This is a genomic window from Mesorhizobium sp. M0028, from assembly GCF_040323855.1.
Classification (GTDB): domain Bacteria; phylum Pseudomonadota; class Alphaproteobacteria; order Rhizobiales; family Rhizobiaceae; genus Mesorhizobium.
In genome coordinates this window covers 885,095-940,438 of the sequence record NZ_JAMYVG010000001.1, presented here as the reverse complement: position 1 = coordinate 940,438, position 55,344 = coordinate 885,095, and the positions used below count along the sequence as shown (strand labels likewise).

General features: G+C 61.1%; 56 protein-coding genes and 1 tRNA gene (1 of these 57 running past the window's edge). 37 read left to right on the top strand and 20 right to left on the bottom strand.

Annotated features, from left to right (window positions below):
- Positions 1-5: 5 nt before the first annotated feature.
- From NKJ93_RS04875 to NKJ93_RS04850, 6 genes are all read left to right on the top strand, one after another.
- Complete coding sequence (locus tag NKJ93_RS04875; RefSeq protein ID WP_352587860.1) at positions 6-662, top strand: acyl-homoserine-lactone synthase; 657 nt, start codon at positions 6-8, stop codon at positions 660-662.
- 998 nt (positions 663-1,660) lie between these two features.
- Positions 1,661-1,978 (top strand): hypothetical protein, encoded by a 318-nt coding sequence (locus tag NKJ93_RS04870; protein ID WP_352587858.1) that lies wholly within the window; start codon positions 1,661-1,663, stop codon positions 1,976-1,978.
- Between the two features lie 41 nt (positions 1,979-2,019).
- Positions 2,020-2,172, top strand: coding sequence for a hypothetical protein (locus tag NKJ93_RS04865; RefSeq protein ID WP_352587855.1), 153 nt, complete (start codon positions 2,020-2,022; stop codon positions 2,170-2,172).
- A 218-nt stretch (positions 2,173-2,390) separates the two neighbouring features.
- Positions 2,391-2,693: a hypothetical protein gene (locus tag NKJ93_RS04860; protein WP_352587852.1), complete on the top strand. Its 303-nt coding sequence runs from the start codon at positions 2,391-2,393 to the stop codon at positions 2,691-2,693.
- A 321-nt stretch (positions 2,694-3,014) separates the two neighbouring features.
- Complete coding sequence (locus tag NKJ93_RS04855) at positions 3,015-3,431, top strand: hypothetical protein (protein WP_352587849.1); 417 nt, start codon at positions 3,015-3,017, stop codon at positions 3,429-3,431.
- 44 nt (positions 3,432-3,475) lie between these two features.
- The gene (locus NKJ93_RS04850; protein WP_352587846.1) at positions 3,476-3,907 is read left to right on the top strand and encodes a YybH family protein; all 432 of its coding nucleotides are present in this window, start codon (positions 3,476-3,478) and stop codon (positions 3,905-3,907) included.
- Positions 3,908-4,224: 317 nt separating this feature from the next.
- Here NKJ93_RS04850 and NKJ93_RS04845 read toward each other — a convergent pair whose 3' ends face one another.
- A complete protein-coding gene (locus tag NKJ93_RS04845) occupies positions 4,225-4,854 on the bottom strand; it encodes a hypothetical protein (protein ID WP_352587843.1) in 630 nt (209 codons plus the stop codon).
- Positions 4,855-5,351: 497 nt separating this feature from the next.
- Between NKJ93_RS04845 and NKJ93_RS04840 the strand changes: the two genes are divergently transcribed.
- From NKJ93_RS04840 to NKJ93_RS04825, 4 genes are all read left to right on the top strand, one after another.
- A complete protein-coding gene (locus NKJ93_RS04840; protein ID WP_352587840.1) occupies positions 5,352-6,044 on the top strand; it encodes a hypothetical protein in 693 nt (230 codons plus the stop codon).
- Positions 6,034-6,645 (top strand): hypothetical protein, encoded by a 612-nt coding sequence (locus NKJ93_RS04835; RefSeq protein WP_352587838.1) that lies wholly within the window; start codon positions 6,034-6,036, stop codon positions 6,643-6,645. Before NKJ93_RS04840 ends, NKJ93_RS04835 begins: the two co-directional genes overlap by 11 nt.
- Entirely contained in the window at positions 6,642-7,670 is a 1,029-nt protein-coding gene (locus tag NKJ93_RS04830; protein ID WP_352587835.1) for an MBL fold metallo-hydrolase, read from the top strand. The genes NKJ93_RS04835 and NKJ93_RS04830 overlap by 4 nt, the downstream gene beginning before the upstream one ends.
- Before the next feature lie 310 nt (positions 7,671-7,980).
- Complete coding sequence (locus tag NKJ93_RS04825; protein WP_352587832.1) at positions 7,981-8,226, top strand: hypothetical protein; 246 nt, start codon at positions 7,981-7,983, stop codon at positions 8,224-8,226.
- Between the two features lie 375 nt (positions 8,227-8,601).
- Here NKJ93_RS04825 and NKJ93_RS04820 read toward each other — a convergent pair whose 3' ends face one another.
- From NKJ93_RS04820 to NKJ93_RS04810, 3 genes are all read right to left on the bottom strand, one after another.
- Positions 8,602-8,772, bottom strand: a complete 171-nt coding sequence (locus NKJ93_RS04820; protein ID WP_352587829.1) for a hypothetical protein — start codon at positions 8,770-8,772, stop codon at positions 8,602-8,604.
- Between the two features lie 665 nt (positions 8,773-9,437).
- Positions 9,438-9,511 (bottom strand) — tRNA-Gln (locus tag NKJ93_RS04815).
- A 119-nt stretch (positions 9,512-9,630) separates the two neighbouring features.
- A complete protein-coding gene (locus NKJ93_RS04810; RefSeq protein WP_352587826.1) occupies positions 9,631-10,563 on the bottom strand; it encodes a putative bifunctional lysylphosphatidylglycerol flippase/synthetase in 933 nt (310 codons plus the stop codon).
- Positions 10,564-10,854: 291 nt separating this feature from the next.
- Here NKJ93_RS04810 and NKJ93_RS04805 point away from each other — a divergent pair, with 291 nt between their 5' ends.
- Together NKJ93_RS04805 and NKJ93_RS04800 are read left to right on the top strand one after the other, a co-directional pair.
- Positions 10,855-12,261 (top strand): Ppx/GppA phosphatase family protein, encoded by a 1,407-nt coding sequence (locus NKJ93_RS04805; protein ID WP_352587823.1) that lies wholly within the window; start codon positions 10,855-10,857, stop codon positions 12,259-12,261.
- A gap of 58 nt (positions 12,262-12,319) precedes the next feature.
- Positions 12,320-13,030, top strand: a complete 711-nt coding sequence (locus NKJ93_RS04800; RefSeq protein ID WP_352587820.1) for an RlmE family RNA methyltransferase — start codon at positions 12,320-12,322, stop codon at positions 13,028-13,030.
- Positions 13,031-13,246: 216 nt separating this feature from the next.
- Here the strand turns inward: NKJ93_RS04800 and NKJ93_RS04795 are convergent, their stop codons facing one another.
- A complete protein-coding gene (locus NKJ93_RS04795) occupies positions 13,247-14,668 on the bottom strand; it encodes an MFS transporter (RefSeq protein ID WP_352587817.1) in 1,422 nt (473 codons plus the stop codon).
- A 296-nt stretch (positions 14,669-14,964) separates the two neighbouring features.
- Between NKJ93_RS04795 and guaB the strand changes: the two genes are divergently transcribed.
- Genes guaB through NKJ93_RS04780 form a run of 3 tightly spaced genes read left to right on the top strand, consistent with a single transcriptional unit; the run spans position 14,965 to position 17,486 of the window.
- A complete protein-coding gene (gene guaB, locus NKJ93_RS04790) occupies positions 14,965-16,467 on the top strand; it encodes an IMP dehydrogenase (protein WP_023717238.1) in 1,503 nt (500 codons plus the stop codon).
- Between the two features lie 31 nt (positions 16,468-16,498).
- Positions 16,499-17,038 (top strand): hypothetical protein, encoded by a 540-nt coding sequence (locus tag NKJ93_RS04785; RefSeq protein WP_352587946.1) that lies wholly within the window; start codon positions 16,499-16,501, stop codon positions 17,036-17,038.
- Between the two features lie 28 nt (positions 17,039-17,066).
- Positions 17,067-17,486 (top strand): MAPEG family protein, encoded by a 420-nt coding sequence (locus NKJ93_RS04780; RefSeq protein ID WP_352587814.1) that lies wholly within the window; start codon positions 17,067-17,069, stop codon positions 17,484-17,486.
- Between the two features lie 12 nt (positions 17,487-17,498).
- On the opposite strand, the gene rnd is transcribed toward NKJ93_RS04780, so the two are convergent.
- Both rnd and NKJ93_RS04770 read right to left on the bottom strand, forming a co-directional pair.
- The gene (gene rnd / locus NKJ93_RS04775) at positions 17,499-18,650 is read right to left on the bottom strand and encodes a ribonuclease D (protein ID WP_023717241.1); all 1,152 of its coding nucleotides are present in this window, start codon (positions 18,648-18,650) and stop codon (positions 17,499-17,501) included.
- A gap of 57 nt (positions 18,651-18,707) precedes the next feature.
- A complete protein-coding gene (locus NKJ93_RS04770) occupies positions 18,708-19,970 on the bottom strand; it encodes an MFS transporter (RefSeq protein WP_023717242.1) in 1,263 nt (420 codons plus the stop codon).
- Positions 19,971-20,227: 257 nt separating this feature from the next.
- On the opposite strand from NKJ93_RS04770, the gene NKJ93_RS04765 reads away from it, so the two are divergent.
- From NKJ93_RS04765 to aspS, 4 genes are all read left to right on the top strand, one after another.
- Positions 20,228-21,496: an ABC transporter substrate-binding protein gene (locus NKJ93_RS04765; protein ID WP_352495294.1), complete on the top strand. Its 1,269-nt coding sequence runs from the start codon at positions 20,228-20,230 to the stop codon at positions 21,494-21,496.
- A 68-nt stretch (positions 21,497-21,564) separates the two neighbouring features.
- Positions 21,565-22,437 (top strand): carbohydrate ABC transporter permease, encoded by an 873-nt coding sequence (locus tag NKJ93_RS04760; protein ID WP_352587943.1) that lies wholly within the window; start codon positions 21,565-21,567, stop codon positions 22,435-22,437.
- A 19-nt stretch (positions 22,438-22,456) separates the two neighbouring features.
- Positions 22,457-23,281, top strand: coding sequence for a carbohydrate ABC transporter permease (locus NKJ93_RS04755; RefSeq protein ID WP_352587941.1), 825 nt, complete (start codon positions 22,457-22,459; stop codon positions 23,279-23,281).
- A gap of 212 nt (positions 23,282-23,493) precedes the next feature.
- A complete protein-coding gene (gene aspS, locus NKJ93_RS04750; protein ID WP_352495347.1) occupies positions 23,494-25,284 on the top strand; it encodes an aspartate--tRNA ligase in 1,791 nt (596 codons plus the stop codon).
- Between the two features lie 75 nt (positions 25,285-25,359).
- Here aspS and NKJ93_RS04745 read toward each other — a convergent pair whose 3' ends face one another.
- Positions 25,360-26,553: an aq_1923 C-terminal domain gene (locus tag NKJ93_RS04745; RefSeq protein ID WP_352587811.1), complete on the bottom strand. Its 1,194-nt coding sequence runs from the start codon at positions 26,551-26,553 to the stop codon at positions 25,360-25,362.
- 367 nt (positions 26,554-26,920) lie between these two features.
- Between NKJ93_RS04745 and parC the strand changes: the two genes are divergently transcribed.
- Positions 26,921-29,173, top strand: a complete 2,253-nt coding sequence (parC, locus tag NKJ93_RS04740; protein ID WP_352587808.1) for a DNA topoisomerase IV subunit A — start codon at positions 26,921-26,923, stop codon at positions 29,171-29,173.
- A gap of 308 nt (positions 29,174-29,481) precedes the next feature.
- Positions 29,482-30,702: an AI-2E family transporter gene (locus NKJ93_RS04735; RefSeq protein WP_023717250.1), complete on the top strand. Its 1,221-nt coding sequence runs from the start codon at positions 29,482-29,484 to the stop codon at positions 30,700-30,702.
- Here NKJ93_RS04735 and NKJ93_RS04730 read toward each other — a convergent pair.
- The 3 genes from NKJ93_RS04730 to NKJ93_RS04720 all read right to left on the bottom strand — a co-directional run bounded on the left by NKJ93_RS04730 (position 30,690) and on the right by NKJ93_RS04720 (position 33,080).
- Complete coding sequence (locus tag NKJ93_RS04730; RefSeq protein ID WP_023717251.1) at positions 30,690-31,586, bottom strand: DMT family transporter; 897 nt, start codon at positions 31,584-31,586, stop codon at positions 30,690-30,692. The two genes, NKJ93_RS04735 and NKJ93_RS04730, sit on opposite strands and share 13 nt — an antisense overlap.
- Before the next feature lie 122 nt (positions 31,587-31,708).
- Complete coding sequence (locus NKJ93_RS04725) at positions 31,709-32,473, bottom strand: arginyltransferase (protein WP_023717252.1); 765 nt, start codon at positions 32,471-32,473, stop codon at positions 31,709-31,711.
- Positions 32,474-32,609: 136 nt separating this feature from the next.
- Positions 32,610-33,080: an RDD family protein gene (locus NKJ93_RS04720; protein ID WP_023717253.1), complete on the bottom strand. Its 471-nt coding sequence runs from the start codon at positions 33,078-33,080 to the stop codon at positions 32,610-32,612.
- A 209-nt stretch (positions 33,081-33,289) separates the two neighbouring features.
- Between NKJ93_RS04720 and sthA the strand changes: the two genes are divergently transcribed.
- Complete coding sequence (sthA, locus tag NKJ93_RS04715) at positions 33,290-34,678, top strand: Si-specific NAD(P)(+) transhydrogenase (RefSeq protein WP_023717254.1); 1,389 nt, start codon at positions 33,290-33,292, stop codon at positions 34,676-34,678.
- Positions 34,679-34,687: 9 nt separating this feature from the next.
- On the opposite strand, the gene NKJ93_RS04710 is transcribed toward sthA, so the two are convergent.
- Complete coding sequence (locus tag NKJ93_RS04710) at positions 34,688-35,362, bottom strand: alpha/beta hydrolase (protein WP_352495298.1); 675 nt, start codon at positions 35,360-35,362, stop codon at positions 34,688-34,690.
- A gap of 203 nt (positions 35,363-35,565) precedes the next feature.
- Here NKJ93_RS04710 and NKJ93_RS04705 point away from each other — a divergent pair, with 203 nt between their 5' ends.
- Complete coding sequence (locus tag NKJ93_RS04705) at positions 35,566-36,738, top strand: OpgC family protein (RefSeq protein ID WP_023717256.1); 1,173 nt, start codon at positions 35,566-35,568, stop codon at positions 36,736-36,738.
- Positions 36,739-36,760: 22 nt separating this feature from the next.
- Here the strand turns inward: NKJ93_RS04705 and NKJ93_RS04700 are convergent, their stop codons facing one another.
- Entirely contained in the window at positions 36,761-37,843 is a 1,083-nt protein-coding gene (locus NKJ93_RS04700; protein ID WP_023717257.1) for a LacI family DNA-binding transcriptional regulator, read from the bottom strand.
- A gap of 166 nt (positions 37,844-38,009) precedes the next feature.
- Between NKJ93_RS04700 and NKJ93_RS04695 the strand changes: the two genes are divergently transcribed.
- The gene (locus tag NKJ93_RS04695; protein ID WP_023717258.1) at positions 38,010-38,153 is read left to right on the top strand and encodes a hypothetical protein; all 144 of its coding nucleotides are present in this window, start codon (positions 38,010-38,012) and stop codon (positions 38,151-38,153) included.
- 63 nt (positions 38,154-38,216) lie between these two features.
- Positions 38,217-38,360 carry a hypothetical protein gene (locus NKJ93_RS04690; protein ID WP_352587804.1) on the top strand — a complete coding sequence of 48 codons (144 nt, stop codon included), beginning with the start codon at positions 38,217-38,219 and terminating at the stop codon, positions 38,358-38,360.
- A gap of 69 nt (positions 38,361-38,429) precedes the next feature.
- Here NKJ93_RS04690 and NKJ93_RS04685 read toward each other — a convergent pair whose 3' ends face one another.
- Both NKJ93_RS04685 and NKJ93_RS04680 read right to left on the bottom strand, forming a co-directional pair.
- The gene (locus NKJ93_RS04685) at positions 38,430-38,801 is read right to left on the bottom strand and encodes a DUF423 domain-containing protein (RefSeq protein WP_023717260.1); all 372 of its coding nucleotides are present in this window, start codon (positions 38,799-38,801) and stop codon (positions 38,430-38,432) included.
- Positions 38,802-38,857: 56 nt separating this feature from the next.
- Positions 38,858-40,117: a multidrug efflux MFS transporter gene (locus NKJ93_RS04680; RefSeq protein WP_023717261.1), complete on the bottom strand. Its 1,260-nt coding sequence runs from the start codon at positions 40,115-40,117 to the stop codon at positions 38,858-38,860.
- A gap of 168 nt (positions 40,118-40,285) precedes the next feature.
- On the opposite strand from NKJ93_RS04680, the gene NKJ93_RS04675 reads away from it, so the two are divergent.
- Both NKJ93_RS04675 and NKJ93_RS04670 read left to right on the top strand, forming a co-directional pair.
- A complete protein-coding gene (locus NKJ93_RS04675; RefSeq protein WP_352495300.1) occupies positions 40,286-40,948 on the top strand; it encodes a GntR family transcriptional regulator in 663 nt (220 codons plus the stop codon).
- 96 nt (positions 40,949-41,044) lie between these two features.
- Positions 41,045-41,320, top strand: coding sequence for a DUF982 domain-containing protein (locus tag NKJ93_RS04670; RefSeq protein ID WP_352587800.1), 276 nt, complete (start codon positions 41,045-41,047; stop codon positions 41,318-41,320).
- Between the two features lie 34 nt (positions 41,321-41,354).
- On the opposite strand, the gene NKJ93_RS04665 is transcribed toward NKJ93_RS04670, so the two are convergent.
- Both NKJ93_RS04665 and NKJ93_RS04660 read right to left on the bottom strand, forming a co-directional pair.
- Entirely contained in the window at positions 41,355-41,513 is a 159-nt protein-coding gene (locus NKJ93_RS04665; RefSeq protein WP_023717263.1) for a hypothetical protein, read from the bottom strand.
- Positions 41,514-41,636: 123 nt separating this feature from the next.
- Entirely contained in the window at positions 41,637-42,680 is a 1,044-nt protein-coding gene (locus tag NKJ93_RS04660; RefSeq protein WP_023717264.1) for an aldo/keto reductase, read from the bottom strand.
- A gap of 280 nt (positions 42,681-42,960) precedes the next feature.
- Between NKJ93_RS04660 and ppk2 the strand changes: the two genes are divergently transcribed.
- Positions 42,961-43,881: a polyphosphate kinase 2 gene (ppk2, locus tag NKJ93_RS04655; RefSeq protein ID WP_023717265.1), complete on the top strand. Its 921-nt coding sequence runs from the start codon at positions 42,961-42,963 to the stop codon at positions 43,879-43,881.
- Positions 43,882-43,932: 51 nt separating this feature from the next.
- Here ppk2 and NKJ93_RS04650 read toward each other — a convergent pair whose 3' ends face one another.
- The 3 genes from NKJ93_RS04650 to NKJ93_RS04640 all read right to left on the bottom strand — a co-directional run bounded on the left by NKJ93_RS04650 (position 43,933) and on the right by NKJ93_RS04640 (position 46,921).
- Positions 43,933-44,580, bottom strand: a complete 648-nt coding sequence (locus NKJ93_RS04650; RefSeq protein ID WP_023717266.1) for a dihydrofolate reductase family protein — start codon at positions 44,578-44,580, stop codon at positions 43,933-43,935.
- A gap of 400 nt (positions 44,581-44,980) precedes the next feature.
- Entirely contained in the window at positions 44,981-46,012 is a 1,032-nt protein-coding gene (gene hemB, locus NKJ93_RS04645; protein ID WP_023717267.1) for a porphobilinogen synthase, read from the bottom strand.
- 87 nt (positions 46,013-46,099) lie between these two features.
- Positions 46,100-46,921 (bottom strand): DUF2066 domain-containing protein, encoded by an 822-nt coding sequence (locus NKJ93_RS04640; RefSeq protein ID WP_352495302.1) that lies wholly within the window; start codon positions 46,919-46,921, stop codon positions 46,100-46,102.
- A 194-nt stretch (positions 46,922-47,115) separates the two neighbouring features.
- On the opposite strand from NKJ93_RS04640, the gene NKJ93_RS04635 reads away from it, so the two are divergent.
- The 9 genes from NKJ93_RS04635 to NKJ93_RS04595 form a co-directional block, all read left to right on the top strand.
- A complete protein-coding gene (locus NKJ93_RS04635; protein ID WP_352495303.1) occupies positions 47,116-48,159 on the top strand; it encodes an enoyl-CoA hydratase/isomerase family protein in 1,044 nt (347 codons plus the stop codon).
- Positions 48,156-48,578 carry a DUF6163 family protein gene (locus NKJ93_RS04630; RefSeq protein WP_352495304.1) on the top strand — a complete coding sequence of 141 codons (423 nt, stop codon included), beginning with the start codon at positions 48,156-48,158 and terminating at the stop codon, positions 48,576-48,578. The genes NKJ93_RS04635 and NKJ93_RS04630 overlap by 4 nt, the downstream gene beginning before the upstream one ends.
- A 203-nt stretch (positions 48,579-48,781) precedes the next feature.
- Positions 48,782-49,297, top strand: a complete 516-nt coding sequence (ldtR, locus tag NKJ93_RS04625) for a transcriptional regulator LdtR (RefSeq protein ID WP_023674486.1) — start codon at positions 48,782-48,784, stop codon at positions 49,295-49,297.
- Positions 49,298-49,635: 338 nt separating this feature from the next.
- Positions 49,636-50,889, top strand: a complete 1,254-nt coding sequence (locus tag NKJ93_RS04620; RefSeq protein ID WP_023717271.1) for a L,D-transpeptidase family protein — start codon at positions 49,636-49,638, stop codon at positions 50,887-50,889.
- 296 nt (positions 50,890-51,185) lie between these two features.
- Positions 51,186-52,499: a serine hydroxymethyltransferase gene (gene glyA, locus NKJ93_RS04615; protein WP_352587797.1), complete on the top strand. Its 1,314-nt coding sequence runs from the start codon at positions 51,186-51,188 to the stop codon at positions 52,497-52,499.
- Positions 52,500-52,567: 68 nt separating this feature from the next.
- Positions 52,568-53,146 (top strand): invasion associated locus B family protein, encoded by a 579-nt coding sequence (locus NKJ93_RS04610; RefSeq protein ID WP_352481232.1) that lies wholly within the window; start codon positions 52,568-52,570, stop codon positions 53,144-53,146.
- Between the two features lie 153 nt (positions 53,147-53,299).
- Complete coding sequence (nrdR, locus tag NKJ93_RS04605; RefSeq protein ID WP_023717275.1) at positions 53,300-53,809, top strand: transcriptional regulator NrdR; 510 nt, start codon at positions 53,300-53,302, stop codon at positions 53,807-53,809.
- Positions 53,810-53,811: 2 nt separating this feature from the next.
- Positions 53,812-54,942, top strand: a complete 1,131-nt coding sequence (ribD, locus tag NKJ93_RS04600) for a bifunctional diaminohydroxyphosphoribosylaminopyrimidine deaminase/5-amino-6-(5-phosphoribosylamino)uracil reductase RibD (protein WP_352587794.1) — start codon at positions 53,812-53,814, stop codon at positions 54,940-54,942.
- A gap of 30 nt (positions 54,943-54,972) precedes the next feature.
- On the top strand, positions 54,973-55,344 hold the 5' portion of the coding sequence (locus tag NKJ93_RS04595) for a riboflavin synthase (protein ID WP_352587791.1). 246 nt of this gene lie beyond the right edge of the window; the window shows 372 of its 618 coding nt (coding positions 1-372); the start codon lies at positions 54,973-54,975; its stop codon lies beyond the right edge, outside the window.

Here is a 55,344-nt window from a genome sequence, read left to right as displayed (position 1 = left end):
GCGCCATGATAACGGCCCACGTAGTCAATGCGCATAACAAGCATCTCTACGAAAACGAATTCGACGAATTTCTGCGCCGGCGGCACGATTTCTTCGTGCATCAAAAACGTTGGCGCCCTCCGAGCCCGGATGGTCGCGAACTGGATCAATTCGATACAGACGCGGCGACATACCTGCTTGGTATTGAAGATGGTCGCGTGGTGACCTCGGCTCGATTGATCCCAACGAGCGAGCCGCACATGGTCTCGGAGGTTTTTTCTCACATGTGCGAAAAATCGGGCGTCCCAAGGCGCCCCGATTGGGCCGAATGGACCCGCACATTCGTCGTTCCCGATAAGCGAACTGCTGGACTGAGGGGCACGCTGACGCAGCTGTGCTGCGCAGTGATGGAATACGCTCTCGACGAGGGCCTCAGCGCCGTTGGCGGCGTCCAGGAAACCTACTTCATGCCGCACCATGGTGCGCTGAAGTGGCGCGCCGAGCCAATGGGCATGGCCAGGGAAGAAAACGGCGAATGGTACATCGTTGCGTATATCGATGTGAATGAGGCGGCGCTGGCGAGCGTGCGGAAGATACTTCGTATCAACAATTCTCTGCTGGTCCGGCGCGGAGCCCAGCCTTCATTTCTCCGTTGGCCCGAGAGGCGCTTGGAGGTCGCCTGATGAGCTCAAGTGGACCATCCTTAGAAGGGGATCGCGTAAAAGTATTTTTGTCAACGAGGCATGCAGCAACGACGAAGGAGGAAGACCATGCAACCCGCATTGATAATCGCAAGTTCTTGTATTGCTTTGCTTAGTATCTTTTCGATCCCCGGTCGTGCTACGGAGCTGAAGATGTCGACGCCTAGCGAGATGGCATTCAATATGCCTGATCTCAAGGGCGCCCCAGGCGGAAACTCTTTGATTCTTGTTGGGTCCAAAACTTGCACTAAGCCTGACGGAACAACCAGCACGTGTGATAAAACGTGCAACGCAGGCGAAACCTTCTATGGTAACTGCGACTCTAACGGAAACGCCACCTGCGAATGCCGCAACAACTGACGTTACGCTCCGCTTGGCGATACAAGCTTTACATATTAGCGGCTGCATTGCGTCGTTAGTAGCGCCGTCTTGATGATGTGCCCCTTTGAAGCTTGCCGCTGAAGACGACCGTCGCCAACTGTGCAAGGAGGAAACTGTGGCTCCTTTAAAGTTTCTTGCGCCTCTTGCTGGGATCATCTCTTTTGTCTCATCAGAAGTGGCTTACGCCGACAACGGGCAACACTTCGTCTCACGGCGGTACTATTGCAGCTCGGCCGAGAAACTTGATGCTGGCGATCAGACGATTTCTGCTGATGGGCCGTCATGCGAAGCTTCGCGTCAGGCGATCGCAGAAAGCGTAGCGCGGTCTGGAGGGGATGTGTGCAGAGCATTCGATCAGGACTGGTTTTGGAATAGACGATCTGAGGAAATACAAGCAAGTGGGAGTTGCGCACCGCAATAGCTTAGCGGGGACGATTTGGCCCCTATCGCGCGGGTGTGGGACGAGGTTGTTGCTACCCATTTACACGTCCTTGGGAGCGCAGGAGATTGCCGGCACTCTAGGTTTGCATAGGACGAACATCGTCAAGACAAGAGATGCAGAGATCCGCAATATCTTCTTGCTATGAGAGGTGGTTACTATGAACGCTGAATGGAAGAATAAAAAAATCAAGATCCTGATTTACTCCATGGCTGCAACCGTGTGCTTGGGAGCAAGTCTTGGCTCGGCGCTTGCCGGGTCGTGCTCCGGGAATGCATGCGCGGATATCCAGCTTCAAAAGCGCGCCGACGGCTGCATGGTTTTTCACAATAGTGGAAGCAAACAAGTGAAGATTGAGCATCACGTCGGCGGAGTAGGAATTGGCATAGCATATGCTAATTCAGATTTCGCTCTAAAAGCAATAGAGGGCTATTGCATGACGGGCTTTGATGCTGACTATACAGCTAACTACGTATAAAGCATCCGGATTCCCGATTCCGATTACGGTGACAGATTGCGGTGACAGTGCACTACTTTCTTTCGCCGCCTGCCTCGTTTCCGGGTTTTCATGGCTTTGCCGATTTGTCGGCGATGCTCTCGGCCGAAGGGGGGAGCATCGAAGATCGCGACGTCGGCGACACGGCAATGCTCGATGAGTATGCGGGCGGCTAAAAGTGCACTGTCGCCGTAATTCCTGATAATGGCGGCCAGGCTGACTGCTGCTCAATGGCCACCTGCGAATGCCGGAACAACTGACGTTGCGCTCCGCTTGGCGATACAGAGTTTAAATATTAAGTTCCGCATTTGTCCCACCTTTAAGGTTCGATGCGCATACCGCACCGGTAAAATCAAAACGTCGTCTGAACCCATACTGCACAAGGAGAGTTGTTATGAAAAGAAACAGCCTTATTGCTTTGCCGCTAGTATTTGCTACGCTTGCTTTCGCCGGTCCTGCTGCTGCGGATTATACCAAACGGGTTTGCGGCGGCGAGGATCAAGCGAATGGTTGCCCTGTATCTACTGACATAATGGTGGGATGTAATCCATCACCGGCGGATGCCGTAAGGGCCGCATGCACGATCATCAGCAACGGTCAGGAAAAGGTATTGGATGGCCACGCTGATCGTCAGGGTAGTCATGGAGGTGGCAGCTGTGGTTACACATGGTATCTCGTGACGTGCATGGAACATTAGTCGGAAAATATTCCGGCCAATCAGGAGGGCGCGTTCCATTTCCAATGGAGGCAACAATGAGGAAGCTTGTATGTTCCGGCTTCTTGCTGCTGGCATCTTTGCAGTTCGCAGCGGCCGAGACTCCTAGTGTATCGTCGCCTGATTCAATAACCATCGAAGAGGGCGAGCAGTGCGTGAAAACCCCAGGGAAGCTAAAATGCAGGTGGGATGGGCCCTGTGTGCAAGAAGGAAATGTGTGCCAGAGCTGCATTGGAGGAACTCAGTACCAACATAGCCTTGGTTGCTGGTCCTGCTCCGCTGGAACGTCGTTGGCCAAGGTGAATGGCGATTGGGTTTGCCAATAAAGTAAACAAGGTAGAGCCGTCCCAGGCGATCACGGTCACCATAATTCCGAATTACGGTGACAGTGCACTAATTTCCTTTCGTCGCGTGCCTCGTTTTCCGGGTTTCACGGCTTTGCCGATTTGCCCGGCGATGCTCTCGGCCCACGGGCGCATCGAAAACCGCGACATCGGCGACGCGGCAATACTCGATGAGCAGTTCTCGTGGGACACACAGTCTTCGGACGTGAAAACACTTTGGCTCGCCCGTACGACGCCCGCGATGCGGCAGACCGGGAACGCCGGCAAGGTGCACCATGCGGCGGGGGGCGACATTGCAAAAAGTGCACTCACCGTAATTCTGATCTATACTCCGGACACCAGCCCGAACGCCTGTGGCAAGGCGAAGGGCGGATGAAGCGCCTGATAGAGTTCTCTTTTTAATCATGTGGCGATGTCAAGATGTTAGCCTCCGACCTGACGAAATTTATCGAGCAGGATCATCTGGCTCTGGATGCCTTCGTAAAGGGCGATCCTGAGCCCTTGAAAAACCTCTACTCGCGACAGGACGACGTCATTATTGCCAATCCCTTTGGCCCGCCGGCGAAGGGATGGAGAAAGGCCGCTGAGATCATGGAACGGGCCGCCACCAATTACCGGCACGGCAAGGCCATCGGCTTTGAGCGCATCTCGGAGTATGCGACAGCCGATTTGGGATACATCATCGAGGTCGAGCGGTTCCAATCCAAGGTCGGTGGTGGCAACAAGCTGGTGCCGATTGCGCTTCGAGCCACCACCATATTCCGGCGCGAGGAAGGCACGTGGAGGATCGTCCTTCGTCATGCCGATCCGATAACCTCGGCACGCCCGCCGACGTCCATTGTCGGGGAGTAGAAGCTTGCCGGAGAGGTTTTAGGAACTACGGTGACACTGCACTAATTTCTTTTCGCCGCGTGCCTCGTTTTCCGAGGCTCACGGCTTTGCCGATTTGCTCGGCGATGCTCTGGGCCCACGGGCGCATCGAAAACCGCGACGTCGGCGACGCGACAATATTCGATGAGCAGTTCTTGCGGAACTTATAGTCCTCGGACGTCAAACACTTTGGCTCGCCCGTACGGTGCCGGGGATGCGGCAGACCGGGAACGCGGGCAAGGGTTCGTTGATCAGCGGTATTCCGGGGAACAGATGCAAGCGAGCGCATCTATTTTCCTTCAAACGCCGTTACGAACCCGTTCCGAATTGGTCAGGGCTTCGCCGAGGCGGCCCACCGCTTGTTTCAGTGCCTTTTCCGCGGAATCGGTTAGCGATTTAGCGCCGCCCTCGCAGAGAACACCTGCATCGCCTTGTGCATTTCCCTGACCCTCCACAGTTGAACCGAGCAATCGACCTTTTCGACCGTCAACAGTTATCGAAGCAACCAAGTCAACATCGGTTTCTATGCCGGCAGACCAAAAACCTGGTACAACCCGCAGTCGGGCATTCATCTCTTCGCCTTTGACCATAATCATCCCACGGCTCTTACGCTCCGCGAGGCCAGCGGCATCGACTGGCTGATCCACGATCTCGAGTTCTGTGACGAGGGATTCCAGCGTCTTGCGGACAGATCCGGAGAAACCGCTTCGCATATCGATCGGGTAACTGTGAGCGGCGCAATTTAGATCCGAAGGCTTGATCGATCTATTTAGCGCGGTGGAGTCTATGAACAGCAGATATTTTCCAGGGAGCTTTTCGCCGTAGCTCGAATAAACGTTATAAGCGGCGATTGGCATTGGCTCGGCTTTATATTGACAGCCGGCAAGCGCAAATGCGGCCGCAAAAACGGCCAACTTTCTATATTTCATCCCCAGCCCTCCCCAGGCAAAGGGAAGCATCGCGCAAGATCACCGCAGACGCAAGCATCGCCCTACACAAGTGTGGGGCAAAATCGTGTCTACGTTAGAAAGGCTGCTAGCGAGGCCTTCATTGCCATCCAAAGGCGAGGCGCGCTAATGTCACGCAACTTCGAAACAACCGCGGCCGTCCATGCCGCGAGGCTTGGTGGCATCGGAATTCCCTGCTTACATCCTTTGGCACGCTCCCGGTGGCCTTGCCTCGGTTCACGGGTCCGTGTGCGCTACGAAGTCCGCAGCAGCCGTGGTCAACCATGTGCGTCCGCAGCTTTCGTAGGCTGCCGTGCAATGAGTGCGGCGCCTGACCGGATTGTTCAGGCGAACGGTGACGGTGCCGTTGCTCTAGCTTCCGGCCCTTTCGCGGTGGTGGGCTGGACATTGCCTGTCGTTCTTGCCAGTAATGCGCATTAGCTGCCTGGGAGGCTTGTCCACCCCGTCCGGACACTGGAATGTTTTCAAAACAATCGATTGTACTATTGGGGAAATTCAACCCTGCCATTTTCTCGCCATTTTGGGTTCGAGCGAATGGAATCTTAGAGATTGATGACTGCGCCGATCCCTCCGTGAATGTGATTCATGAAGACGTGTGCGATTTCACAATCTCGGAGGTGCAATTTACGATAGAGCGCAATCGCGCAAAGCTGTCTAGTGCAGTGCATACGATTGCTGATCTTGTTGGAATAACGAATCACCTCTTCGGAAAAGTGCTCCCGCATACCCCGTTGAACGCAGCAGGTTTGAATCTCGAAACGCACGAAGACCTCGGCTCATTCAAGAATCGAAATAGGCTTGGCAGACTCTTGGCGCCGACGGGTCCTTGGGGCTGGTGGGCAGATGATTTCGAGAATGATGACCCGAAAAAGAATGGTGGGCTCGTAAATCTAGCGGTGAGAAAGCCGCTTTCGACCGATCCGATTAGTTTCATGGAATTTACCGTGCAGCCTAGTCGAATTCAAGAAATCGCCCAGACGCATGTATTGTTCGCGGCTAACAATCACATTGAGTTTGGCAAGAATGACGAACAGAAGGCGGTGGGCTCAAACCTAGCGATTTTGGAGCATTTGAACGAGACGCATTCCGGATTCGTTAGCGAATTCGAAGCTATCGTCTCTCACCTCAAGGGGCTTGTAGATGCTAACTGAATTTAATTTTGAAACATCGAGCGCAGATATCTTTTCGTTGTCCGAATCAAATTCGGATAACGCAATAGATCATTGGAACTTGGTTCAGAAGTTGGTAACGCCTAAAGCGGATAGCAAGCCTGCCGTTCGCGAAGCATCAGGTGGTACACCAACCAACGTCGGGTCTGTCGGATCTCAGGGTGAGTTAGGCAGAACAGATGCTCTTGACGCGCTCGCCGATGACCCTCTCAGGCGCATTCGCCCCGCATCCCCCGCGCCACTGCCCAACAAGACCAATTCTGAGCGAAGGCAGTCCCTTCGATTTCGTTCTGAAAGGGCGTTCGCCGGGGTCATAACCGGACAAGACGGATACCGGTTTGAGGCTAGACTGCACGACAAAAAGGGCCAGCCTTTCGAATGCGAGTTTCAGTTGACGGAATTGCCCCCAGCGCAGCGACATAAAGCCCAAGTCGGCAGTCTAGTTAACGTTTTGGCGGGTTACATGCTGGTTGGACAAACAGAGCGCGCAGGACTTAAAATATACTTGAGCATTGACGACAAGCCAACAGCCATCAAGGAGCGCGTTGTGAGCAAAGTGATCAGCCGCTGGAGTTTTCTTTGATAATTACGATTATTGGCTCGTCACCTGGCGAGTCTGCAATCTTAATGTTTTCGGATGGCGCGATAATTACAATTGATTGCTGCAAAAGAAAAAATAAAAACTTCATGGTGGAGTATTTTAACGATCAAGGCTTGGACTTTGCCAAGGTCTCTCATAATGTGATTACTCATTTTCATAATGATCATGTCGCAGGAATGGACGAACTGATCAACGCATGTCCAAACTCAAAGGTAGTGCTACCAGATCTTTGGCGATCCATCGAGTTCAAACACTTTGCCGCACGTCTTACTCCGGATGTGTCGACTGGTCCAGGCACTGTAATCACCGAGGTTCTAAAGGTTTTCGACATCCTGGAGAAGGCGAGACACAGGGTAGACTATGGAGCAGAGCTGACTTGCTTGTATCCAGCACCCCACATTGCGTCAGCGACAGGAGAGCGGTTAACCGTAGTTAGCCCTACAAACTTTCGGAAGACAAACTTTCTCGCCAGCTTGGCGCAAGCACTTGGCAAGAGTGATGCCGATTTGCGGAGATTTGGCGTAGAAGACCAAAATGACGCTTCTATGTCTTTTTTGATCCAAGACGGAGGGAGCCTCTACTTCTTAGGCGGTGATCTCCAAAATATTCACCCTCATTGCGATATCGACCAAATCCATACATCGCATGCCACCGCTGGACAGAATTATGGTTTAGTTAAAATTCCTCATCATGGATCTTCGACGAGCTTCAGCGCGTTGTTGCGAGCGAAGGTAAAAAATAATGAGACGAAGGTTGTAATTACCCCCTATCCGCAAGGGCATAAACGTTTGCCCAGCAAGGAGACGGCCACCTACCTTAATGGAGTATTGGAATGCTACGTCTTGGAGGGGGAAATCATGGGACTTGCTCGTAGTGACAGAACAATAGCATCGCTCAATATAGTTCCAGTTAGAGAATACCGTCCAGGGGTGGCAGAGTATTGCGACGGTTCAATTACTCTGCAGCGTTGTGTCACCTTGGAAAAGTATTTGTCAGCCCATTTGTAATTTCTTGAGATTGCTGCGTACCTTATGCCCCTCGACTGAAGTCTAAGACGCGTGCCCTACGCATTGTTCCTCGTGAAAGATACTAATCGCCGTCGGCGCGGTGCGCGAGGCAGAACCAATGCGAGGCGCACCCCTGCCGCATCCTGTATGCTCGCAGACATGGTTTTCGATCTTCGCCCGCCCGCGCGGCAGAGCTGTCGTACCTTCAGCTCATCCTGCCAACACTGAACAAAATGAGAACACCAGACTCAAGACTCTTGACGCATGAAGGAATAAATTCCTATTATATTCTCCCTCGAGGGAGAACAGAATGGTCCGCCGTCGCCGTCACGAGCAGGTTTCAGAATATAACCTCGGACAAATTGAGCGGCAAGCTTTCCGACTCGAGGTAGAGCTGCGGGCGGCGCAGCTCGCGCTCAAACCGTTCGGGCCGCACTGGGATGCGATCGACCAGTTGCACCGGGACGTAAAGCGGGCGCTGAATCTGCTGAACGGTCGGCCGGCGGACTACGAGGAGCCGCATTTCGCGCCGATGTCGAGAGGGCGAAGGATCTAGCCGGTCGGCCGAGTGAAGTCGTGGCGCCGCGCGCGAACATGTGCCAGCAAATTCGTTTCATTGACAACCCCGGCTTGAAAGAGAGTCATCGTGGTCAAGGCCAGAATCTGACCGTCTATCGGGGTGCTGTACCATTTGGCGTCGGCGGTTACCTGGTCGACAACCCGCTGGCAGATCGCCCGATCTTTAGGTCTAAGGAACTGACTTTTCAGTGCTCGTAGCATCTCGACGCCTTGAAACGAAACGGGGAGTCACCTGTCTCCCGCGCGATACCCATGCGTGGTCTCCGAGCACGGACCCTAAACGCATTCAGATAGAAAATTGCCATTCGTTTGAGTGGTACCGATGTCCCGTGGATAAGCGGCGGTCTTCTCGCTAGTCCACCTCATCCCGCAGCCGCTTCTTTCTCGTTGGCGGCTGGTATTTCGCCACCAGCCGAACTTTGTCGCGATCGATGGTGACCAGCGGCCCAAGGTCAACCGTCACCCTATCCTCATCGATGCGCGTGACCTCGCCCGTAAGCTCGATATGCTGGCCGCGCTTCACTTTGGATTTGCTGTCTCTGATTGAATGCGGAAAACCGTAGGAAGGGATAGAGACGCTGATGCGGTCCTCTGTAACCCTAGGCCGAACCGTGGCAGTTATCGCCACCTCGTCCCCAATGCTTATCCGCGCCATGGAATGAGTGTGGAGCGACTTCAGTCGTAGTCAAGAGGACGCTAATATACCAGATTTCACCGAAGTCGAACACCCGGGCCGCCATCGACGCATTGTCCCTCGTCAAGGAAGACGACGCCGGCCGACTCTAGAACGGCACGGCAAGCCATGGACGTGAAGACAGTTAATAGACTTGGCAATTCGAACTCGGGGCAATGATAACCCACCGCGACCAGCCGATGCTTTCGGAAATCATGGGGCGGGTCCGCACTAGCAGGGGTTTTACGACGTGCGGCGCTTAGAAGCTTGCGAGATTCCTGAAATCATGATCCTCGGCGAATACTTAGTCGCCGCCTGACCGTTCCGCATCGAGGCGACAGAAGCCCGCCTTGCGCGGGCTTTTTCATGTCGCCATGTTGCTATCCATGTTGCTATCGCGATTTCCCGCAACCCTTACCAATCGTTACAAATCAACGACTTATGTTGCTATGCGTTACACACCCGCTAGCAACATGTTTCTAGGCGGATTTGGTCGCTAAGTACTTGAAATCTTTTGGCTGGGGAACCTGGATTCGAACCAGGACTAACGGAGTCAGAGTCCGTGGGTCTACCGTTAACCTATTCCCCAGCAGGCGCGGTCGAAGAAAACCGCGCAGGGTGGGCCGCCAGGCAGCCGCGCGGCCCTTGTAGCCGCCGCCGGAAAATAGTCAACCCTGTGTCTGGGTTCAATCGTCGGCTTCTGGCGCTTCAATTCTCGCTGCGGCTGTATTGCGAGTGCTCGAAATACAGCACGACGCAGAGCGCGATCAGCAGCGGGATGATCAGGTAGAACAACCGGAACACCAGCAGCGCCGCCAGCACGCCGACCTGGTCCATATGTGATAAGCCGGCGAGGAACACCACCTCGAAGACGCCGAGCCCGCCCGGCGCATGCGAGATCTGCGCGATCGAGAACGACACCAGGAAGACGCCGAGCACGACGAAATAGCCGGGATTGCCTGATACAGGCAGGGCGAAGAAGATGATCGCCGCCGCCGCCAGCAGCTCGATCGGGCCGACCAGCAATTGCCGCGCCACGATCGGCAGCGCCGGATAGTGCAGCTGAAAGCTGCCGATCCTCAGCGGTCGTAGATGCAGCCAGCTGCCGAAGACATAGGCCGCCACCACAAGCAGCATGGCGAGCCCTGCGGCTTGCGACAGCTTGTGATGCGGCGTGCCGGAAAAGCGGTCGATCACCTCAGGCTCGAGCAGCAGCACGATGCTTGAGACGAACAGCGTCGACAGCACGAAGGTGATCCAGCAGATCGCCACCAGAACGCCGACGTCCTGGCCGGTCAGCCCCCTGGTGCCGTAGGCGCGGTAGCGGATCACCGCACCGGAAAACACCGAGCCGCCGATATTGTGCGACAGCGCGTAGGTGGTGAACGAGCAGAAGGTGACGAACAGCCACGAGACTTTTTTGCCGATGTGCAGCAGCGCGATGTGGTCGTAGCCGGCGAGCGAGGCATAGGCGACGACCGAGCTCAGCGCCGCCAGCACCCAGCCGCGCGCCGGAATGGCGATTATCCCGGCCCAGACATCGTCGAGCGAGATGCCGCGCAATTCGTGCAGCAGCAGCCACAGCGAAAACACCACCGCGGCGATGCCGATCACGGGCCAGAAATAGCGCCTCCAGTTCATGGCCCGAGGATCATGCGTTGCAGCCCGTACCCGTTTTCCGGTTCGCAGCAGGAAAACCGCCCGCGGTCCCGAATGTTTCCATTTCAGAAATGCCTCATTGAAGCCGGCTATTCAACCGGGAAGGCGCGCCATCCTCCGCCGAGGGCAGGGGCGAGACAATGCCGCCAGCAAAATTCGCCACGAGCACTCTTGGTGATCCGGCCCGGCGCTGATAGTCTGGCGGCAACTTGAACATGTAAATGCGCCTGCTGCGTCCGGTCTCCGGTTCGCGCGGCGCCGGAAGGAACCACAGTGGAAGACCACGAAGCCGGCGCTGGTGCGCCGGAAGTGGGCGTGTCCAGGGGTTCGCCGACGCCGTCCGGCCAGGCAAGCCCATCCACCGGACGCTACGGCCGTCAGGTGCAGCCCCGGTCCGGCAATGGACAGGGTGGCGACACGTCCCAGCACCAAAAGGGCCAGGACCAAAAAGGCCCGCATCAGAACGGCAAACCCAAGAAGCGGCGCAAGCGCCGGCGCGGGCGCAAGGTTTTCGCACGCGACGAGGCTCGTCCGCTGGCTACCGGCGCTTCGGTGCCTGCCGCCAACGAGACCCCGGCCGCGCGCCCGCCCCAGCCAGCGGCTTACGCGCCTCCGCCCTCAGCCCCGGCAACGTCGCCAAGGCCGGGGCAAGGTGCCCGCACGCCACCACCGCTGCAGGAGTTGCCGGTGTTTGCCGCGCTCGATCTCGGCACCAACAATTGCCGTCTGCTGGTCGCGGTGCCGACGCGTCATGGCCAGTTCCGCGTCATCGATGCCTTCTCGCGCATCGTCAGGCTGGGCGATGGCCTTACCGCCAACGGCCGGCTCGGCGACGCTGCAATGGACCGCGCGGTCGAGGCGCTGAAGATCTGCGGTGACAAATTGCGCAACCGCAAGGTCAGGAAGGCCAGGCTGATCGCCACCGAGGCCTGCCGCACCGCCGCCAACGGCGTCGAGTTCCTCGAGCGCGTCGAGCGCGAGGCAGGCCTGAAGCTCGAGATCATCGACCGCCAGACCGAGGCGCGGCTGGCGGTGTCGGGCTGCGGCTCGCTGGTCGAGCGCGACACGCAAGGCGTCGTGCTGTTCGATATCGGCGGCGGCTCATCCGAAATCGCGCTGATCGACCTCACCGGCCATCGCTCGCCAAGGCTTGCCAACCATATCGTCTCGTGGACCTCGCTGCCGGTCGGTGTCGTCTCGCTGGCCGAGCGTTTTGGCGGCCGCACGGTAACGCGCGAGATCTTTGGCGCCATGGTCGAGGATGTTGCAATGCGGCTGCGCGCCTTCGACGGGCGCGACCGGCTGAGCCACCTCCTCTCCAGCCCGAAATTCCATTTGCTAGGCACCTCGGGCACGGTGACGACGCTGGCCGGCGTCCATCTCGATCTTGAACGCTACGACCGCCGCCGCGTCGACGGGCTGTGGATGGACCGCGACAGCGTTGATCGCATGGTCGAAAAGCTGGTCGGCTGGGATTTCCAGCAACGCGTCGCCAATCCTTGCATCGGCGCCGACCGCGCCGACCTGGTTCTGGCCGGCTGCGCCATATTGGAGGCGATACGTGCCGTCTGGCCGTCGGAGCGGCTGCGTGTCGCCGACCGCGGCTTGCGCGAGGGCATATTGAGCGAATTGATGGCCGATGACGGCGTCTGGCGAAACAGCGGGCGGGGCAGAGCATGATCCCGAAAAGTGGCTGCCGGTTTTCGGACAAGATCATGCTCAAACAGGCAACAAAGCAATGACCAAGAAACCGGAAAGACCGAGCTCCGCCGGCATTCGCGTGCTGAAGACGAAGATCAAGAAGAAAAGCGGCTTGAAGGAATCGTCGCGCCGCTGGCTGCAGCGCCACATCAACGATCCCTATGTCCAGCGCTCGAAGGCCGACGGCTATCGCTCGCGCGCCGCCTACAAGCTGATCGAGATCGACGACAAGCACCATTTGCTCAAGCCAGGCATGAAGGTGATCGACCTTGGTGCGGCACCCGGCGGCTGGTGCCAGGTCGCTGCCGCACGTACGAAATCTACCGCGGAACACCCGAACGTCGTCGGCATCGACTATTTGGAGATGGACGCGGTGCCCGGCGCGCCGGTGCTGCTGATGGATTTCCTCGATCCTCAGGCGCCGCAGAAGCTGGCCGAGGCGCTGGGCGGCCAGCCCGACATCGTGCTCTCCGACATGGCCGCACCCACCACCGGCCACAAGCGGACCGACCACATCCGCACCATGTATCTTTGCGAGGTGGCGGCCGATTTCGCGCTGTCGGTACTGAAGCCGGGCGGCCACTTCCTCGCCAAGACCTTTCAGGGCGGCGCCGAAAACGAATTGCTGGCGAGGCTGAAGCGGAATTTCCGCTCGGTCCATCACGTCAAGCCGCCGGCCTCGCGCGATGAGTCGGTGGAGCTGTATTTGTTGGCGAAGGATTTTAAAGGCGGAAACGGCGCGGCGTGAAAATCGCCCTGTAGCGATCCTTCGCGCCCCCCTCTGTCCTGCCGGACATCTCCCCCACGAGGGGGGAGATTGGCAGCTTCGGCGCGCTGTCTAATCCTGCAACGTTGAACATTGGCGAAAGCCGATGTCACGTCCGATCTCCCCCCACGTGGGGGAGATGTCCGGCAGGACAGAGGGGGGCGCTGTCCCTCCGGCGTCAGTAAGCACGAGCAAAGGTCAACTCCCCGGCGGGCTCACCGGCTCCAGCGTCTTCGGCGGTGTCAGTCGGCCATGTCCCGACACGGCATTGCCGGCGTCCGGCGCCAGCCGCATGAACGACAGCGAGGCTGCCGCCGACACCGCCGCTACGATGAAGAAGGCGGTGTGGAAGTCGCTCAGCGTCAGTGGGCCGCCATGGATCTTGGTCGACACTTCCAGGATGCCGCCGGCCAGCGCCACACCGAGCGCGATTGCCAACTGCTGGAACACCGCGGTGATCGGCGTCGCCTTGCTGGTGTCGGCGGCTGAAATCTCGGCATAGGCAAGCGCGTTGATGCCGGTGAAGAACATCGAACGGATGAAGCCCCCGGCGAGCAGCATGGCGAGGATCAGCCCATAGGGTGTGTCGGGTGTGAACAGGCCGTTGACGGCGATGGACGCGGCCGCGACGAGCGAGCCTGAAATCAGCACACGGCGGAAGCCGGCGACCCTGAAGATCAGGGCAGTGACGAATTTCATGCCTATGGCGCCGATTGCCGAGACGAAGGTGATCATGCCGGACTGGAACGGCGTCAGCCCGAAACCGATCTGGAACATCAGCGGCAAAAGAAAAGGTACGGCACCAATGCCGATGCGGAACAGTCCGCCGCCGAGCACTGACGAGCGGAACACCCGATTGCGAAACAGCTCGAGCGCCAGCAGCGGATTCTTGGCGTGGCGCGCGTGCAGCAGATAAAGCACCGCCGATGCCAGCCCGACGGCAACGGTGATAAAGCCGGCAGCGGGCGGCAGAGCCGGCAGGCTGACCACCGACAGGCCGAACACAATTCCCGATGCCGCCAGCCCGCTCAGCACGAAACCGAAGAAATCGAGCGGCGGCGTCTGCGCGGCGTCCGTCTTCGGCAGGAAACGCGTGGCCAGCCAGATCCCGACCAGGCCGATCGGCACATTGATCAGAAAAATCCAGTGCCAGGTGAAATAGGTCGTGATGAAGCCGCCGACCGGCGGACCGACCAGGGGGCCGACCAGAGCCGGGACGGTCAGCCACGACATAGCGGCGACGAGTTCGCTTTTCGGCGTGGCGCGTACCAGCACCAGGCGTCCGACCGGCGTCATCATGGCGCCGCCAATGCCTTGCAGGAAGCGTGAGACCACGAAAGCCGGCAACGAATTGGACATGGCGCAGGCGACCGAACCGATGATGAACACGGCGATCGCGGCGCGGAAGACATTCTTGGCGCCGAAGCGGTCGGCCATCCAGCCGCTGATCGGAATGAAGATCGCCAGGGATACCAGATAGGCGGTCAGCGCCAGCTTGAGCGCGATCGGGCTGGTGTGGATGTCGATGGCGATCGCCGGCAACGATGTCGCAATGACGGTCGAATCCATGTTTTCCATGAATAGAGCGACCGCCAGAATAAGCGGAATGGTGCGGTTCACGATGGAGCCGGCCTTGAAATGTGCGTCGCTATTGCTTGCCGGCCTTGGGGCCAAACCGACACGTAGGGCGGTTATCACGCCTTGGCCCGGATGTCGCATTAATTTGCTGTCACGTTTGTGCGACCGCAAGTCGTGCGCAGCACCTGGGGCAAAATGCATCGTCGCCACTATACAACCATCGGCTTTTCAACGGCGACGGGACGTGTTACGAGCCAGCGCCAATCCTGAAAGGGAAGAAGACGAGTCGGCGCTGTCCATCCAGGGCGAGCGCCTTTCCTGCATTCCGAGGGCTGGCCATGGCAAAAATCATCGAGACGTCCACCGGCGCATTGGCGCTGACCTTTGACGACGTGCTGCTGCAGCCGGGTCATTCCGAGGTCATGCCTGGCGAGACCGACATCCGCACCCGCATCGCCAGCGACATCGACCTCAACGTGCCGATCCTGTCGGCCGCCATGGACACGGTCACCGAGGCGCGGCTTGCCATCGCCATGGCCCAGGCCGGCGGCATCGGCGTCATCCACCGCAATTTCTCGCCGGCCGAACAGGCCGAGCAGGTGCGGCAGGTGAAGAAATTCGAATCCGGCATGGTGGTCAACCCCGTCACCATCGGTCCCGAGGCGACGCTCGCCGATGCGCTGGGTCTGATGCGCACCTACAGCATTTCGGGCATTCCGGTGGTCGAGAACGGCGGCACCGGCGGCCACACGGTCGGCCGGCTGGTCGGCATCCTGACCAACCGCGACGTCCGCTTCGCCTCGGACCCGGCGCAGAAGGTCTATGAGCTGATGACCCGCGAGAACCTGATCACCGTCAAGGAGAACGTCGATCAGGACGAGGCCAAGCGGCTGCTCCATCAGCACCGCATCGAGAAGCTGGTTGTGGTCGATCGGGACGGCAATTGCGTCGGGCTGATCACGGTCAAGGACATCGAGAAGTCGCAGCTCAACCCGCACGCCACCAAGGATGCGCAGGGACGCTTGCGCGCCGCCGCCGCCACCAGCGTCGGCGATGATGGTTTCGAGCGGGCCGAGCGCCTCATCGACGCCGGCGTCGACCTTCTGGTGATCGACACCGCGCACGGTCATTCGCAGCGCGTCCTGGATGCGGTGACGCGGGCCAAGAAGCTTTCCAACTCGGTTCGCATCCTGGCCGGCAACGTCGCCACAGCGGAAGGCACGCTGGCGCTGATCGATGCTGGCGCCGACGCGGTCAAGGTCGGCATCGGGCCGGGCTCCATCTGCACCACCCGCATCGTCGCCGGCGTCGGCGTGCCGCAGCTCTCGGCAATCATGTCGGCGGTCGAGACGGCGCAAAAATCGGGTGTCTCGGTCATTGCAGATGGCGGCATCAAATATTCGGGCGATCTGGCCAAGGCGCTGGCCGCCGGCGCCAGCGCGGCGATGATCGGTTCGTTGCTGGCCGGCACCGACGAGAGCCCGGGCGAGGTCTATCTGCACCAGGGCCGCTCCTTCAAAGCCTATCGCGGCATGGGCTCGGTCGGCGCGATGGCGCGCGGCTCCGCCGATCGCTACTTCCAGGCCGAGGTGCGCGACACGCTGAAACTGGTCCCGGAAGGCATCGAAGGGCAGGTGCCGTACAAAGGACCTGTGTCTGGCGTGCTGCACCAGCTTGCGGGCGGCCTGAAAGCCGCTATGGGTTATGTCGGTGGCCGCGACCTTGCCGATTTCCGGGAGCGCGCCACTTTTGTGCGGATATCCAATGCCGGACTTCGTGAAAGCCACGCCCATGACGTCACGATTACCCGCGAAAGCCCGAATTATCCTGGCGGAGCATGATCGCCATGCGCCTTGGCGCAATCTGGCGGCGATGATCCTGCGGCTGTCGCGCCACGCCGCCGCACTCTGTTTCGCCACCGTGGCGGTTTTCATCATCATGACGGCGATGGAGTTCCTCTATTTTCGCCAATTGAGCGGCGGACTTCCGTCGCTCGACATGCGCTATGCCGGTTTCACCCCGGATGAGGGCATGGCCTGGCTGACGGCGCTCGGCCGGCGTGGCAGCGAGATCATTCTCGTCTGGCATTACCTGACCTTCGACCTGCTGTTTCCGGCGCTGCTGTCGCTGACGATGGTCAGCCTGATCCTGGCAACGGGCCGGCGGCTGAAGAATTTCCGTGCACTGCCTGCGCAAACCCAGTCGATATTCGCAGCTGTGCTGGTGCTGCCCTACACGCTCGCCGACTATGCCCAGAACATCGCCGTGGCTCGTCTTTTGTCCGATTTCCTGTCTGCCAATCCGGATTCGCTATCCTTTGCCTCAGCGCTGATCGTCACCAAATTCGCGCTTCTGGCGGTGCCGGTGATCGTCATTGCGGCTTTCATTCTGATGGCTCAGAAACGGCCTTGAAGGCTGGGTGACAACGACAGGGGGCGTCTTGAACCAGACCGCGATCTTCTGGCCGATGCTGGCGCAGGTGCTGCTGGTCTATATCGTCTATGTCGTAATGGGCCGGCGCCGCCATGGTGCGGTCAGATCGGGCGAAGCCAAGACCGGCCAGTTCAAGACGCGCTCAACGGAGCCTGGTTCCAGCATCACCGTCGCCAACAATCTGAGCAACCAGTTCGAACTGCCGGTGCTTTTCTACGTCTTATGCCTGACGCTGCACGTGACCAATGGCGTCAATTATCTGACCTTGGCGCTGATGTGGATATTTGTCGTCTCACGCTATCTTCACGCATCGGTCCACTTGACCAGCAATCGGCTAATCCTGCGCAGCAGGGCATTCTACGTGGGCGCGGTCGTTCTCGCACTTGGCTGGATATGGCTGGCGCTGCATCTGCTCGGCTTTGTCTGAGCAAGCTCAAGCCTACAAATCGAACACGGCGATCTTGCGCTTGTCGAACCTGATCGCGAGTTCACCGCGCACCAGCCTGAGCGCGGCCTCGCCAAAGACGGCGCGCCGCCAGCCTTGCAATGCCGGCACATCGGCGTCCTCGCCCTCTGCAGCGATGCGATCGATGTCGTCACTGGAGGCGAGTACCTTCGATGCGACACCTTCCTTTTCGGCAACGATCCGCAGCAGCACCTTCAGCAACTCCGCCGCGGCGCTCGACCCCTCCGGCGGCTGGAAGCTCTTCGGCAGCTTCGGCATCTCTTCCCTGGGCAGCGCCAGGGCAGCGTTGACTGCGCCAAGCAGTGCCGTCGCCGTCGACGAGCGCTCCCAGCCCTTCGGCGTGGTACGCAGCTTGCTCAGCGCCGCCGTATCGCGCGGCGCCTGCTGCGCTACTTCGTAGATCGCATCGTCCTTGAGCACCCGGCCGCGGGGCACGTCGCGCTCGCGCGCTTCGCGTTCGCGCCAGGCGGCCACCGCCTGCACGATCGCCAGTTCCTGTGGCTTGCGCAGCCGCATCTTGAGCCGCTTCCAGGCATCCTCGGGATGCGGATCGTAGGTCTCGCGCGAGGTCAGCACGTCCATTTCCTCGTTCAGCCAGTGGGCGCGGTTTTCCCGCACCAACTCGGCGCTGAGGTGCTTGTAGACTTCGATCAGATGGGTGACGTCGGCGAGCGCGTAGTCGAGCTGCTTTTCGGACAGCGGACGATGGCGCCAGTCGGTGAAACGCGACGACTTGTCGAGCCGCGCGCCGGTGATGCGCTGCACCAGCTGGTCGTAGGAGACGCTGTCGCCGAAGCCGCAGACCATCGCCGCGACCTGGGTGTCGAACACCGGATGCGGCACCAGATCGCCGAGATGCACAATGATTTCGATGTCCTGTCGCGCCGCATGGAAGACTTTGACGATCGCCTCGTTGGCCATCAGCCTGAAGAACGGTTTCAGGTCGATGTCGGGCGACAGCGGATCGATCAGCGCCGTCACCCCGGGCGCTGCCATCTGGATCAGGCACAGGATCGGCCAGAAGGTCGTTTCGCGAATGAATTCAGTATCGACGGTGACGAATTCCGCCTTTTCGAAAGCGGCAATAACGGTCTCGAGTTCGTTCTGGGTGGTGATGACGTGCATCAAATCGCTTTTGGCAAGGGATAGGGTCTCTTTCAATTTCAGCCGCGCGCGCTTTCGTCAAGCGCAAGCACCTTTATCGGGCTTTGCGGGTTCATCGGGATCGGCATTCCGCTTCGCCAACCGGGCAAAAACCGTCGATGTGCGCAACAGCGCCGTAAAACGGCTGCGATGGCTCGCCGGCACAGCAGAGCGCGCCCGCATCCGGAAAAGGATGACCGCCACGAAGATCGCATAGACGGTGGCGCTGAACACGAACAGCGCGCTCGGCCCGAAATATTGCATCACCGTCGAGGCTGCGAAGGGGCCGCCAATGGCGCCGAAGGAATAAAACAGCATCAAGGCTGCGTTGATCAGCACAAACTCGCCCTTGTCGGCGCGGTCGTTGGAATGCGCCGCCGACAACGAATAGAGCGGCATGGCAAAGCAGCCGAAGATAAAGACGAGCAGGAAGTTGAGGAAAGGGCTGCCGCCTGCCACGAACGCCAGCGCCAGTGCCGCCACCATCGCACAGCACGTCGTCATCAGCAGCACCGAGCGCCGGTCCCAGCGGTCGGAGAGATAGCCAAGCGGATATTGGATGATGGCGCCGCCGAAAATGCCGACGCTGACGAAGGTGACGACGTCGGCGACCGACATGCCGATCTGCTCGGCATAGACCGGCGACAGGGTGCGGAAGGCGCTGTTGGTCACGCCGACGGCGATGCAGCCGAAGCAGCCAAGCGGCGAGATGCGCCAGACGCGTGCCAAATCGAGTTTGACGTCTTCCGGCGGCGTCGGGTTGGAGCGGTCGCCGAGCGAAACCGGCACCAGCGACACGGTGATCATCATCGACATGATGGCGAAGATGGCAAAGCCGCCAGCGCCGAAGATCGGGATCAGGAATTGGGCGCCCGTCACCGAACCGATGTCGACCATGCGGTAAATGGCAAGCACCCGCGCCCGGTCGGTGTTGGTGACGCCGGAATTCAGCCAGGCTTCCATGATGGTGAACAGGCCGGCAAAGCAGAACCCGCCGGCAAAGCGCACGGCGCACCACATCACCGGATCGATGACCAGCACCAGCAGCAGCGTTCCCGCCGAGGCGATCGCCGCCAGCGCGGAAAAGGCGCGCACATGGCCGACGGACTTCATGATGCGGGTGACGGCAAGGCAGCCGAGCAAAAAGCCGGCGAAATAGAACGTGCCCATCAGGCCGATAGAGGAAGCGGGAAAACCCTCCTGCGCACCACGCAGCGCAATCAAAGTGCTCTGCAGGCCGTTGCCGCCGAGCAGGATGCCGGCGGCGATCAGGAGCGGGATCAGCGGGCGGATGGAGGACATGAAGGAAAGCCTGTCGTTGATCCTTCTTGAACCATCGCCTTCGCCAATGCCAGCGGCAATTCCCGGAGGCGTTGGGGCCAGCCGGGGGCTGCCGCTTCGCGCCGGACGTTCCGTGTTGGGAACTCAAGGCGTATCTTTGTAGTTCAGTGCTGGTGGGCGAATGCGCGTCTTGTGAGCTGCGGGTGTGCTGAGGACGGTGTCGGGCATCGACGTCCGTTTCTGCTGCTGCCTGAAGCTCCAAAGGGAGATCCGACATCATGAAGTTTCGTTCCGCATTCGCTGGATTTGCCGTGGCCGCAGTTCTGGCGGCCGGGCCGGCGCGGGCTGTCGACCTCGCCATGGTGTCGGGCGATACCGGCAACGGCCAGAGAATCCTTCGCGAGATCCTCGATCAATACGAGAAGAAGACCGGCAACAAGGTTAGCGTGGTTCCGGTGCCGCCCTCGGGGACCGACCAGTTTAGTCAATACAGGCTGTGGCTTGCCGCTGGAAACAGCGACGTTGACGTCTATCAGACGGACGTCATTTGGGCCCCCCAGCTTGCAAAGCAGCTCGTCGACCTGACCGCGGCGACCAAGGATGTCGTCGGCGCTCATTTCCCATCGATCATCAAATCGCAGACCGTCGACGGCAAGCTCGTCGCCTTGCCGATATTCACCGACGCTCCGGCGCTCTACTACCGCAAGGATCTCCTCGACAAATACGGCGCCAAGGTCCCGACCAGCTGGGCCGAGCTTGCCGATACTGCCAAGCTTGTCATGGACAAGGAACGCGAGGGCGGCAACAAGGACATGTGGGGCTTCGTTTTCCAGGGCAACGCCTATGAGGGACTGACCTGCGATGCACTCGAATGGGTGAAGTCGAACGGCGGTGGTCAGATCATCGAGCCGGACGGCACGATCTCCATCAATAATCCGCAAGCAGCCGCGGCGCTGGAAATGGCGAGGAGCTGGGTGGGAACCATCTCGCCTCCCGGCATTCTGGCCTATCAGGAAGAAGAGTCGCGCGGTGTCTGGCAGACCGGCAACGCCGTCTTCATGCGCAACTGGCCCTACGCCTATGCGCTTGGCAACAGCGAAAGCTCCCCCATCAAAGGCAAGTTCGAAGTGACGACGCTGCCGTCCGGGTCGGGTGAGGGCGCCCGCCCGGCAGCAACGCTTGGCGGCTGGAATCTTGCGGTTTCCAAATATTCGAAGAACCCGGCCGCAGCCGTCGAGCTGGTCAAATGGATCGCTTCGCCTCAGATGCAGAAGTACCGCGCCTTGAAGGGGGCATATCTGCCGACCATTCAGGCGCTCTATGACGATGCCGACATCGCCAGCGCCCAGCCGGTTATCCCGCGCTGGAAGGAAGTTGTCCTCAACGCGGTGCCGCGTCCCTCGGCCCAGGCCAAGACCAGGTACAATGAGGCATCGAGCGAGTTCTGGACCGCCGTCCACAACACCATGTCCGGCGAGGGCACGGCCGCCGACAACCTTGCCGATCTGGAGTTCTCCTTGACCAGGCTCAAGGGCACCGCCTGGTGACCTCGCCGCGCTCAGGCTCGCTGCTGGCGCGTCAGCGTGTGCGCTCGGCATGGCTGCTGCTTGCCCCGATGCTCATCGTGCTCGCCGCCGTTGCCGGCTGGCCGTTGATGCGCACGATCTATTTCGGCTTCACCGATGCCTCGCTCGCCGACCTCGAAGCCCGTCGCTGGGTTGGCTTCGCCAATTATTTCTCCATACTGCAAATGCCGAGCGGCCGCGTCATCTATGACGGGCTGCTCGCCGATCCGGTCTGGTGGCGCGCCGTCTGGAATACGGTGCGCTTCGCGGTGATTTCGGTAACCTGCGAGACGGCGCTCGGCATGATCGTCGCGCTGGTGCTCAACACCAAGTTTCGCGGCCGCGGCATCGTGCGCGCCGCGATACTAATCCCTTGGGCCATTCCGACGATCGTCTCGGCGAAAATGTGGCAGTGGATGCTCAACGACCAGTTCGGCATCATCAACGACGTCCTTCTCAAGCTCGGCCTGATCGGCACCAAGATCGCCTGGACGGCTAGCGCCGACACGGCCATGGTCGCCATCCTCATTGTCGACATCTGGAAGGCGACCCCGTTCATGGCGCTTCTCATTCTCGCCGGCCTCCAGATGCTTCCACAAGAAATCTACGAGGTCGCCAAGCTCGACGGCGTCGGCGCGTGGAAAGTTTTCTGGAAGATCACCTTGCCGCTCATCCGGCCGGCGTTGATGGTGGCCATGATCTTCCGCGGTCTCGATGCGCTGCGCATCTTCGACCTGATCTACGTGCTCACGCCAAACAATATCCACACCAAGTCGATGTCGGTGTTTGCCCGCGAGAGCCTGTTTGAGTTCGACAAGTTTGCCTACGGCTCCGCCGCCTCGACGCTGCTCTTCCTCATCCTCGCTTTGCTGACCATGCTCGTTCTGTGGCTCGGCCGGATAAGACTGGACAAGGACTATTGATCATGTGGGGCTGCTGACCATGTGGATCGTCAAGCGCACGGCTTTCTACCTCCTCGTCGCCGTTATCGTCGTCGTCGCGGTATTCCCGTTTTACTACGCCATCGTCACCAGCCTGAAATCCGGGACGGCGCTCTTCCAGATCGACTATTGGCCGAAGACGATCACCTTCAGCAATTACAAGACCGTTTTCACCGAAGGGACCTTCCTGCGCAACCTCGTGAACTCGCTGTTCATCTCGAGCGCCGTTGTCGTCATTTCGCTGTTCCTCGGCGTCACCGCCGCCTATGCCCTGGCGCGCATCCGCTTCCGCGGCCGCTCGGCTCTGCTCCTCATTATCCTGTCCGTCTCGATGTTCCCGCAATTGACGGTGCTTGCCGGTCTGTTCGAGCTGATCCGGGCCTTCGGCCTCTACAATTCGCCGTTCGCGCTGATCTTGTCCTATATGATCTTCACCTTGCCGTTCACCGTCTGGGTGCTCACCGCCTTCGTTCGCGACCTGCCGATCGAGCTGGAGGAAGCGGCGATCCTCGACGGCGCCACGCCCTGGATCATCATCAGCCGCGTTTTCCTGCCGCTGATGTGGCCGGCGCTGGCGACCACCGGGCTTCTCGCCTTCATCGGTGCGTGGAACGAATTTCTGTTCGCGCTTACGTTTACCTCCAACAACGAGCAGCGAACCGTGCCGGTCGCCATTGCGCTGCTCTCCGGCAGCTCGCAGTTCGAGATCCCGTGGGGCAACATCATGGCCGCATCGGTGATCGTCACCGTGCCGCTCGTCATCCTCGTCCTGATCTTCCAGCGCAAGATCATCTCCGGCCTCACCGCAGGCGGGGTCAAGGGATGAGGTGCATAATTGAACTGCTGGACAGAGCAGCGAACTCGGATTAACGCCTCTGGCATAAATTGATGCCGGTGGGACAGGGGCGGGAAGAACGCGAACTCGTCCCGGGCGCCGCTTGCCTTGACAAATGCACACTCTCATGTGCTTTTCGCGCAAATTTTCAGGCCGGGCCATCGTGCTTTGGCCGCAACCAACATCCGGACCTAGCAATGACAATGCATCGTTACCGCAGCCATACCTGTGCCCAGTTGAGAAAGAGCGACGTCGGCTCCGCCGTTCGCCTGTCGGGCTGGGTGCATCGCGTGCGCGACCATGGCGGCCTGCTGTTCATCGATTTGCGCGACCATTACGGCCTGACCCAGATCGTCGCCGATCCGGATTCGCCCGCCTTCAAGATTGCCGAGACCCTGCGCGGCGAATGGGTCGTCCGCGTCGACGGCGAGGTCAAGGCGCGCCTCGCCGACACCGTGAACCCTAATTTGCCGACCGGCGAGATCGAGATTTTCGCGCGCGAGATCGAGGTTCTGTCGGCGGCCAGGGAATTGCCGCTGCCGGTCTTCGGCGAGCCGGATTATCCGGAGGACATCCGCCTCAAATACCGCTTTCTCGATCTGCGGCGCGACACGCTGCACAAGAACATCGTCGCGCGGACGAAAATCATCGCCGAGATGCGCAAGCTGATGGGCGAGGTCGGCTTCACCGAATTCTCGACGCCGATCCTGACCGCCTCGTCGCCGGAAGGGGCGCGCGACTTTCTGGTGCCGTCGCGCATTCACCCCGGCACTTTCTACGCGCTGCCGCAGGCCCCCCAGCAGTACAAGCAGCTGATCATGGTGTCCGGCTTCGACCGCTATTTCCAGATTGCGCCGTGCTTTCGCGACGAGGACCCGCGCGCCGACCGTCTGCCGGGTGAATTCTACCAGCTCGACGTTGAGATGAGCTTCGTCGAGCAGGAGGACGTGTTCACCACCATGGAGCCGGTGATGCGGGGCGTGTTCGAGACCTTTGCCGCCGGCAAGCCGGTGACGCAGAAGTTTCCGCGCATCGCCTATGATGTCGCCATGCGCAAATACGGCACCGACAAGCCGGACCTGCGCAACCCGATCGAGATGCAAGCCGTCTCCGATCATTTTCGCGATTCCGGCTTCAAGGTATTTGCCAACATCCTTGCCAACGATCCGAAGGCCGAGGTCTGGGCCATTCCGGCCAAGACCGGCGGTTCGCGCGCCTTCTGCGACCGCATGAACTCATGGGCGCAAGGCGAGGGCCAGCCCGGGCTGGGCTACATCTTCTGGCGCAAGGAGGGCGAGAAGCTCGAAGGCGCCGGGCCGCTGGCCAAGAACATCGGCGAGGAGCGCACGGAGGCGATCCGCCAACAACTCGGCCTTGCCGATGGCGATGCCGCTTTCTTCGTCGCCGGCGACCCGAAGAAATTCGTCTCCTTCGCGGGTGCGGCGCGCACCCGCGCCGGCGAGGAGCTCAACCTTGTCGACCGTGATCGCTTCGAATTGTGCTGGATCGTCGACTTCCCGTTCTTCGAATGGAACGAGGAGGAGAAGAAGATCGACTTCGCGCACAATCCGTTCTCGATGCCGCAAGGTGGCATCGATGCGCTTAACGGCGAGGATCTGCTCGGCATCAAGGCGTTCCAGTACGACATGGTCTGCAACGGTTTCGAGATCGCCTCAGGCGGCATTCGCAACCATCTGCCGGAAACCATGGTCAAGGCGTTCGAAACGGTCGGGCTGGACCGCGCAACCGTCGAGGAACGCTTCGGCGGCCTTTACCGTGCCTTCCAGTATGGCGCGCCGCCGCATGGCGGCATGGCGGCCGGCATCGACCGTGTCGTCATGCTTCTGGTCGGTGCCAGGAACCTGCGCGAAGTGACCATGTTCCCGATGAACCAGCAGGCCTACGACCTGTTGATGAACGCACCGTCGGAAGCCAGCCCGCAGCAGCTTCGCGAATTGTCGCTGCGCGTCGTGGCGACGAAGAAAGAGGTTTAGGAAACGCTCCGAACAAGTCCTGTGGATTCATAAAAAAGCCCGGCATCGCTGCCGGGCTTTTGCTTGGAAGCTCGGTCAGTCTTCGTTCGCCGTAACCGTCACGCCGAGCGTCTTCGGCAGGTCGAGCGGGTTGGACATGGCGCCCGCCATGATCAGCGCGAACGGCACCGCTGCCGGCGGCTCGGCCGAGACCTCGATGCTTTGCGGATCGTCGAGGAACTTGTTGACCGCGGCCGAAACCTGCGCCGTCAGTTCCGGATTGTTGAGCTGCGCCATGCCGAAGGGCACGATCGCCTTGGCCTGGTTGGCGATGTCCTTGCCGGACATGCCTTGCTGCTTGCCGGCATAATCGAGCACCTTCTTGGTCAGCGAATCGTCGTCGAAGCGGATCGAGGCGCTGTTGAACGATAGCTGCTGCAGCAGCCCGAGCATGGCCATGCCTTGCGCCGAATTGTCGGCGCCTTCGGGCTGCGCTGCCATCTTCTTCTGCATGTCCTGCATCGATTTGATGACATCCAGCGTGTAGCCGCCGAGATTGAAGGTCATGCCGAGCGTGCCGGCATTGTCGACCGAAATTTCGTATTTCGACAAATCCATCTTGCCGTCGGTAGGCTGCCAGGTGCCTTCCATCTCAAGATTGCCCGATATGTTCTGGTAGCCGAGCGCGTTGATGACTTCCTTGGACTTCGGATCTTCGACCAGCGTCAGGTCGGCAGTGAACTTTTCCGTGGTGCCGGAGAACGCCATGGCCTTGCCGTCGGCCGGCGGCGTGATTGCGATGGCAAGCCCGTCCATCGAGAAGGCAGTCTTGTCGGCGACCTTGACGGTCATGTTGTCGAGCTCGGCCGATTTGTAGATCATCAGCGAGCCCAGCGGGCCGCTTGCGCCTTCGGCCGGAACCGTCATGTCGTGGATGACGAAGGGGCTGAGATTGAGCGTGACGCCATCTTCGCTGTGTTCGAACGGCGAAGTCGATACGGTCGCGATTTGATAGCCGCCATTGGCTTCGGTCACGCCTTCGAGCTTGACGTCGCCGATCTTGAGCGCCTCCTTTTCGGCCGCCGGTTTGACCGCTACGCCTTGCAGAACCATGCTGGAGGTGTCGCCGGTTACTCCGGTCCAGGAGAGGTCGACGCCCTGGGCGGCGAGGGCAGCCTTCAGCCGGTCGGCAACCGCGGTATCCTGCGCGAACGCCGCATTCAGCGGCAGCGTCAGCAAAAAGGTCGAAAAAGCCAGTCTTTTAATAAGTGTCGAGTGTCTGATCGTCATCGAGAGCTCCCCTGAGAGTGTCCTGAAATTCTTTTCAAATCGTCGCGTCGTCACCATTCAGCGACGAACTGGACCGGAAAAAGGCGGGCCTCGGCACAATGGTCGAAAATCGCGGCCAAAGGCAAACCCGATCCATCAGGCTTGCGATAGAAGCCGGATGTAACGGATTGATGTTGGCCGGCGTCGCGACGCTTCTAATTCCTGTTGCACAATGCAGGTCGCGCAAAAGTGCGCAGCGGTTTTGCGCGACATGGATCAAAACAAGGACCTAAAGCGCGCGCATAAGGCCGGTCGAACGCGACGCGCTTTAGGAGGACGTATGCCGGCGCCTCTTGCCGCGAATCACCCGCTCGGCTAGTGCCAGCCCATGGGAAAAAGGCTTTTGCCGCCTGAAACTGGCGGCGGCGACAATATCGAGCCGGTCGATCTGAAGAAGGCGCTGGAAGAGCGCTATCTCGCCTACGCGCTGTCGACCATCATGCACCGGGCGCTGCCGGACGTGCGCGACGGGTTGAAGCCGGTGCATCGCCGCATAATGCATGCCATGCGCTTGTTGCGGCTCAACCCCGACCAGGGCTTTGCCAAATGCGCCCGCATCGTCGGCGAGGTGATGGGCAAGTTCCATCCACATGGCGACCAGTCGATCTACGACGCATTGGTGCGGTTGGCGCAGGATTTTTCGATGCGCTACCCGCTGGTCGACGGGCAGGGCAATTTCGGCAATATCGACGGCGATAACGCCGCCGCCATGCGCTACACCGAAGCGCGCATGACCGACGTGTCGACGCTGCTGCTGGAAGGCATCACCGAGGACGCGGTCGATTTCCGCCCGACCTACAACGAGGAAGACGAGGAGCCGGCCGTGCTGCCCGGCGCCTTCCCGAACCTGCTTGCCAACGGCTCGTCCGGCATCGCCGTCGGCATGGCGACCTCGATCCCGCCGCACAATGCGGCCGAGCTTTGCGACGCCGCGCTTCACCTGATCGATCATCCGGATGCGCCCGTCACCAAGCTGATGGACTTCGTGCAAGGTCCGGATTTCCCGACCGGCGGCATCATCGTCGACAGCCGAGCCTCGATCCTCGAAGCCTACGAAACGGGTCGCGGCGGCTTTCGCGTCAGGGCGAAATGGAGCCAGGAGGACCAGGGCAGGGGCACCTGGAACATAGTCGTCACCGAGATCCCCTACGGCGTCCAGAAGGCCAGGCTGATCGAAAAGATCGCCGAGCTCTTGATTGCGCGCAAGCTTCCGTTGCTCGAGGATATCCGCGACGAGAGCGCCGAGGACATCCGCGTCGTGCTGGTGCCGAAGAGCCGCTCGGTCGATCCCGGCATCATGATGGAATCGCTGTTCAAGCTGACCGAGCTCGAAAGCCGCTTTCCGCTCAACATGAACGTGTTGTCGCGCGGCAAGGTGCCGAACGTGCTGTCGCTGAAAGGCGTGCTCAAGGAGTGGCTTGAGCACCGCCGCGACGTCTTGATCCGCCGCTCCAAGCACCGTCTCGGCGAGATCGAGAGGCGGCTGGAGATCCTCGCCGGCTATCTGATCGCCTACCTCAACATCGACGAGGTGATCAGGATCATCCGCGAGGAGGACGAGCCCAAGCAGGTGATGATGGCCCGCTGGTCACTCACCGACACCCAGGCCGAAGCCATCCTCAACATGCGGCTGAGGGCGCTGCGCAAGCTCGAGGAATTCGAGATTCGTGAGGAATTCAACGGCCTGACCGGCGAGAAGAAGCAGATCGAGGCGCTACTTGCGTCCGACGCCAAGCAGTGGGCGACGATCAAGTGGGAAGTCGCCAATGTTCGCCAGAAATATGGGCCCGAGACCGAGATCGGCAAGCGCCGGACCGAGTTCGCAGATGCACCCGAACATGACCTGACCGATATCGCCCACGCCATGATCGAGCGCGAGCCGGTCACCGTCGTCGTATCGGAAAAGGGCTGGCTGAGGGCCATGAAAGGTCATCTGACCGATCACTCTGCCCTGACCTTCAAGGAAGGCGACAGCCTCAAGCTCGCCTTCCATGCCCAGACGACCGACAAGGTGCTGGTCTTCACCACCGGCGGCAAGTTCTACACGATCGGCGCCGACCGGCTGCCGGGTGGGCGTGGCCATGGTGAGCCGATCCGCATCATCGTCGACATGGACAACGACCAGGATATCGTCACCGCCTTCGTCCATGATCCCAAGCGCAAGCTGCTGCTGGTTTCGCATGACGGCAACGGTTTCATCGTGCAGGAAGAGGAGGTCGTCGCCAACACCCGCAAGGGCAAGCAGGTGATGAATGTCAAGGCGCCCGACGAGGCCCAGCGCTGCGTGAGCGTCGCCGGCGACCATCTCGCCATTGTCGGCGAGAACCGCAAGATGCTGGTGTTCCCGCTGGCCGAGATCCCGGAGATGGGACGCGGCAAGGGCGTGCGCCTGCAGAAATACAAGGATGGCGGCGTCCTCGACCTCAAGACCTTCACGCTCGCCAGCGGCCTGTCCTGGCAGGATTCGGCAGATCGCACCTTCACCAAATCGCGTGACGAGCTTGCCGAATGGATCGGCGCCCGCGCCTCGGCCGGTCGCATGGTGCCGAAGGGCTTTCCGCGCACGGGCAAGTTCGGGTAGGCGCGCGAACGCGAAGGAGCGTGACCTTTCGGGGGGCGGTCAGGCGAGGTGGTGAAAGGGAATTCGTGTTTTCGCGCCCGGCGGCGCATTTTGTTCTTGCTTTGTGCCGGCAGCTATGCTACTAATTTCACTATGGTGCTGATTCGCACCGACGACCCGCCTCCCAAGGCGGGTTTTTTGTTTCGGGCTCCTTTCGACCAAATTGGAATGCCGTCACGATTGCTGCACTATATCAGTGCATAAGCTTCGCCATGGGAAATCGCGGGGATAACGCATCTGAACGACACGGGCGTTGGGGAGGTAGTCGCTTGAAGGAAGTCAGGATACAGAAGCCGGAGCGGCAGCAGCGCCTGTTTGGCCTGTCGACGCCGCTCAGGGCCGCTGTCATTCCGCCGCTGTCGGCGGCGCGCTGGCTCCTGGTGCTGATCGTCGCCGCCGGCGTTTATTTCTTCCACGGCTTCCTATTCCCGGTCCTTGCCGCCCTGGTGATCGCTTTCGCCAGCTGGCCGCTCTATCGGCGGCTGCTCGCCGGCGTCGGCGGCAACCGCACGATCGCCGCGACCCTTGCGATCCTGTTCATCCTGACCTTCCTGGTGGTGCCGATCGCGCTTGCCGGCACCTATGCCATCAACGAGGTGCGCGAATGGGTCGGCTGGGCGATCGAGACCAACCGCTACGGCGCGCCGACGCCGCACTGGATCGCCACGCTGCCTGTGGTAGGCGAATGGCTCAATGAACAATGGACGGTCAACGTTGGCCATCCAGGCGGTATCGGCGAACTGATCCAGCTGATCAGCGGCGCCAATATCGGCAGCATCTATCGCGGCGTGCTTGCCGCCGGCGGCAGCGCCTTCGGCCTTTTGCTGACGCTGCTGTTCATGATGATCGCGCTGTTCTTCGCCTATCGCGACGGCGAGCATTTCGCCGGGCAGGTCGATCGCCTCGGCGAACGCATCCTGCCGGCCAGATGGGAACGGATCTCACGCGTGGTGCCGGCGACGATCTCCTCGACCGTCACCGGCATGACGGTTATCGCCATCGGCGAAGGGCTGGTGCTGGGCATCGCTTACTGGTTGGCCGGCGTGCCGTCGCCGGTGACGCTCGGCGCACTGACCGGCATCATGGCGCTGATCCCCGGCGGCGCGCCGCTGTCGTTCACGCTGGTCTCGATTTATCTCGCCGCCAGCGGCTCGCCGATGGCCGGCCTGGCGCTGTTCATCTGGGGCGCCGTCGAACTCTTCGTCGTCGACAAGACATTGCGCCCGAAGCTGGTTGGCGGGCCGATAAAGCTGCCCTTCCTGCCGACTTTCTTCGGCCTGATCGGCGGCGTCAAGACAATGGGCTTTCTCGGCCTGTTCATCGGCCCGGTGCTGATGGCCCTGCTGGTCGCGATCTGGCGCGAATGGCTGCGCGAGGTGGAGCTGACCGATGAACTCGCTGCCGCCGAACCGGCGGAGCAGGAAGATGCACCGCCGCAGATCGAAATTGTCGCCGAACGCGCCGCCGCGAAAAAGAATCAGGCCGGGTGACTGACGGCGAGCGTGGCGCGGCGCTTACGCCCCTCGTGCAACTGCCAGAGCGAATGGCCGATCAAGGTGACGATGAGGATCGTGCCGCCGATCAGGCTGTTGCGCGACGGGGTCTCGGCGAAGATCATCCACACCCAGACCGGCGCCAGCACGGTTTCTAACAGGTAGAACATCGCCACTTCCGGCCCGGAAATGTATTTCGGACCGTTGGCGAGGCAGAAGAACGAGATCGGCATGATGACGGCGCCGTTGAAGACGATCCACCACGGTGCGTTGACGTGAAAACCCACCTTGGAAACCATCAGGGCGGCGATGGCCAGTGGCAGCACGACTCCGATCAGCGCGGTGAAGCCCATATCCTTGCCGCTGGCGCGCGAGATGGTGATGGCCGCGGCGATCATGAAGGCGGAGCATAGTGCCATCAGGTCGCCGAAGAGATGCCCGGTTCCGACGGAATCACCGACAATCATCACGACGCCGGCGATCATCAATGCCAGCGCTGCGACCGTCAGGGGCTGTGGCCTCTCCTTCAGGAATAGCCACGACAAAAGGGCCGCGAACATGGTGGTGAAGGCCAGGATGAAAACGAGGTTGGCGGTCGAGGTGTTGTAGACGCCGGTGATGAAGGCGATCGAGCCGAGTCCGTAGAGGGCGGCAACGATGAGCCCTGACCAGCCCGGGATAAGCTGCGGTGCCTTTGCGCTCAGCGAGCGCCAGATGGCCCAGATGACGAGCGTGGCGACGAAGGTCGTGCCGGTGCGCAAGAGCAGGATCGTCCATGCCTCGCCGTCGGCGAGCCGGATCAGCGGAATGTCGACGGTCAGCGTCAACCCGCCGATGGCGGTGATCAGAAGGCCTCTCTGGTGGTCGTTGTGGGAAGACATGCAGCAATTCTCGCGATAGGCTTGGAGGCGCAAAATTGACCCGCCCGGTCTTCCGCCGATCGGCCGGAAGCCCAGCGGCATCCTCCTCGAAACAATTTAAGGGTGAATACCGAAAGCGGAAATCAGCGCGAAACCGCTTCGTGATTGTAGCGTTCCCAGCCTTTCGGGCCGAGATGCTCCTGCGGCTGGAAGCGCATCTTATAATTCATCTTGCGCGAGCCGTTGACCCAGTAGCCCAGGTAGACATGGGGCAGGCCCATCGCCCTGGCGCGGGCGATGTGGTCGAGGATCATGAAGGTGCCGAGGGAACGGTCCTCGAAATCCGGGTTGAAGTAGGAATAGACCATCGACAGGCCATCGGCCATCTTGTCGGTGAGCGCCACGGCGATCAGTTCGCCCTGACCCTTGCCGGTGATGAAGCTGTCAGGTCCGCGGCGACGGTATTCGATGACCTTGGTGTCGACATGGGTATCCTCGACCATCATGGCGTAGTCGAGCACGGTCATATCGGACATGCCGCCACGGCGGTGGCGGGCGTCGAGATAGCTGCGGAACAGCGAATACTGCTCGGTGGAGGGTTCGGCGTCGTGCATGGCGCCGACCAGATCCGAATTATGCTGTATGACGCGTTTCATGTTGCGGCTGGCGGTGAACTCCTGCGCCAGGATGCGCACCGACACGCAGGCGCGGCAGGTCTCGCAAGCCGGCCTGTAGGCGATGTTCTGCGACCGCCTGAACCCGCCCTGCGTCAACAGATCGTTCATCTCGGGGGCCTTGTCGCCGACCAGGTGGGTGAACACCTTGCGCTCGAACTGGCCCTCGAGATAGGGACACGGCGAGGGCGCGGTCAGAAAGAACTGTGGCGACTGGGTCGGGTGCTGCGTCATCGAGCCTTGGAAACACTCCTGCGAATCGCTCTACCTTTGGCGCGGACGCCGAAAAATTCAACAGGATTGTGAAAGCCTGTGTGAATGGACGTCTTCACTTTTGTGCGCAAAGGCTGCGGCCGCGCTTCAAAGCCGCTCAGCGGCCGCTGCGGCTGACGACCGTGCCGAGCAGCAGGTCGTGCAGCATGCGCTTGCGGTCGGAAAACAGGCTCACCAGCAGGACCAGCGGCGAGAGGATGACATTGCCGGCCCAAAACAACACCGAATGGACGACGGCAGTCAACCCGTCGATGCGGCTGCCGTCGAGCCGGTCGAGCCGGATGCCCATCATCTTCATGCCAGCGGTGGCCTGATCTTTACTGCCGAGCGTGTTCCAGATGTAGAGGATGGCGACGGCCGGCACGAGAATGGAAAACAGCATCCAGCCGAGGCCGAGCGTCAACAGCCCAAACAAGAACACCAGGATCGCGAAAGGAATGGTGAGCAGCGCGACGATGAAATAATCGATGACGAAGGCGAGAATGCGCCGCGTGCGCACGCCCTCATAGGCGCGGACGTCTTCGAGCCTGCTGGTGATGATTTCGCCGTCGAGAACGCGAGCGTTCATGTCATTTCCTCGTAATCGAACCCGGGTTAATGCACGGGCCGCGTATTGATGAAATGGTGAAGGTTCGCGGTGGAATCAAGATCGAACCATTCGCCACCGTAGATGGTGACGGAGTGCCCGGCGCCGTCTGACTTGTTGAATTCATGGCGCGGATAGCGTTAGCTTGCTGCGGCGCAACAAAAGGTGCCGAGCCGAGGGGACGGGGCGACATGGACTACGACATGCTGGTCATCGGCAGCGGCCCATCCGGGCGCCGCGCCGCGGTGCAGTCGGCCAAGCTCGGCAAGTCGGTGCTGGTGGTCGACAGGGGCCGGCGTCTCGGCGGCGTGTCGGTACACACTGGCACCATACCGTCGAAGACGTTGCGCGAGACGGTGCTCAACCTCTCCGGCTGGCGTGAGCGCGGCTTTTATGGACGCGGCTACCGGGTCAAGCAGGACATTTCGGTCGGCGATCTGGTCGAGCGCCTGCACAAGACGCTCGACCATGAGGTCGAGGTGCTGCAGCACCAGTTCATGCGCAACACGGTCAAGAGCGCTCGCGCCGCGGCAAAATTCCTCGGCCCCAATAAGGTCAGCCTGACCACCGACACCGGCGACTACAGCGAGGTTGGCTTCGCCCATGCACTGATCGCGGTCGGCACCCGGCCGCACCGGCCGCGCGACGTGCCGTTCGACAAAACACGGATTTTCGACAGCGACGAGATGCTGGAGCTCGACCGGCTGCCGCGCACGCTGACGGTGATCGGCGCCGGCGTCATCGGCGTCGAATATGCGACGATCTTTTCCGCGCTCGACGTTCCGGTGACGCTGGTCGAGCCGCGCAATACCATGTTGGATTTCGTCGACCGCGAGATCGTCGACGACTTCATCCATCAGATGCGCGACCGCGGCATGACCATCCGCTTGGGCAGCGCCGTCAAGGAGATCGCCTCCAAACCCGATTATGCCGAGGTGATGCTGGCAGACGGCCGCACCATACGTTCCGAGATGGTGCTTTATGCTGCCGGGCGTACCGGCAATGTCGGCAGCCTGGGCTTGGAAGCGGTCGGCATCGAGTCCGATTCCAGGGGCCGCATCAAGGTCGATCCGCAGACCTTCCAGACCAGCGCGCCCAACATCTATGCCGCCGGCGACGTCATCGGTTTTCCGAGCCTGGCCTCGACCTCGATGGAACAGGGCAGGGTGGCCGCCTGCCATGCGTTCGGCGTGCCCTTGCCGCCGCCGCCCGAAACCTTTCCCTACGGCATCTACGCCGTGCCGGAAATCTCCACCGTCGGCCAGTCGGAGGAGCAGGTGCGCGAGAGTGGTGCTGCCTACGAGGTCGGCGTGGCGCGGTTTCGCGAGACATCGCGCGGCCACATCATGGGCGTCAATACCGGCTTCCTGAAGCTTCTGTTCTCGATCGAAACACGCCGTCTGCTCGGCGCCCATATCGTCGGCGAGGGCGCGACCGAACTCATCCACATTGGCCAGGCGGTCATCAATCTCGGCGGCACCGTCGACTTCTTCGTCAACAACACCTTCAACTATCCGACGCTGGCCGAAGCCTACAAGATCGCCGGGCTGGACGCCTGGAACCGCATGGGGCGAGGATAGCTTCGAGGCTCATCGATCTGACGTTGCAACGGCGACCGCAGGATCCGCCAGCCATTGCCTGACGATCTCGGCGTCCGGATCGCCGATTTCATGGCCGGAGGCAATGGTTTGGGTCTCGACCTTGGCGCCATGCGAACTCAGCAGGGCGGCCAACACCGGCGCGAATGGCGCATAGGTCAGGTCGGCGGCGCCGGCGATGATCAACGCCCGCGCCTTCGACAGGTCGGCCGGCGGCACCTCGTCAAGCACCGGCATCGGACGCAGCAATGCGGCGCGCTCGATCAGGCCCGGATGCAGCAGCATGACGCTTGAGACCAGATTGGCGCCGTTCGAATAACCGACAAAGGTCGCGCGGCTGAGATCGAAGCGGTGGCGCTTCGCGATGCCGTCGACGAAGCCCGCGAATGCGTCCGCCTCCGCACGGATGCTCGCCTGTTCGAAACGCGTCGGGGTGATTCGCGTGAACCAGCGGAACCCGCCCTCCTGAGGGATGCGGCCACGGACCGCAACCAGCGCCGCATGCGGCGCGATTTGCCGACCAAGCGGCAGCAAGGTCGTCTCATCGACTCCCGATCCATGCTGCAGGAACAGCCAGTCACCGGGTAAATTGGCGGGTCGATGGAGCCGGTAGAAAAAGCCTGAATTTTCCTGCAAAATACCGTCTTCGAGGCTCTCCTCGGCCATAGTTACATCCTTTTGATTTCGCGTTACTTTCGTTAATTTGCCGGCTTCAAAACGAAATATTTTCAAGCTCCGCGAAAGTTGATTGAACCGGGCGCATTTCAGTCCGTTTCTTTGCCGATATAATCCCCGCGGGAGGGATCGAAGCAGTGTGCGCCGGGTGGTCGCATGCCGGCATGAACAACCAGCTTTAAGGCCTTTTATCGATGACCATGCCAGTTTCGCCGGAACGCGATACGCGTATTGACGTGTTCCGGGCTCTCGCCCTCCTGACCATATTCATCGACCATGTGCCGGGCACCGTTTTCGAAACCCTGACCTACAAGAATTTCGGGTTTTCGGATGCGGCCGAGGCCTTCGTGCTGATCTCCGGCATGTCCGTCGCTCTCGCCTACGGCACCAAATTCCAGCCGGGAAACCGGCTGATTGCAACGCTGAAAATGTGGCGCCGCGCCGGCGTGCTCTATGTCACCCACATCGTCACGACGATGGTGGTCATGGCTATCTTCTGCGCGGCGGCGGTGTTTGCGAAACGGCCGGACCTTCTGACGCTGATCAACATCGAGCCGCTCGTCAGAAACCCGCCACAAGTCCTGGTCGGCATCGTCACGCTCGGCCATCAGCTCGGTTACAACAACATACTGCCGGTCTATGCAGCGCTGCTGTTGATGGCGCCGGCCTTCCTGCTGTTCATCAGCTATCGGCCACTGGCGGCGCTTGCCGTGTCCGCAGCCCTTTGGCTGCTTGCCGGAATCTACCAGATCGCGCCACCGAACTACCCGGAGCCCGGGTTCTGGTTCCTCAATCCGCTGTCATGGCAATTGCTGTTCAATATCGGCATGGCCAGCGTGTTGCATGTGCGGCGCGGCGGCACCATCCCGGTCAATCGCTGGCTGGTCGGCGCCGCCGCCGCCTATGTGCTCACGGCGCTCGTCTGGGTGCACAGCCCGCTGTGGGGGCATGTGTCATGGCTCGACCTGCCGGTGGTGCTGACCGGTTTCGACAAGACATTCCTGTCGTTGCCGCGACTGCTGCACATCCTGGCGATGAGCTACCTGGTCGTCGCCTTGCCTTCCGTCTCGAACCTGTTCCGCACCGGTCGTGACAATCCGCTCGCCATATTGGGCAAACGCTCGCTGCCGGTTTTCATTGCCGGAACGGTGATTGCCATGGCGGCGCAAGTGATGAAGCTGATCAACCCGGGCGGCATTGCCTATGACAGTCTGCTGCTCGCCGCCGGCATCGCCATGCAGTTCGCGCTCGCCTTCTATCTGGAGTGGCTGTCCGCCATCGGCTGGTCCGGCAAGGGCAAGCCGGTCCGCAACGCGCCGCCTGGCCGTCCATCCTTTGGCATCGGTCCCATGGCGGCCAATAGATAAGATTTGGAGCCGATCTGCCCAGTCAGCCTGTACTTGGCGGCGGTCCGGACGATGCCCTGACGACAAGTTCGACGTCGAGCGTTTCTCGCCGCACTGTGCCATCGAAGTCGAGGATTCTTCGCGCTGCCCGGCGGCCGATCTCGGCGATCGGCTGGGCGATGGTGGTGAGCGGAGGCTCGCAAATTGCGGCTTCAGGCACGCCGTCGAAGCCGACGACGGAAACATCGCGGGGAACCGTGATACCCCGTGCGTTGAGCCATTCCAATGCCACCATTGCGATCCGGTCCGACATCGCCAGGATGGCGGTCGGCGGTTCCGCCGAGGCGAAGATGGTTTCGAGACCAGCCCTTGTGCTCGCCTTGTCGTTTTCGGTCTCGTAGACCGGCACCTTGGCGGTGTCGACACCAAATTGGGAAAGCTCTTCGAAATAGCCGAGGAGGCGGTCACGGGTCCCGGTATAGGCTGCCGTCCGGACCTGCTCGGGCGAGACAAGTCCGGTGCTGTCGTCGGCGAAGGCCAGCGACAACACGGCGAAGCGGCGATGTCCAAGTACCGCCAGATGGTGCGCCGCCAGCCGGCCGCCGGCAACATTGTCGATACTGATCGCCGAGACCGTGTCGTCCTGCGAGCCGAACTCGAGCGCGACGAAGGGGAGCTTTCGTTCGCGTGTCAGCTCGACGAGGCGCGGACCGCCCTCGATGCAGAACAGGATGAAGCCGTCGACCAGGGCGCTCTGGATGTTCCAGGCAAGTTTTTCCTCGTTGCCAGCTGACACCAGGGCAATTCCCGCGCCGGTGGCGTCGCATGCCTCCGAGATGCCGGCCATCATCACGCGAGCAAAGGGGTCGTCGAAGAAATAGGACAGCGGCTCGGTGGTGGCGACGCCGATCGCATTGACCTTGCCGGCACGCAGCAGGCGGCCCTTTGGATCGGGGCCGGCATAGCCCAGCGCCTCGGCCGCCGCCTTGACCCGCTCGCGGACTTCCTCGCGCACGATTTCGGGACGGCTGAAGACATTGGAGGCAGTGCCGTGTGATACGCCCGCGGCTTTGGCGATGTCGGCCAGCCGGATGGGCCTCCTGCTGCCTTCGGTGAGTGATGCCATTTGTTTGTCTCCGGGATTCCGGTCCAACAGTATCGCCGATTACCTAACACCTTCCTTGGATCGATTCAAATTTTTGCTTGACATTTATGGTGCGGCGCGTATTCTTTGAATCGATCCAAGAGCGTTTTTCGTTCTACCGATTGGATCGATACAAGAGGAGAGTGCCATGCACCCCGTCAATTATCTGTTCGAGGACATTTACCGGAACGACTGGAGCATCCGCTCGAGCGCGGAGGCCCGGAAGCGGCGCGACAGGACCGGTCCGTGGATTCGCGACCTGCGTTTCCTGAAGCGACGCGAGTGGAGCTGATTGGCAGCGCATTTTTTCGCCTGCTGATTGGATCGATTCAAATAAGCTAGAGGAGATTAAGCCATGCACCCGGTCAGGCATCTGTTCGAAGACATCTATCGCAATTATTGGGGCATCTCGCCGGCTACCGAACGGCCGGAGCGACGGCGTGTGGTCAAGACGACCAAGCGCGACGGGCAAGTCCGGCTCGAACGTCCGCGAGACTGAGCTGGCAAGACAGAGCTCGTGGATCGAGCGCGGCTGGTGAAAGAGCAGCGGCCGCCATTGGTTGTCGCATCAATGGCGGCGCGGGCGCACCAGCGCCGAGGCGGCCATCACCAGCCAGCCGCCGATCAGCAAGGTGCCGCCGATCGGCGCCGACATCGGGAACAGCCGCGAGCCGAGGAAGTCGCGAGCGAGGAGATCTCCCGAGAACAGCAGAAGCCCGACGAGGAGGATGAGGCTTCCGCTTCGCAGGATGGTATTGCCACCGAGCAGCCCGACGGCAAGCAAAACCGGCGCATGCATGAGCAGGAAGGACGCGGCCGTACCGACGAAAGCGCCGCCGAGATGCGCCGACGCCGCCGAAAGCGCCACGCCGGTTGCGCCGCATAGGCCGCCGGCAAAAATCAGAATGCGGCTGCCTGCCGCGTGTTCATCCGTGCTCATTTTCCAGGCCTCCGTAATTGCTGGCGACCGCCTGAGATAGCGCTGCGCGAACCGTGTCAGGATTTGCCGGCTTCCGCCAGCATGTCGCGTTCGCGGCGCGACTGGACCAGCCAGTTATAGGCCGCTCCGCCCGCCATCAGCACGGATGTGCCGAGAAACACCGCGCGCATGCCGAAATGGCCACCAACGAAGCCGCCGAGCAACGGTCCGGCGACCTGCCCGACATATTGCGCCGAGATCGACAAGCCCAGCACATTGCCGCCGACGCCGTCAGGCACATTGTGGCGGATGACGCTGGTGATGCAGGGCAAAAGACCGCCAAGCGCCACGCCCATCAGGAAACGCAGGCCGACGAGCTGCCAGCCTTGCGTGACGAAGGCCTGCGGGATCAGGAGCAGCGCCGAGACTGCGAGCGCGGCAACGATGACGTTCCAGTGGCCGATACGGTCGGCGAGCTTGCCGAGCCGCGACGCCGACAGGATGGCGCCGAGCGCTGCCGCCGACATGACGATGCCGGAGACCAGCGTGACCTGGCTCGGATCTTCGATGAGCTGCTGGACATAGACGGTGATGATCGGCTCGATCGACATGGTGGCGAAACTCAACAGCGTCCCGGTCGCCAGCATGGCGACGACGGGGCGCTTGTCGGGAATTTGCGACCAGCCGCCTTTCGCCTTTTCTTCTGACGCGGCCTTGGCGGCAACCGGGCGAGGGGCCTCCTTGATCAGCAAGGTGGTTGCCAGAAAGGCCAGGAAAATGACGCCGCCGGCGAGCAGGAATGTGGCGCGGATGCCAATCAGCGGCGGCAGCGCGCCGCCGAGCAGCGGGCCGACCAGGGCACCGGCCGTGATTCCGGCCGACAGCACGCCCAGCGCCCAGCCGGAGCGATCCTTCGGCGTCTGCATGGCAACCAGGATGGTCGAGCCCGAAGAATAGCCGCCGGCAAAGCCGATCAGCAGGCGCAAGAACACCAATTGCCAGACAGTCTGCACCATGCCGGTCAGCGACATGCACATCGCCATGCCGAAACTGGCGCGCACCAGCATCAGTTTGCGGCCGTAGCGGTCGCCTAACCGCCCCCACAGGGGTGCGACCAGCGCGGCAGCAAGGAAAGTGGCGCCGTAGGCGATGCCCGACCACTGCACGATCGCCGCATGGCCCTCGGCGCCCAGCTGTTCGACGTAGAGCGGCAGGAACGGCAACAGCAGCGTCATCGCTGCGAGCGTGCTGAACGAGCCGGCAAAACACACGGCGAGATTGCGGCGCCAGTGGACGTTATGCGTGCCTTGCACGGCGAGGGTGGCGTCTTGCGGCATGTCAGAGACTGCTGTCGTTGGGTTGCTGCGGATACCATTTTGGGATACCAAACTGGTATCCGTCATGGACGCAAGGCTGGTCGCTGTCAATGCGGTCCCTGCAAAGTGATCGCCAGTAATGGCCGGTGAGCAGAGGGCCAATGAACCGGCTCCAACAACGGAACGCCAATGTCGCAGATGCAGAACGTCGAAAAGCAGCTTCGCGAGATGATCCTCGGGCTCGAGATCGGTCCCGGCGAGCGGCTGACGGAGCGCTGGGTCGAAAGCCGCTTCGGCGCCTCGCGCACGCCGGTCAGGGCGGCGTTACTGCGGCTCGAGACCGAAGGCCTGATCTGCCGCGACGGCCGCGGCTGGACGGTCTCGCCCATCAATCTTGCCGAGCTGGAGCAGATCGCCGTCTATCGCGAGGCGGTCGAGGTCGCGGCAGTCAGGCTGACTTGTGCCTTGCAGGACAGGGGTGCCGTCGAAATCATCGAGGCGATGCTCGATTCCTGCGACGACCAGACGCCGCGCGAGGAATGGCATCGTGTCGGCATGGATTTTCATATCGAGCTGGCGCGCCTGTCAGGCAACGAGTTCCTGTTCAGAGCGGTTCGTGATGCGATGACGCGCCTGTCGCGCGCCCGCTGGCTCGAGGTTCGCGACGAGGCAGCGCTTGGCCGTGCCTGGGCCGAACACCATGACATTCTGTCGGCGGTGCGGGCCGGCGATGCCGACGGGGCCGCCTGCGTGCTTTCATCTCATATCGACGGTAGCCGCGACCGGCTGGTCACGTCGTTGCGCAACGACCGGCGCGGCCTGCGCGCCAGGGGATTTGCCGTCGTCGCTTGAGTGAGGATCGGCGGCCATTGATCACGAAAAAGGCAGATGAGCGAAGAAAGCTACTTTCGGTCTCGCTTCGCAAATGCCGATGGCGTAAGAGCGGCGATGGACAACAACCGATTTGACACACCCGTGACCGTCAAGGGCGCGGCGGGAAGCAATCAGCTCTTGCGTACGGCCCGCGAGGCTTCCGACTACCTCCTCAACAATTGGCCCGGCAAGCGCAGCCCCAAGCACCGCGAAGCGCTGCAAGCCTGTCATGATGCGCTGGCCGGCGACAAGCCGGCCATGAACGCAAGACGGGCCTTCATTGCCGCCGCCCGCGAAGTGAACGTCTTCGTCAGCGACAAGGCGCCGGCCGGAGGCATAGCGGGGACTTGATCGAGACCCGGGCCGCCTGACAGGCCTGATATCATCACTCGGCCGTTTCGGTGTTGGTTTGGGACTCGCTTTCGCCCTCGGGCTTCGAGCGCTCCTTGGCCGCGACCTTGGCAGCCTGCTTTTCCGCCTTCTTGGCAGCCTTCTGCCGGTCGCGTTCCTTGCGTTCCTGACCGTAGTTCGGTGCTCGTGGCATATCGTTTCCTTTCATTGTGCTTGGCCTTTGCCTAGGAGCATTGGGCCACAAACACAACACCGCAAGGCACGATCGGCTCCATATCTCGTCGCAGTCCGGGGAGCCCCGCTTCAGGGCGTTTTTTCAGGCGCCGTCCCGGTCGAGGACGAGATCGGCGGGCCCGAACCGGTCCTTTGCCGTGAATTGCTGGTGCCAGTAGGGATAGAGCACGGGCGGCCTGCTGACCACGTCGAGGCGTGTGCGCTCCTCATCGCCGAGCACCAGGCTTGCAGCAGCGATATTGTCCTTGAAATGCGCTTCGGTTCGTCCGCCGATCACCAGCGAACTGACGGCGGGCCGGCCAAGCAACCAGGCAAGCGCCACCTGCGCTGCCGACACGCCGTGGTTCTTGCCGATATCGATCAGCACGTCGACGATCCGCCACAGCCGGTCCTCGTCGCGGATCGGCGGTTCCGACCAGCCGCTGAGCTGGCGGGCGGTCGGCTGGTCACGGTGATATTTGCCGGACAGCAATCCGCCGGCGAGCGGGCTCCAGACCAGCACGCCGAGCCCCTGGTCGACCGAGATCGGCAACAATTCATACTCGGCCTCGCGGGCTTCCAGAGTGTAGTGGATCTGCTGGGTGACGAAGCGCGGCTGGTGATGACGGTCACTGATACCGAGCCCCTTCATCACCTGCCAGCCGGAATAATTGGAACAGCCGACATAGCGGACCTTGCCCTGCGCGACCAGCGTGTCGAGCGCGGCGATGGTTTCCTCGAGCGGTGTCAGGCCATCCCACTCGTGCAGGAAATAGATGTCGATGACATCGGTCCTGAGGCGCTTCAGGCTCCTCTCGCATTCGCGGATCAGATGATAGCGCGACAGGCCTTCATCATTGGGGCCTTTGCCGATCCGCATGCGCGCCTTGGAGGCGATCAACACGTCGCCCTTGCGCTTGCCGCCGAGCGCCTCGCCGATGATCTCCTCTGACACCCCGTTCGAATAAACGTTGGCGGTGTCGATGACGTTGATGCCGGCATCGATGCAAAGGTCGATCATCCGGCGCGCCTCGTCGAGGTCGGTCTTGCCGACCGCCGAAAACGCGCCGCCGCCGCCGAACGTCATGGTGCCCATGGTCAGCGTCGAAACCTTCAGCCCGGAACGGCCGAGAGTGCGGTATTCCATGTCGTATCCTCATGATTTTATCGGGAAAGGGCGTTTCAAACGACAGCCCTGAATGAACCGGGCATTTGTAGGATAATTCGTTCCGCTTGTCGCCCGTGTTGCAGGGCAACATCGATCACATCTTACGGATTGGACGCGCAGCCAGCGCAACAGCGGCTGCAATAAAACCGTCATTGCTGGCCTATACTAACATCGGTTCAGCGCTTCGATTTCCGGCCGCCGGGCCGGGCGGCAGAGCGCCTGACAGCGGCCGACACGGCCTGTAAGCGGAGCAGCGCAAATGACCGAGATAAAACAGAATTCCCCGGCCAGGGACTGGCTGGAAGCGGAACTCGCCGACACGCTCGACGAAGATTATGAGCTGGAAATCTCTGAGCCGGCGCTGTCGATGGAGATCGCCAAGATCTATAAGAATGCGCATCCGCCATCGATCGACCGCCTGCAATATTTTCGGGATCTAATCACGCTGCAATCCGAATTGATCAAGCTGCAGTCCTGGGTCGCCTATCACAAGAAGAAGCTCGTCGTGGTATTCGAGGGCCGCGACTCGGCGGGCAAGGGTGGCGTCATAAAGCGCATCACCCAGCGGCTCAATCCGCGCATCTGCCGCGTCGTAGCACTACCGGCGCCGACCGAGCGCGAGAAGTCGCAATGGTATTTCCAGCGCTACGTTCCGCATCTGCCGGCCGGCGGTGAGATCGTGCTGTTCGACCGCTCCTGGTACAACCGCTCCGGCGTCGAGCGGGTGATGGGCTTTGCCCAGCCGGATCAGGTCGAGGAGTTCTTTCGCGACGTGCCGGATTTCGAACGCATGCTCCTCCGCTCAGGCATTACGCTTGTCAAATACTGGTTTTCGATCACCGATGAGGAGCAGCAGATGCGCTTTTTGATGCGCATCCACGACCCGATGAAGCAATGGAAATTGTCGCCGATGGACCTCCAGTCGCGCGTGCGCTGGGAGCAGTACACCAAGGCCAAGGAAGAAACCTTCGCCCGCACCAACATCCCGGAAGCTCCCTGGTTCATCGTCGAGGGCAACGACAAGAAGCGGGCGCGGCTGAATTGCATCGACCATCTCCTCAAGCAAATGCCCTATGAGGAGGTGCCGCACGAGGAGATCACACTACCGGAGCGCGTCTTCAATCCCGAATACGAACGTCAGGTGCTGCCGCGCGAACTGTATGTGCCGGAGAAATACTGACTAAAGCAGCGAGGAGGGGCGCTGCCTCCGTGGGCAGCGCCCTGCAACAAGCTAGGCGCGCTCGATGATGACATGCGTGGCCTTCGGCGTCGCGACCTGCTCGCTGCAGCGGTAGCCGAGCTTGGGCATGTCGATGCCGGCAAAAAGGCTCTCGCCTGCGCCGAGCAGGACAGGTGAGATCGCCAGATGCATCTCGTCGATGAGCTTTTCCTTGAGATACTGCCGGATCGTAGAAACGCCACCGCCCAGCCGTACATCCTTGCCGTCAGCCGCTGCTTTCGCCTTCTCCAGCGCTGAGTGGATGCCGTCGGTCACGAAATAGAAGGTCGTGCCGCCCTCCATGACAATGGGATCCCGCTGATGGTGCGTCAGCACGAAGACCGGCACGTGGTATGGCGGATTGTCTCCCCACCAGCCTTTCCAGCTCTCGTCAGGCCACTCGCCGCGGATCGGCCCGAACATGTTGCGGCCGAGGATCCAGGCGCCGACATTCTCGAAGCTGCGCGCGGCGAACGCCTCGTCAGTGTCCGTGGTCCCGCCATCCTTGCCGAGAACCATCTTGCGGAAGGTGCGGGTGCCGAACATCCATTCGTGCAGGGCTTCCCCGCCAACACCCAGCGGGTTCTTCAGGTCTTGGTCGGGACCGGCGCCGAAGCCGTCGATCGACAAGGTGAAAGCGCTGACGCGAAGTTTGGACATGAGAGCCTCCTTGATAACCAATTGTGAGATGCAAGCAGTTATCGGGTAGCTTAACTGATTGCATTTTGCAATCGGTTTTTTGAATCGCCGGGGCCAATCGCTTCCAAATCATGTTGGAATGACCAATCTCAATGTTGGCGCCGCCCCTCATCCGCCTGCCGGCACCTTCTCCCCGTATAGTGACGGGGCGAAGGGGCTGGCCGCAACCTCGGCGATGTTTTTGCAACGCTGGAGATTGGCGAAATCTTTTGCGAACGCGTCTTTCTCCCCGTCACTATACGGGGAGAAATGCCCGGCAGGGCAATGAGGGGCAGCGCAAACCTGAAGCGATTGCCCTGCGGTGGCCATGTCGCGCTTTGGACGAAGGAACGTTACTCGATGTGGGCGCTACGGAGGCGCATCACCCCTTCAGCATCTCAGCCACTTCCGGCGCGAAATAGGTCAGGATGCCGTCGCAGCCGGCGCGCTTGAAGGCCAGCAGCGATTCAAGCATCGCCTTTTCCCCGTCGATCCAGCCATTGGCGGCGGCGGCCTTGATCATCGAATATTCGCCCGACACTTGATAGGCGAAGGTCGGCATCTGCAACTCGTCCTTCAGCCGGCGGATGATGTCGAGATAGGGCAGGCCGGGCTTGACCATCAGCATGTCGGCGCCCTCGGCGAGATCCTGCTCGGCCTCGCGCACCGCTTCGTCGGAATTGGCGTGATCGATGTAATAGGTCTTCTTGTCGCCCTTGAGCAGGCCGGCGGTGCCGACCGCCTCGCGGTAGGGGCCGTAAAAGGCGGATGCGAACTTGGTCGCATAGGACATGATCGCTACATCCTGAAACCCATTGGCGTCCAGCGCATCGCGGATGGCACCGATCCGGCCGTCCATCATGTCCGAGGGGGCGATGATGTCGGCCCCTGCCGCCGCCTGGATGACGGCTGCTGCCGTCACCTGCTCCACCGTTTCATCATTGACGATAATGCCGTCGCGCAAGATGCCGTCATGGCCATGCGAGGTGAACGGGTCCAGCGCCGCGTCGGTGATGATGCCGATCTCCGGCACCGCGCGCTTGATGGCGCGGGTGGCGCGGTTGATGATGTTTTCCGGATCGAGGATGTGCGAACCGGTCTGATCGCGCAGGCCGAGCTCGACATTGGGGAAAGTGGCGATCGCCGGAATGCCAAGCTTAGCCGCGCGCTCAGCCTCCTTGACGGCGAGGTCGAGCGACAGGCGGAAGACGCCGGGCATGGCGGCGATCGGTTCGCGCACTTGTCTGCCGTCGACGACAAAGATCGGCCAGATCAGATCGTCGACCGAGAGCCGGTTCTCCTGGACAAGGCGGCGCGACCAATCGGCCTTGCGCATGCGCCGCAGCCGCCGGCTGCCGGTGATCTCGTCGACGCTGCGCGCGCCGGCAGGCTTTGCAGGGGTGAATTTGTTCATCGCCAAAACTCCGGATCGGGCGACTTTTACCACGAGCCTCCGCTGCTGACCAATGCGACACGATTGTGCCAGCGGTCCTGTCGGGCGCTATTCTGGTTGGCCATTGCCTGACAGGATCTGCGCAGCACCCCGCATGGCGACGCGGAATGCCTCGTCGAAGTTGACGCCGCGCACTTGCCACTTGTAGGTCTTGCCGGCCATGGCAAGCCGCCAATCGGCGATCCAGCCCAACTCCTTGTCGCTCCAGACTAGGCTGCCGGCCAAGAGCTCTTGGTTGCCGACAGTTCTCGCAAGCAATTCGGGTGAGAGCGCACGCACCTGTTCGAAAATCGCCCCGGTTTTTACCAGAGCGGCCTTGCTTGGAATGACGATCTTCATCGCCAACGGTCCGGCTGCCGATTGAAAGGACTCTGCCATATAGGGGCTTTCGTCTCCGTCGCTCGCCAAGACAAAATGCTGGCGTGCATCTTGCACAGCCAGCAGTACCGAGATGATCGGCCGCTCGCCGAGCCACGGCTTGCTGCCGAGCTCAGCAAGCACTTTATCGATCACCGGTGGCGTGTACTGGCAAGTGAGATCGTGCGGCCGGTCGTACGTGCCTTGATCATCATGGTTTGGAATACCTTCCATGCGATCGCGGTAGCGGAAGCTGCTGACGAAGCTGCCGGCCTTGTCGCGCAGTGCTGTCATCTGAGGTTTCGCCGGCAGGCGCTGGTCGCCGGATACCCGCACCAGCACTTTGTCGAGGCAGACCTTGAAGCCGGCCTGACGATGTTCTTCTCCCTGACCATTGACGATGGTTTGCGACTGGTAGAGTTCGGCGAGGCTTGTCGCCAAGGCTGGATGGCCAGCCAGGCAGGTGCCGATCAACCCGATTGCCATCAGCGCAGGGCGCGAAAATCGAATCATAGACGACGTCCCGTCGGTGCGCGTTGCAACGCGCCTGCCATGACTTTTTCGTCATTGCTGCCTCTAGCCATCGATTGTTAGCACCGGCGTCCGGTCCGGGCCAGAGGCTGCGCTGGCGTGCCCGCCATTGACGCGGCCATGCGCCACGCTTTAGCACTTCACTCCCGGCGGGGCGCGGGGAGGGTTCTCTGGCGATGGATTTTGGCGGAGGCGACGAGATTCGCTTCGAAAGATTGGGCAGGGCCGGCGTCGTCACGCTGACGCGGCCGCAGGCGCTCAATGCCGTAACCCACCGCATGGTCAAGGCGCTGGACAAGGCGCTGCGCAGTTGGGAGCGTGACGACGGCATTGATGTCGTTGTCGTCAAGGCCGAGGGCAGGGCGTTTTCGGCAGGCGGCGACATCCTTCATATCTATGAGGCCGGCCGGGCAGGAAAGCCTCCGGTCGATTTCTTCGCCGACGAATACCGGCTGAACGCCCGTATCGCCCGTTTCAAAAAACCCTATGTCGCGCTGATCGACGGCATCGTCATGGGCGGCGGCGTCGGCATCTCCTTCCATGGCTCGCAGCGGGTGCTGACCGAGAACGCCCAGTTCGCCATGCCCGAGGTCGGCATTGGCTTTTTCCCGGATGTCGGCGCCAGCCATCTGTTGCCGGATCTCGGCGGCAGCTTCGGCATGTATCTGGCGCTGACCGGCAACCGCATCCGCCATGGCGACGCTTTGTGGTCGGGCCTGGCCACGCATACGATCAGAGCGGAGGATCAAGCTGGCTTTCTCGACCGGCTGGCGGCAAGCGGCGACCCGGAATCGGTGCTGCGCGGCTGCTTCGTCCCGGCCAAACGCGAGACCGACATGCCGACGCTCGAAGCCATCGCCAGGCATTTCGCGCAGCCGTCGCTGGCCGATATCGTCGCCAGCCTGGAGCGGGCAGCCACTGCCGACGAGTTCGCGGCAAAGACGCTGGCCACCATCCGCACCCGGTCGCCGACCAGCCTGCATGTCGCCTGGCGCCAGATCAGCGTCGGGCAGACGTTGTCGATGGACGAGTGCATGAAAATGGAGTTCCGTATCCTCAACCGCATGCTTGCCGGGCACGACTTCTATGAAGGCATCCGCGCTGCCATCATCGACAAGGGCTCGACGCCGCAATGGCGGCCGGCAGGCATCGATAACGTCAGCGCCGTGGACGTCGAAGCCTATTTCGCACCGCTCGGCGAACGGGAACTGAAGCTGTGAGCGACGTCGCCTCGAGACGCGTGGTGCTGCAGCCCTCGACGGTCGAGGTCATCTTCGCCTGGTTCCAGCGCGTCATCGCCGGCTACTGCCTGCTGTTCGGCATCTTGTACTGGATCCGGCTGATCGGCTTTTACCCCGGCCCGTTGTGGCGCTTCGACCTGATGCCGGTGCACTGGCAGGTGGCGGCGGTGGTGCTGGCGGTGTTTTTTCCATTCGCCGCCGCCGGCCTGTGGATGCTGGCGTCCTGGGGGCCGGTGATCTGGTTCATCTGCGCGGTGACCGAGACGGTCATGTATGCCGGCTTCCCCGAGCTGTTCGGCCACCGGCTGCTGATCGTCGCCTCGCATCTTGCGGTGGCGCTGCTCTACATCGTATTCCGCGTGGTGATCTGGATCCAGAAGCGGCAGGCCCGGCGATAGCAATTCCGGTCAAGGATCGGTGGCTAAATCTTTAGGTTAATTATCCTTGCTCGGGTGACCGTCCGTTAAGCCTCTTTCGAAACCCCTTACCGGTAAGCTCTTGTTAGCCTTGGCGTTTAAGTCGAATTTTATGAGTATTCGATAGTGTCGTGATCAAGGTGAAGAACAAAAAATCACCGGGCGACAAACGAGAGGCAAAGACAATGATCAATTCGCGTCCGGCGGCGAAGACCGCCAACGTATCCGATGACCGCCGCGAGGCGATCCGTTCGCTGTACATGGAATCGCTGCAGTTGGTCGAACGGCTGCATCGCCGTCTGCTTGACGTGATCAAGGACGAATTCGACCGCAACGGCCGCTCCGACATCAACGCCATCCAGGCGCTGCTCCTGTTCAACATTGGCAATTCGGAGCTGACCGCCGGCGAACTGCGCTCGCGCGGCTACTATCTCGGCTCGAATGTCTCCTACAATCTGAAGAAGCTGGTCGATCTCGGCTTCATCAATCACCAGCGCTCGCGCATCGACCGCCGTTCTGTGCGGGTTTCGCTGACGCCGAAGGGCAATGAGGTGGCGGAGGTCGTCGCCGGCCTATATGAGCGCCATGTCGGCTCGATCGAGCAGGTCGGCGGCATCAACACCGAAGAGTTCAAGCAGATGAACCGCGCCCTCCAGCGGCTGGACCGGTTCTGGAACGATACCATCGCATACCGGATGTAATCGCACCCGCTGCATCAAGATCTGAAGCTGGACCACGGAAGCGCTCCCGCGGAGCGGACCAAAGGCCGATGCCGAAAAGCACCGGTCTTTCCGTTTCGTCAGGCCGGCCGATCCAAATTCGAGCAACAGCCACGTTGCCGCCATATTCCAGTGGAACCGAAGATGCGGGTGATGCTGGGGCCAAAGCCGTGCATTTGTCCTGTGCTCAAATCGCTTCCCATGTGTTTTTACACGGAAGTGATGCGGGCCATGGTTGGCTAATTGTTAAGAAGCCAACTCTAGAGTTGGGGCGAGACCGCCCGGTGAGTTGAATTGTAGCAAGAATGTCTGGACCGTCCATGAGAACCAGCCGCCGTTTCTTCCTTTCAGGAGCCTCCGCGCTCGCAGCGGCGATGGTCGCCGGCCGCGCCAGCGCGCAGGATGTGATCGGAGATATCCTGAAATCCTCGGCCCGCGGCAATTGGGACGACCAGTTCGACGCCCGCCCAAGCCAGGGCGGCAAGGTGGCCTCGACGCTGCCCATCTTCAGCCTGCAGACCGTTTCGTTCACCGAGCAGGCGGTCGCGCAATACCAGAACATTGTCGCCCAGGGCGGCTGGGAACCGGTTCCCGACACCAAGAAATTGCAGCTCGGCGTCGACGATCCCGACGTGGTCCCGCTGCGCAAGCGTCTGATGATTGCGGGCGATCTGGCGCAGAGCGCCGGCATTTCGACAGCCTTCGATTCCTATGTCGACTCCGCGGTCAAGCGCTTCCAGGCGCGCCATGGCCTGCCTGCCGACGGGACGCTGGGCCAATATTCTTATGCCGCGATGAATGTTTCGGCGCCAATTCGGCTCGGCCAGTTGCAGACCAATCTGCAGCGGCTGCGCGAGCGCGCCGGCACGCTGGGCAACCGTTACGTGCTGGTCGACATCCCGGGCGCCCAGATCGAGGCGGTCGAGAACGATCGCGTCGTGCTGCGCCATACCGCGATCGTCGGCAAGATCGACCGCCAGACGCCGATCGTCAATTCCAAGATCAACGAGATCATCGTCAATCCCTACTGGAACGCGCCGGTCTCGATCGTGCGCAAGGACATCATTCCGCTGATGCGGAAGGACCCCAACTATCTCAAGGACAGCCACATCCGTCTGTTCGCGCCGGATGGCAGCGAGGTTGATCCGCTGACCGTCGACTGGTCGACCGACGACGCCGAGAAGTACCGCTTCCGCCAGGATCCGGGTGCTGGCAACGCGATGGCCTCGGTCAAGATCAATTTCCCCAGCCCGGACGGCGTCTACATGCACGACACGCCGCAGCAGAGCCTGTTCGGCAAGATGATGCGCTTCGATTCATCGGGCTGCGTGCGCGTCCAGAATGTGCGCGATCTCGTCACCTGGATTCTTCGCGATACGCCGGGTTGGAACCGTCAGCACTTCGAGGCAGCGATCAAGAGTGGCGAGAACGTCCCGGTGCAGGTCACCAATCCGGTGGCGGTCTATTTCCTCTACATCTCGGCCTGGTCGACAGGGCCGGGCGTGGTGCAGTTCCGCGACGACATTTACGGCCTCGACGGGGCCAACGAGCTGCAGATCACATCCGCGCTCTAAACAGCTGAGTTCATTTGCAAAAGGCCGCCGGAAGGGCGGCCCTTTTTTATTGTCGCCGTCGCGCTCTGAGCTTTGCGCATGATTCCGAAAATCGGTTCGCCACGGACCATATGCAAACCACGCGGCGCTGTTCAGGAAATCACGCGAAGCCCTGCTGTCGGCCGGCAGGCGAGGAAATAATGTGCTTTCAGGGCGCTGGCGCAATCCGGCCAGCAAATTTCGCGCAGCAAACGTGGCGGGCCGAAAGCAACTGTGTTAATGGCGCGACAGACCCCGAACCTTGAGGATTTCAGCCCATGGCAACAGCAGCGGCAGTGTCGAACAAATTCGAATCCTTCTTCGAAACCACGCTTGCCGATGCCGACCCCGAGATTTTCGGCGCCATCCGCAACGAACTCGGCCGCCAGCGCCACGAGATCGAGCTGATTGCCTCGGAAAACATTGTCTCGCGCGCCGTGCTTGAGGCGCAAGGGTCGATCATGACCAACAAATATGCCGAGGGCTATCCGGGCAAGCGCTACTATGGCGGCTGCCAATTCGTCGATGTCGCCGAGGAACTGGCCATTGAACGCGCGAAAAAGCTGTTCGGCTGCAACTTCGCCAACGTCCAGCCGAATTCCGGCAGCCAGATGAACCAGGCGGTGTTCCTGGCGCTGCTGCAGCCCGGCGACACCTTCATGGGCCTCGACCTCAATTCCGGCGGGCACCTGACGCATGGCTCGCCGGTCAATATGAGCGGCAAATGGTTCAAGGTTGTCTCCTATGGCGTGCGCAGGGATGATCATCTGCTCGACATGGATGCGATCGAGAAGACCGCCCATGAGACCAAGCCGAAATTGATCCTGGCCGGCGGCACCGCCTATTCACGCATCTGGGACTGGAAGCGTTTTCGCGAGATTGCCGATTCGATCGGTGCCTATCTGATGGTCGACATGGCCCACATCGCCGGCCTGGTCGCCGGCGGCGTGCATCCTTCGCCGCTGCCGCATGCTCATGTGGTGACCACCACGACGCACAAATCGCTGCGTGGGCCGCGCGGTGGCATGATCCTTTGCAATGACGAGGAGATTGCCAAGAAGATGAATTCGGCCGTCTTCCCCGGCCTGCAGGGCGGACCGCTGATGCATGTCATCGCCGCCAAGGCGGTGGCTCTGGGCGAAGCGCTGAACCCGAGCTTCAAGATATATGCGGAGAGCGTCGTCGCAAATGCCAAGGCGCTGGCCTCCAGCCTGCAGGAAACCGGTCTCGACATCGTCTCCGGCGGTACCGACAACCATCTGATGCTGGTCGATCTGCGTCCCAAGAACGCCACCGGCAAGCGCGCCGAAGCTGCCCTTGGCCGCGCTAACATCACCTGCAACAAGAACGGCATCCCCTTCGATCCGGAAAAGCCCTTCGTGACCTCGGGCGTTCGGCTCGGCACGCCGGCCGGCACCACGCGCGGCTTCGGCCAGGCCGAGTTCCGTGAGATCGGCAAGCTGATCACCGAAGTGCTGGATGGACTGAAGGTCGCCAATTCCGATGAGGGCAATGCGGCCGTCGAGACAGCCGTGAAGGCCAAGGTGGCGGCATTGACGGATCGTTTTCCGCTTTATCCGTATCTTGGTTGACCGACGCTAGTGACCTCCATGTGCGGGACAATCCCGGTGCGACAGCAAGGCACCTGCGGAGAAGCTCAATGATGCCAACTTTCCGTTTCGCCGGCTTTGGTGCCTTGCTGGCATCGGCTATCTTGCAGCTGTCCGGCCTCGCCTTGGCACAGACCGAGCCGACCCCGGCAGCACCCAAGACAGAGACCTTCGGCAGGTGGTCCACCACGGTGGACGAGGTCAACACCGGTGAGGATGTGCGCAAGACCTGCGCCGCCTCGACGGTCTTTTTCGACGCAAACGGCACCAGCGGCACCCTTACGCTAGCCATCTCGAATGGCGACGTACTGCCGCCCGAGGGCTATCCGAGCCTCATCATCGCCGTGAGAAACGGTGACTTGCCTAAGGGCGACAACATCCCGGCGGTGTTCCGCGACGTCAACGACAAGATCAAGGCTGGTTTTCATCTTATCGCCGACGGCCAGTGGATAGTGAACAACAAGCCCGAGACAACCCTCGCCATACTGCGTGCCATGCGCCGTACCAGCGCCCTCGATGTCAGCTTCGCCGACAAGCCGGTCGCGACCATATCGATGGACGGCTTCACCAAGGCCTATCGCTATCTCGGCACGTCCTGCGGCTTCCCGACCGGCGACGTCGCTCCCTGATTGGCGGATTGCCGTCCAACTGATTGCCGCTCTCGCAATTTTCCTCGTGCCTCGCTATCTCTGAGACGCGATCGGTCATCGGCCATACTTTGCCATCGTGGCAAAAACCTCTAAGCCTTTCGCTCCACGAGAATCGCGAACCGAAGGCTCTCCATGCGCTGTCCCTACTGCCAGTCCGAAGATACGCAGGTGAAGGATTCGCGCCCCGCCGAAGACGGCGCGGCGATCCGCAGGCGGCGCGTCTGCCCGGATTGCGGCGGCCGCTTCACCACTTTCGAGCGCGTCCAATTGCGCGATCTCGTCGTGGTGAAGAAGTCGGGACGCAAGGTGCCGTTCGACCGCGACAAGCTGCTGCGCTCGGTCGAGATTGCGGTACGCAAGCGTAACGTCGACCCGGAGCGCATCGACCGCGCGGTGACCGGCATAGTGCGCCAGCTGGAAAGCTCGGGCGAGACCGAGGTCGCCTCCGGCGAAGTCGGCCGGCTGGTCATGGAGGCGCTTAAGTCGCTCGACGATGTCGCCTATGTGCGCTTTGCCTCCGTCTACCGCAATTTCCGCGAGGCCAAGGATTTCCACGACGTGTTGGGCGAGCTCAAAGGCGACGAGCTCAAAAGTGACGAGCCCAGGGGCCGAGAGCTGAAGAGCGAAGAGGACGCCGGCTGAGCATGGCAGGGTCCGAGCGCAGCACGGCGAAGCAAGAGGTCCTCGATCGCCGCTATATGGCGGCAGCCCTCAGGCTGTCGCGCAAAAATGCCGGCCGGACGTCGACCAATCCTTCCGTCGGCACGCTCATCGTACGCGATGACGGCGACGGGCCAATGATCGTCGGCAGCGGCGTCACGGCCGTCGGCGGCCGGCCGCATGCCGAAACCGAGGCGCTGGCCGAGGCCGGTGAGCGGGCGCAAGGCGCCACCGCCTATGTAACGCTGGAGCCTTGCGCCCATCACGGCCGCACGCCGCCTTGCGCCAATGCGCTGGTCAGCGCCGGCGTCGCGCGGGTGGTTGGCGCTGCCAGCGATCCGGACCCGCGTGTTTCCGGCAAGGGCTACGCCATCTTGCGTGCCGCGGGCGTCGAGGTGATGGAAAAAGTGCTGGCGGCCAAGGCCGCGGAGCAGATGGCCGGCTATTTGATTCGATCTCTGAAAAAACGCCCGGAAGTGATTCTAAAGCTTGCGCTTTCGAGCGACAATAAGATCGGCGTGAAAGGCGAGGGGCAGGTCTCCATTACCGGCGATATCGCGCGGCGCGAAGTCTATCTGATGCGCGCCGAAGCGGACGGCATATTGATCGGCATCGGCACCGCGCTGGAGGACGATCCGGCGCTGACGGTGCGGCTGCCGGGACTTGAGAACCGTTCGCCGGCGCGCATCGTGCTCGACCGCCAGATCAGGCTGCCGGAGACCTCGAAGCTGGTTTCCGGCGTCGACCGGGTCCCGCTCTATGTCGCCGCGTGTGCCGAGGCCGATCCACGTCGGCGGGCCGCGCTCGAACGCACCGGAGTGCGCTTCATCGGCACTGAGACGTATGAAGGCGATATTGCGCTGCCGGAACTGCTCGAGGATCTGGCGGCGCTGGGCATGGCGAGCGTGCTGGTCGAGGGCGGCGCCAAGGTGGCCAAGGCGTTCCTCGACGAACAACTCGTCGATCGCATCGTGCTGTTTCAGGGGCCGGATGCGATCGGCGAGGACGGCATTGCATCGCCGATAGATGCCAACCATATCCCGCCGGGATTTCGCAAATTGCGCGACATGCGTTTCGGCGAAGACACATATGCCGAATGGACAAGAGACATTTAGGACCGAACTGATGTTCACTGGGCCAAAGTAATGTTCACTGGAATCGTCACCGATGTCGGCACCGTCGCCGCCGTGAAGCCGCTCAGGGAAGGCGTCGGTTTGCGCATCGACACCGCCTACGATCCGCAGACCATTGCCATTGGCGCTTCAATTTCGTGCGGCGGCGTCTGCCTGACGGTAACGGGATTGCCGGAAGACGGCGCGAACGCACGCTGGTTCGAAGTCGAGGCCTGGGAAGAAGCACTCAGGCTGACGACCGCGATGGGCTGGAAATCCGGCACGCGCATCAACCTGGAGCGGGCGCTGAAGATCGGCGACGAGCTTGGCGGCCATATCGTGTCAGGCCATGTCGACGGAATGGCCGAGATCGTGGCCGGCAAGGAAGAGGGTGACGCCGTCCGC

What these genes read in the sequence shown, in the direction of transcription:
- NKJ93_RS04875 (WP_352587860.1), top strand. Translation starts at nt 6, where the DNA reads ATGATAACGGCCCACGTAGTCAATGCGCATAACAAGCATCTCTACGAA.
- NKJ93_RS04870 (WP_352587858.1), top strand. Translation starts at nt 1,661, where the DNA reads ATGAACGCTGAATGGAAGAATAAAAAAATCAAGATCCTGATTTACTCC.
- NKJ93_RS04860 (WP_352587852.1), top strand. Translation starts at nt 2,391, where the DNA reads ATGAAAAGAAACAGCCTTATTGCTTTGCCGCTAGTATTTGCTACGCTT.
- NKJ93_RS04855 (WP_352587849.1), top strand. Translation starts at nt 3,015, where the DNA reads ATGGCGATTGGGTTTGCCAATAAAGTAAACAAGGTAGAGCCGTCCCAG.
- NKJ93_RS04850 (WP_352587846.1), top strand. Translation starts at nt 3,476, where the DNA reads ATGTTAGCCTCCGACCTGACGAAATTTATCGAGCAGGATCATCTGGCT.
- NKJ93_RS04845 (WP_352587843.1), bottom strand. Translation starts at nt 4,854, where the DNA reads ATGAAATATAGAAAGTTGGCCGTTTTTGCGGCCGCATTTGCGCTTGCC.
- NKJ93_RS04840 (WP_352587840.1), top strand. Translation starts at nt 5,352, where the DNA reads ATGTTTTCAAAACAATCGATTGTACTATTGGGGAAATTCAACCCTGCC.
- NKJ93_RS04835 (WP_352587838.1), top strand. Translation starts at nt 6,034, where the DNA reads ATGCTAACTGAATTTAATTTTGAAACATCGAGCGCAGATATCTTTTCG.
- NKJ93_RS04825 (WP_352587832.1), top strand. Translation starts at nt 7,981, where the DNA reads ATGGTCCGCCGTCGCCGTCACGAGCAGGTTTCAGAATATAACCTCGGA.
- NKJ93_RS04810 (WP_352587826.1), bottom strand. Translation starts at nt 10,563, where the DNA reads ATGAACTGGAGGCGCTATTTCTGGCCCGTGATCGGCATCGCCGCGGTG.
- NKJ93_RS04800 (WP_352587820.1), top strand. Translation starts at nt 12,320, where the DNA reads ATGACCAAGAAACCGGAAAGACCGAGCTCCGCCGGCATTCGCGTGCTG.
- guaB (WP_023717238.1), top strand. Translation starts at nt 14,965, where the DNA reads ATGGCAAAAATCATCGAGACGTCCACCGGCGCATTGGCGCTGACCTTT.
- NKJ93_RS04785 (WP_352587946.1), top strand. Translation starts at nt 16,499, where the DNA reads ATGATCCTGCGGCTGTCGCGCCACGCCGCCGCACTCTGTTTCGCCACC.
- rnd (WP_023717241.1), bottom strand. Translation starts at nt 18,650, where the DNA reads ATGCACGTCATCACCACCCAGAACGAACTCGAGACCGTTATTGCCGCT.
- NKJ93_RS04770 (WP_023717242.1), bottom strand. Translation starts at nt 19,970, where the DNA reads ATGTCCTCCATCCGCCCGCTGATCCCGCTCCTGATCGCCGCCGGCATC.
- NKJ93_RS04765 (WP_352495294.1), top strand. Translation starts at nt 20,228, where the DNA reads ATGAAGTTTCGTTCCGCATTCGCTGGATTTGCCGTGGCCGCAGTTCTG.
- NKJ93_RS04760 (WP_352587943.1), top strand. Translation starts at nt 21,565, where the DNA reads ATGCTCATCGTGCTCGCCGCCGTTGCCGGCTGGCCGTTGATGCGCACG.
- NKJ93_RS04755 (WP_352587941.1), top strand. Translation starts at nt 22,457, where the DNA reads ATGTGGATCGTCAAGCGCACGGCTTTCTACCTCCTCGTCGCCGTTATC.
- aspS (WP_352495347.1), top strand. Translation starts at nt 23,494, where the DNA reads ATGCATCGTTACCGCAGCCATACCTGTGCCCAGTTGAGAAAGAGCGAC.
- NKJ93_RS04745 (WP_352587811.1), bottom strand. Translation starts at nt 26,553, where the DNA reads ATGACGATCAGACACTCGACACTTATTAAAAGACTGGCTTTTTCGACC.
- parC (WP_352587808.1), top strand. Translation starts at nt 26,921, where the DNA reads ATGGGAAAAAGGCTTTTGCCGCCTGAAACTGGCGGCGGCGACAATATC.
- NKJ93_RS04730 (WP_023717251.1), bottom strand. Translation starts at nt 31,586, where the DNA reads ATGTCTTCCCACAACGACCACCAGAGAGGCCTTCTGATCACCGCCATC.
- NKJ93_RS04725 (WP_023717252.1), bottom strand. Translation starts at nt 32,473, where the DNA reads ATGACGCAGCACCCGACCCAGTCGCCACAGTTCTTTCTGACCGCGCCC.
- NKJ93_RS04720 (WP_023717253.1), bottom strand. Translation starts at nt 33,080, where the DNA reads ATGAACGCTCGCGTTCTCGACGGCGAAATCATCACCAGCAGGCTCGAA.
- sthA (WP_023717254.1), top strand. Translation starts at nt 33,290, where the DNA reads ATGGACTACGACATGCTGGTCATCGGCAGCGGCCCATCCGGGCGCCGC.
- NKJ93_RS04710 (WP_352495298.1), bottom strand. Translation starts at nt 35,362, where the DNA reads ATGGCCGAGGAGAGCCTCGAAGACGGTATTTTGCAGGAAAATTCAGGC.
- NKJ93_RS04705 (WP_023717256.1), top strand. Translation starts at nt 35,566, where the DNA reads ATGACCATGCCAGTTTCGCCGGAACGCGATACGCGTATTGACGTGTTC.
- NKJ93_RS04700 (WP_023717257.1), bottom strand. Translation starts at nt 37,843, where the DNA reads ATGGCATCACTCACCGAAGGCAGCAGGAGGCCCATCCGGCTGGCCGAC.
- NKJ93_RS04695 (WP_023717258.1), top strand. Translation starts at nt 38,010, where the DNA reads ATGCACCCCGTCAATTATCTGTTCGAGGACATTTACCGGAACGACTGG.
- NKJ93_RS04690 (WP_352587804.1), top strand. Translation starts at nt 38,217, where the DNA reads ATGCACCCGGTCAGGCATCTGTTCGAAGACATCTATCGCAATTATTGG.
- NKJ93_RS04685 (WP_023717260.1), bottom strand. Translation starts at nt 38,801, where the DNA reads ATGAGCACGGATGAACACGCGGCAGGCAGCCGCATTCTGATTTTTGCC.
- NKJ93_RS04680 (WP_023717261.1), bottom strand. Translation starts at nt 40,117, where the DNA reads ATGCCGCAAGACGCCACCCTCGCCGTGCAAGGCACGCATAACGTCCAC.
- NKJ93_RS04675 (WP_352495300.1), top strand. Translation starts at nt 40,286, where the DNA reads ATGTCGCAGATGCAGAACGTCGAAAAGCAGCTTCGCGAGATGATCCTC.
- NKJ93_RS04670 (WP_352587800.1), top strand. Translation starts at nt 41,045, where the DNA reads ATGGACAACAACCGATTTGACACACCCGTGACCGTCAAGGGCGCGGCG.
- NKJ93_RS04665 (WP_023717263.1), bottom strand. Translation starts at nt 41,513, where the DNA reads ATGCCACGAGCACCGAACTACGGTCAGGAACGCAAGGAACGCGACCGG.
- NKJ93_RS04660 (WP_023717264.1), bottom strand. Translation starts at nt 42,680, where the DNA reads ATGGAATACCGCACTCTCGGCCGTTCCGGGCTGAAGGTTTCGACGCTG.
- ppk2 (WP_023717265.1), top strand. Translation starts at nt 42,961, where the DNA reads ATGACCGAGATAAAACAGAATTCCCCGGCCAGGGACTGGCTGGAAGCG.
- NKJ93_RS04650 (WP_023717266.1), bottom strand. Translation starts at nt 44,580, where the DNA reads ATGTCCAAACTTCGCGTCAGCGCTTTCACCTTGTCGATCGACGGCTTC.
- hemB (WP_023717267.1), bottom strand. Translation starts at nt 46,012, where the DNA reads ATGAACAAATTCACCCCTGCAAAGCCTGCCGGCGCGCGCAGCGTCGAC.
- NKJ93_RS04640 (WP_352495302.1), bottom strand. Translation starts at nt 46,921, where the DNA reads ATGATTCGATTTTCGCGCCCTGCGCTGATGGCAATCGGGTTGATCGGC.
- NKJ93_RS04635 (WP_352495303.1), top strand. Translation starts at nt 47,116, where the DNA reads ATGGATTTTGGCGGAGGCGACGAGATTCGCTTCGAAAGATTGGGCAGG.
- ldtR (WP_023674486.1), top strand. Translation starts at nt 48,782, where the DNA reads ATGATCAATTCGCGTCCGGCGGCGAAGACCGCCAACGTATCCGATGAC.
- NKJ93_RS04620 (WP_023717271.1), top strand. Translation starts at nt 49,636, where the DNA reads ATGAGAACCAGCCGCCGTTTCTTCCTTTCAGGAGCCTCCGCGCTCGCA.
- glyA (WP_352587797.1), top strand. Translation starts at nt 51,186, where the DNA reads ATGGCAACAGCAGCGGCAGTGTCGAACAAATTCGAATCCTTCTTCGAA.
- NKJ93_RS04610 (WP_352481232.1), top strand. Translation starts at nt 52,568, where the DNA reads ATGATGCCAACTTTCCGTTTCGCCGGCTTTGGTGCCTTGCTGGCATCG.
- nrdR (WP_023717275.1), top strand. Translation starts at nt 53,300, where the DNA reads ATGCGCTGTCCCTACTGCCAGTCCGAAGATACGCAGGTGAAGGATTCG.
- ribD (WP_352587794.1), top strand. Translation starts at nt 53,812, where the DNA reads ATGGCAGGGTCCGAGCGCAGCACGGCGAAGCAAGAGGTCCTCGATCGC.